The 54,585-nt window shown below is 74.4% G+C and carries 60 protein-coding genes and 1 tRNA gene (2 of these 61 only partly in view); 21 read left to right on the forward strand and 40 right to left on the reverse strand.

Going from position 1 to position 54,585, the window contains the following annotated elements; translation table 11 throughout:
- The 6 genes from idi to ACYVG5_RS05870 all read right to left on the reverse strand — a co-directional run.
- On the reverse strand, window positions 1–603 hold the 5' portion of the coding sequence (idi, locus tag ACYVG5_RS05845) for an isopentenyl-diphosphate Delta-isomerase (protein WP_222045752.1). 15 nt of this gene lie to the left of the window's left edge; the window shows 603 of its 618 coding nt (coding positions 1–603); its start codon is at window positions 601–603; its stop codon lies beyond the left edge, outside the window.
- A 62-nt stretch (window positions 604–665) separates the two neighbouring features.
- The gene (locus ACYVG5_RS05850; protein WP_222045754.1) at window positions 666–1,097 is read right to left on the reverse strand and encodes a hypothetical protein; all 432 of its coding nucleotides are present in this window, start codon (window positions 1,095–1,097) and stop codon (window positions 666–668) included.
- On the reverse strand, window positions 1,094–2,062 hold the full coding sequence (locus ACYVG5_RS05855; RefSeq protein WP_222045756.1) for a metallophosphoesterase family protein: 969 nt from the start codon (window positions 2,060–2,062) through the stop codon (window positions 1,094–1,096). Before ACYVG5_RS05855 ends, ACYVG5_RS05850 begins: the two co-directional genes overlap by 4 nt.
- A gap of 74 nt (window positions 2,063–2,136) precedes the next feature.
- The gene (locus ACYVG5_RS05860; protein WP_460683024.1) at window positions 2,137–2,529 is read right to left on the reverse strand and encodes a hypothetical protein; all 393 of its coding nucleotides are present in this window, start codon (window positions 2,527–2,529) and stop codon (window positions 2,137–2,139) included.
- A gap of 5 nt (window positions 2,530–2,534) precedes the next feature.
- A complete protein-coding gene (locus tag ACYVG5_RS05865; RefSeq protein WP_222045760.1) occupies window positions 2,535–3,086 on the reverse strand; it encodes a hypothetical protein in 552 nt (183 codons plus the stop codon).
- On the reverse strand, window positions 3,083–5,155 hold the full coding sequence (locus tag ACYVG5_RS05870) for a PEP/pyruvate-binding domain-containing protein (protein ID WP_222045762.1): 2,073 nt from the start codon (window positions 5,153–5,155) through the stop codon (window positions 3,083–3,085). Before ACYVG5_RS05870 ends, ACYVG5_RS05865 begins: the two co-directional genes overlap by 4 nt.
- Before the next feature lie 154 nt (window positions 5,156–5,309).
- Here ACYVG5_RS05870 and ACYVG5_RS05875 point away from each other — a divergent pair, with 154 nt between their 5' ends.
- The 5 genes from ACYVG5_RS05875 (at window position 5,310) to ACYVG5_RS05895 (ending at window position 11,304) form a co-directional block, all read left to right on the forward strand.
- Window positions 5,310–6,143, forward strand: a complete 834-nt coding sequence (locus tag ACYVG5_RS05875; protein WP_222045763.1) for an alpha/beta fold hydrolase — start codon at window positions 5,310–5,312, stop codon at window positions 6,141–6,143.
- Window positions 6,144–6,236: 93 nt separating this feature from the next.
- Window positions 6,237–7,580, forward strand: coding sequence for a PP2C family protein-serine/threonine phosphatase (locus ACYVG5_RS05880; RefSeq protein ID WP_222045764.1), 1,344 nt, complete (start codon window positions 6,237–6,239; stop codon window positions 7,578–7,580).
- Window positions 7,581–7,625: 45 nt separating this feature from the next.
- Complete coding sequence (locus ACYVG5_RS05885) at window positions 7,626–8,726, forward strand: winged helix DNA-binding domain-containing protein (protein WP_222045765.1); 1,101 nt, start codon at window positions 7,626–7,628, stop codon at window positions 8,724–8,726.
- Window positions 8,727–8,767: 41 nt separating this feature from the next.
- Entirely contained in the window at window positions 8,768–10,171 is a 1,404-nt protein-coding gene (locus ACYVG5_RS05890; RefSeq protein WP_222045767.1) for an MFS transporter, read from the forward strand.
- A 53-nt stretch (window positions 10,172–10,224) separates the two neighbouring features.
- Window positions 10,225–11,304 (forward strand): NAD-dependent epimerase/dehydratase family protein, encoded by a 1,080-nt coding sequence (locus tag ACYVG5_RS05895; protein WP_222045769.1) that lies wholly within the window; start codon window positions 10,225–10,227, stop codon window positions 11,302–11,304.
- A 69-nt stretch (window positions 11,305–11,373) separates the two neighbouring features.
- Here the strand turns inward: ACYVG5_RS05895 and ACYVG5_RS05900 are convergent, their stop codons facing one another.
- Window positions 11,374–12,228: an aldo/keto reductase gene (locus ACYVG5_RS05900; RefSeq protein WP_222045771.1), complete on the reverse strand. Its 855-nt coding sequence runs from the start codon at window positions 12,226–12,228 to the stop codon at window positions 11,374–11,376.
- A 181-nt stretch (window positions 12,229–12,409) separates the two neighbouring features.
- Here ACYVG5_RS05900 and ACYVG5_RS05905 point away from each other — a divergent pair, with 181 nt between their 5' ends.
- Complete coding sequence (locus tag ACYVG5_RS05905) at window positions 12,410–13,708, forward strand: MFS transporter (RefSeq protein WP_222045773.1); 1,299 nt, start codon at window positions 12,410–12,412, stop codon at window positions 13,706–13,708.
- Window positions 13,701–14,300, forward strand: coding sequence for a histidine phosphatase family protein (locus ACYVG5_RS05910; protein WP_222045775.1), 600 nt, complete (start codon window positions 13,701–13,703; stop codon window positions 14,298–14,300). The genes ACYVG5_RS05905 and ACYVG5_RS05910 overlap by 8 nt, the downstream gene beginning before the upstream one ends.
- A gap of 45 nt (window positions 14,301–14,345) precedes the next feature.
- Here ACYVG5_RS05910 and ACYVG5_RS05915 read toward each other — a convergent pair whose 3' ends face one another.
- Entirely contained in the window at window positions 14,346–15,440 is a 1,095-nt protein-coding gene (locus tag ACYVG5_RS05915) for an EAL domain-containing protein (RefSeq protein WP_222045777.1), read from the reverse strand.
- A gap of 115 nt (window positions 15,441–15,555) precedes the next feature.
- Here ACYVG5_RS05915 and ACYVG5_RS05920 point away from each other — a divergent pair, with 115 nt between their 5' ends.
- Window positions 15,556–16,182 (forward strand): TetR/AcrR family transcriptional regulator, encoded by a 627-nt coding sequence (locus ACYVG5_RS05920; RefSeq protein ID WP_460683025.1) that lies wholly within the window; start codon window positions 15,556–15,558, stop codon window positions 16,180–16,182.
- Window positions 16,183–16,204: 22 nt separating this feature from the next.
- On the opposite strand, the gene ACYVG5_RS05925 is transcribed toward ACYVG5_RS05920, so the two are convergent.
- From ACYVG5_RS05925 to ACYVG5_RS05940, 4 genes are all read right to left on the reverse strand, one after another.
- Complete coding sequence (locus tag ACYVG5_RS05925; protein ID WP_222045779.1) at window positions 16,205–18,457, reverse strand: heavy metal translocating P-type ATPase; 2,253 nt, start codon at window positions 18,455–18,457, stop codon at window positions 16,205–16,207.
- Window positions 18,454–18,663 carry a heavy-metal-associated domain-containing protein gene (locus ACYVG5_RS05930; protein WP_222045781.1) on the reverse strand — a complete coding sequence of 70 codons (210 nt, stop codon included), beginning with the start codon at window positions 18,661–18,663 and terminating at the stop codon, window positions 18,454–18,456. The genes ACYVG5_RS05925 and ACYVG5_RS05930 overlap by 4 nt, the downstream gene beginning before the upstream one ends.
- Before the next feature lie 28 nt (window positions 18,664–18,691).
- Window positions 18,692–18,985 carry a metal-sensitive transcriptional regulator gene (locus ACYVG5_RS05935; protein ID WP_222045783.1) on the reverse strand — a complete coding sequence of 98 codons (294 nt, stop codon included), beginning with the start codon at window positions 18,983–18,985 and terminating at the stop codon, window positions 18,692–18,694.
- Between the two features lie 200 nt (window positions 18,986–19,185).
- Window positions 19,186–19,455 carry a DUF3618 domain-containing protein gene (locus tag ACYVG5_RS05940; RefSeq protein ID WP_222045785.1) on the reverse strand — a complete coding sequence of 90 codons (270 nt, stop codon included), beginning with the start codon at window positions 19,453–19,455 and terminating at the stop codon, window positions 19,186–19,188.
- Window positions 19,456–19,520: 65 nt separating this feature from the next.
- Between ACYVG5_RS05940 and ACYVG5_RS05945 the strand changes: the two genes are divergently transcribed.
- A tRNA-Leu gene (locus tag ACYVG5_RS05945) sits at window positions 19,521–19,601 on the forward strand.
- Between the two features lie 170 nt (window positions 19,602–19,771).
- On the opposite strand, the gene ACYVG5_RS05950 is transcribed toward ACYVG5_RS05945, so the two are convergent.
- From ACYVG5_RS05950 to rph, 5 genes are all read right to left on the reverse strand, one after another.
- Entirely contained in the window at window positions 19,772–20,083 is a 312-nt protein-coding gene (locus ACYVG5_RS05950; protein ID WP_460683026.1) for a DUF732 domain-containing protein, read from the reverse strand.
- A 248-nt stretch (window positions 20,084–20,331) separates the two neighbouring features.
- Window positions 20,332–22,314 (reverse strand): putative bifunctional diguanylate cyclase/phosphodiesterase, encoded by a 1,983-nt coding sequence (locus ACYVG5_RS05955; RefSeq protein WP_222045789.1) that lies wholly within the window; start codon window positions 22,312–22,314, stop codon window positions 20,332–20,334.
- 164 nt (window positions 22,315–22,478) lie between these two features.
- A complete protein-coding gene (locus ACYVG5_RS05960) occupies window positions 22,479–23,093 on the reverse strand; it encodes a hypothetical protein (RefSeq protein ID WP_222045791.1) in 615 nt (204 codons plus the stop codon).
- Between the two features lie 138 nt (window positions 23,094–23,231).
- Window positions 23,232–23,840 (reverse strand): RdgB/HAM1 family non-canonical purine NTP pyrophosphatase, encoded by a 609-nt coding sequence (rdgB, locus tag ACYVG5_RS05965; protein WP_222045793.1) that lies wholly within the window; start codon window positions 23,838–23,840, stop codon window positions 23,232–23,234.
- Window positions 23,837–24,559, reverse strand: a complete 723-nt coding sequence (rph, locus tag ACYVG5_RS05970) for a ribonuclease PH (RefSeq protein ID WP_222045795.1) — start codon at window positions 24,557–24,559, stop codon at window positions 23,837–23,839. The genes rdgB and rph overlap by 4 nt, the downstream gene beginning before the upstream one ends.
- A gap of 70 nt (window positions 24,560–24,629) precedes the next feature.
- Here rph and ACYVG5_RS05975 point away from each other — a divergent pair, with 70 nt between their 5' ends.
- Together ACYVG5_RS05975 and bcp are read left to right on the forward strand one after the other, a co-directional pair.
- Window positions 24,630–25,034 (forward strand): YjbQ family protein, encoded by a 405-nt coding sequence (locus ACYVG5_RS05975; RefSeq protein WP_222045797.1) that lies wholly within the window; start codon window positions 24,630–24,632, stop codon window positions 25,032–25,034.
- A gap of 155 nt (window positions 25,035–25,189) precedes the next feature.
- Window positions 25,190–25,678 carry a thioredoxin-dependent thiol peroxidase gene (gene bcp / locus ACYVG5_RS05980; protein ID WP_222045799.1) on the forward strand — a complete coding sequence of 163 codons (489 nt, stop codon included), beginning with the start codon at window positions 25,190–25,192 and terminating at the stop codon, window positions 25,676–25,678.
- Between the two features lie 8 nt (window positions 25,679–25,686).
- On the opposite strand, the gene ACYVG5_RS05985 is transcribed toward bcp, so the two are convergent.
- The 8 genes from ACYVG5_RS05985 to ACYVG5_RS06020 all read right to left on the reverse strand — a co-directional run bounded on the left by ACYVG5_RS05985 (window position 25,687) and on the right by ACYVG5_RS06020 (window position 31,645).
- Complete coding sequence (locus ACYVG5_RS05985) at window positions 25,687–26,172, reverse strand: DUF4262 domain-containing protein (RefSeq protein ID WP_222045801.1); 486 nt, start codon at window positions 26,170–26,172, stop codon at window positions 25,687–25,689.
- An 86-nt stretch (window positions 26,173–26,258) separates the two neighbouring features.
- Window positions 26,259–27,224, reverse strand: a complete 966-nt coding sequence (gene ligD, locus ACYVG5_RS05990; RefSeq protein ID WP_222045803.1) for a non-homologous end-joining DNA ligase LigD — start codon at window positions 27,222–27,224, stop codon at window positions 26,259–26,261.
- A gap of 97 nt (window positions 27,225–27,321) precedes the next feature.
- Window positions 27,322–28,062: an MBL fold metallo-hydrolase gene (locus ACYVG5_RS05995; RefSeq protein ID WP_222045805.1), complete on the reverse strand. Its 741-nt coding sequence runs from the start codon at window positions 28,060–28,062 to the stop codon at window positions 27,322–27,324.
- Window positions 28,059–28,922, reverse strand: a complete 864-nt coding sequence (gene murI / locus ACYVG5_RS06000) for a glutamate racemase (RefSeq protein WP_460683027.1) — start codon at window positions 28,920–28,922, stop codon at window positions 28,059–28,061. The genes ACYVG5_RS05995 and murI overlap by 4 nt, the downstream gene beginning before the upstream one ends.
- Before the next feature lie 37 nt (window positions 28,923–28,959).
- The gene (locus tag ACYVG5_RS06005) at window positions 28,960–29,601 is read right to left on the reverse strand and encodes an HAD-IA family hydrolase (RefSeq protein ID WP_222045807.1); all 642 of its coding nucleotides are present in this window, start codon (window positions 29,599–29,601) and stop codon (window positions 28,960–28,962) included.
- Window positions 29,602–29,726: 125 nt separating this feature from the next.
- A complete protein-coding gene (locus ACYVG5_RS06010) occupies window positions 29,727–30,677 on the reverse strand; it encodes a PLP-dependent cysteine synthase family protein (protein WP_222045809.1) in 951 nt (316 codons plus the stop codon).
- 40 nt (window positions 30,678–30,717) lie between these two features.
- Window positions 30,718–30,993 carry a MoaD/ThiS family protein gene (locus ACYVG5_RS06015; RefSeq protein ID WP_222045811.1) on the reverse strand — a complete coding sequence of 92 codons (276 nt, stop codon included), beginning with the start codon at window positions 30,991–30,993 and terminating at the stop codon, window positions 30,718–30,720.
- Between the two features lie 178 nt (window positions 30,994–31,171).
- Complete coding sequence (locus ACYVG5_RS06020; RefSeq protein WP_222045813.1) at window positions 31,172–31,645, reverse strand: M67 family metallopeptidase; 474 nt, start codon at window positions 31,643–31,645, stop codon at window positions 31,172–31,174.
- Window positions 31,646–31,772: 127 nt separating this feature from the next.
- Here ACYVG5_RS06020 and ACYVG5_RS06025 point away from each other — a divergent pair, with 127 nt between their 5' ends.
- A complete protein-coding gene (locus tag ACYVG5_RS06025) occupies window positions 31,773–32,129 on the forward strand; it encodes a hypothetical protein (RefSeq protein WP_222045815.1) in 357 nt (118 codons plus the stop codon).
- Here ACYVG5_RS06025 and ACYVG5_RS06030 read toward each other — a convergent pair.
- Both ACYVG5_RS06030 and clpS read right to left on the reverse strand, forming a co-directional pair.
- Window positions 32,068–32,568, reverse strand: a complete 501-nt coding sequence (locus tag ACYVG5_RS06030; protein WP_222045817.1) for a DUF2017 family protein — start codon at window positions 32,566–32,568, stop codon at window positions 32,068–32,070. The two genes, ACYVG5_RS06025 and ACYVG5_RS06030, sit on opposite strands and share 62 nt — an antisense overlap.
- Window positions 32,569–32,581: 13 nt before the next feature.
- Window positions 32,582–32,878, reverse strand: a complete 297-nt coding sequence (clpS, locus tag ACYVG5_RS06035) for an ATP-dependent Clp protease adapter ClpS (protein ID WP_222045819.1) — start codon at window positions 32,876–32,878, stop codon at window positions 32,582–32,584.
- 62 nt (window positions 32,879–32,940) lie between these two features.
- Here clpS and ACYVG5_RS06040 point away from each other — a divergent pair, with 62 nt between their 5' ends.
- Together ACYVG5_RS06040 and ACYVG5_RS06045 are read left to right on the forward strand one after the other, a co-directional pair.
- Complete coding sequence (locus tag ACYVG5_RS06040) at window positions 32,941–34,245, forward strand: nicotinate phosphoribosyltransferase (protein ID WP_246629631.1); 1,305 nt, start codon at window positions 32,941–32,943, stop codon at window positions 34,243–34,245.
- 34 nt (window positions 34,246–34,279) lie between these two features.
- Window positions 34,280–34,864 (forward strand): isochorismatase family protein, encoded by a 585-nt coding sequence (locus ACYVG5_RS06045; RefSeq protein WP_222045821.1) that lies wholly within the window; start codon window positions 34,280–34,282, stop codon window positions 34,862–34,864.
- A gap of 137 nt (window positions 34,865–35,001) precedes the next feature.
- Here the strand turns inward: ACYVG5_RS06045 and serB are convergent, their stop codons facing one another.
- Window positions 35,002–36,273: a phosphoserine phosphatase SerB gene (serB, locus tag ACYVG5_RS06050; RefSeq protein WP_222045824.1), complete on the reverse strand. Its 1,272-nt coding sequence runs from the start codon at window positions 36,271–36,273 to the stop codon at window positions 35,002–35,004.
- 166 nt (window positions 36,274–36,439) lie between these two features.
- Window positions 36,440–38,191, reverse strand: a complete 1,752-nt coding sequence (gene ctaD / locus ACYVG5_RS06055) for an aa3-type cytochrome oxidase subunit I (protein ID WP_222045826.1) — start codon at window positions 38,189–38,191, stop codon at window positions 36,440–36,442.
- A 227-nt stretch (window positions 38,192–38,418) separates the two neighbouring features.
- Between ctaD and ACYVG5_RS06060 the strand changes: the two genes are divergently transcribed.
- Entirely contained in the window at window positions 38,419–38,697 is a 279-nt protein-coding gene (locus ACYVG5_RS06060) for a GlsB/YeaQ/YmgE family stress response membrane protein (RefSeq protein WP_222045828.1), read from the forward strand.
- Window positions 38,698–38,781: 84 nt separating this feature from the next.
- Here the strand turns inward: ACYVG5_RS06060 and ACYVG5_RS06065 are convergent, their stop codons facing one another.
- Window positions 38,782–39,630 (reverse strand): putative RNA methyltransferase, encoded by an 849-nt coding sequence (locus ACYVG5_RS06065; protein ID WP_222045830.1) that lies wholly within the window; start codon window positions 39,628–39,630, stop codon window positions 38,782–38,784.
- On the reverse strand, window positions 39,627–40,148 hold the full coding sequence (locus ACYVG5_RS06070) for a metallophosphoesterase family protein (RefSeq protein ID WP_222045832.1): 522 nt from the start codon (window positions 40,146–40,148) through the stop codon (window positions 39,627–39,629). The genes ACYVG5_RS06065 and ACYVG5_RS06070 overlap by 4 nt, the downstream gene beginning before the upstream one ends.
- A gap of 77 nt (window positions 40,149–40,225) precedes the next feature.
- On the opposite strand from ACYVG5_RS06070, the gene ACYVG5_RS06075 reads away from it, so the two are divergent.
- Window positions 40,226–41,770, forward strand: coding sequence for an MFS transporter (locus ACYVG5_RS06075; RefSeq protein WP_222045834.1), 1,545 nt, complete (start codon window positions 40,226–40,228; stop codon window positions 41,768–41,770).
- A gap of 105 nt (window positions 41,771–41,875) precedes the next feature.
- Here ACYVG5_RS06075 and ACYVG5_RS06080 read toward each other — a convergent pair whose 3' ends face one another.
- On the reverse strand, window positions 41,876–42,793 hold the full coding sequence (locus tag ACYVG5_RS06080) for a cation diffusion facilitator family transporter (protein WP_222045836.1): 918 nt from the start codon (window positions 42,791–42,793) through the stop codon (window positions 41,876–41,878).
- Between the two features lie 201 nt (window positions 42,794–42,994).
- Window positions 42,995–44,014 carry a M23 family metallopeptidase gene (locus tag ACYVG5_RS06085; protein ID WP_246629633.1) on the reverse strand — a complete coding sequence of 340 codons (1,020 nt, stop codon included), beginning with the start codon at window positions 44,012–44,014 and terminating at the stop codon, window positions 42,995–42,997.
- Between the two features lie 305 nt (window positions 44,015–44,319).
- On the opposite strand from ACYVG5_RS06085, the gene ACYVG5_RS06090 reads away from it, so the two are divergent.
- The 3 genes from ACYVG5_RS06090 (at window position 44,320) to ACYVG5_RS06100 (ending at window position 47,772) form a co-directional block, all read left to right on the forward strand.
- Window positions 44,320–45,501 (forward strand): zinc-dependent alcohol dehydrogenase, encoded by a 1,182-nt coding sequence (locus ACYVG5_RS06090; RefSeq protein ID WP_222045839.1) that lies wholly within the window; start codon window positions 44,320–44,322, stop codon window positions 45,499–45,501.
- A gap of 132 nt (window positions 45,502–45,633) precedes the next feature.
- Window positions 45,634–46,842 carry an MFS transporter gene (locus tag ACYVG5_RS06095; protein WP_222045841.1) on the forward strand — a complete coding sequence of 403 codons (1,209 nt, stop codon included), beginning with the start codon at window positions 45,634–45,636 and terminating at the stop codon, window positions 46,840–46,842.
- Between the two features lie 39 nt (window positions 46,843–46,881).
- The gene (locus tag ACYVG5_RS06100; protein WP_222045843.1) at window positions 46,882–47,772 is read left to right on the forward strand and encodes an oxidoreductase; all 891 of its coding nucleotides are present in this window, start codon (window positions 46,882–46,884) and stop codon (window positions 47,770–47,772) included.
- Between the two features lie 59 nt (window positions 47,773–47,831).
- Here ACYVG5_RS06100 and ACYVG5_RS06105 read toward each other — a convergent pair whose 3' ends face one another.
- From ACYVG5_RS06105 to ACYVG5_RS06120, 4 genes are all read right to left on the reverse strand, one after another.
- Window positions 47,832–49,451, reverse strand: coding sequence for an ABC-F family ATP-binding cassette domain-containing protein (locus ACYVG5_RS06105; RefSeq protein ID WP_222045845.1), 1,620 nt, complete (start codon window positions 49,449–49,451; stop codon window positions 47,832–47,834).
- 75 nt (window positions 49,452–49,526) lie between these two features.
- Window positions 49,527–49,745: a three-helix bundle dimerization domain-containing protein gene (locus tag ACYVG5_RS06110; protein ID WP_222045847.1), complete on the reverse strand. Its 219-nt coding sequence runs from the start codon at window positions 49,743–49,745 to the stop codon at window positions 49,527–49,529.
- A 200-nt stretch (window positions 49,746–49,945) separates the two neighbouring features.
- Complete coding sequence (locus ACYVG5_RS06115; protein ID WP_222045849.1) at window positions 49,946–50,413, reverse strand: DUF1801 domain-containing protein; 468 nt, start codon at window positions 50,411–50,413, stop codon at window positions 49,946–49,948.
- Between the two features lie 147 nt (window positions 50,414–50,560).
- Window positions 50,561–51,142, reverse strand: a complete 582-nt coding sequence (locus tag ACYVG5_RS06120) for a class I SAM-dependent methyltransferase (RefSeq protein ID WP_222045851.1) — start codon at window positions 51,140–51,142, stop codon at window positions 50,561–50,563.
- Between the two features lie 70 nt (window positions 51,143–51,212).
- On the opposite strand from ACYVG5_RS06120, the gene ACYVG5_RS06125 reads away from it, so the two are divergent.
- On the forward strand, window positions 51,213–51,464 hold the full coding sequence (locus tag ACYVG5_RS06125; protein ID WP_222045854.1) for a hypothetical protein: 252 nt from the start codon (window positions 51,213–51,215) through the stop codon (window positions 51,462–51,464).
- Window positions 51,461–52,522, forward strand: coding sequence for a winged helix DNA-binding domain-containing protein (locus tag ACYVG5_RS06130; RefSeq protein WP_222045856.1), 1,062 nt, complete (start codon window positions 51,461–51,463; stop codon window positions 52,520–52,522). The genes ACYVG5_RS06125 and ACYVG5_RS06130 overlap by 4 nt, the downstream gene beginning before the upstream one ends.
- 11 nt (window positions 52,523–52,533) lie before the next feature.
- Here the strand turns inward: ACYVG5_RS06130 and ACYVG5_RS06135 are convergent, their stop codons facing one another.
- The 3 genes from ACYVG5_RS06135 to ACYVG5_RS06145 form a co-directional block, all read right to left on the reverse strand.
- Complete coding sequence (locus ACYVG5_RS06135) at window positions 52,534–53,808, reverse strand: amidase family protein (protein WP_222045859.1); 1,275 nt, start codon at window positions 53,806–53,808, stop codon at window positions 52,534–52,536.
- Window positions 53,809–53,877: 69 nt separating this feature from the next.
- Window positions 53,878–54,324 (reverse strand): nitroreductase family deazaflavin-dependent oxidoreductase, encoded by a 447-nt coding sequence (locus ACYVG5_RS06140; RefSeq protein ID WP_222045861.1) that lies wholly within the window; start codon window positions 54,322–54,324, stop codon window positions 53,878–53,880.
- Between the two features lie 52 nt (window positions 54,325–54,376).
- A protein-coding gene (locus ACYVG5_RS06145) for a siderophore-interacting protein (RefSeq protein ID WP_222045863.1) crosses the window boundary here: on the reverse strand, window positions 54,377–54,585 show its 3' end. The gene runs 637 nt beyond the window's last position; the window shows 209 of its 846 coding nt (coding positions 638–846); its start codon lies beyond the right edge, outside the window — the gene reads right to left on this strand; its stop codon occupies window positions 54,377–54,379.

Consider the following 54,585-nt stretch of genomic DNA (forward strand, 5'->3'; position numbering starts at 1 on the left):
CAGGGGCCCGCGCCGAGCTTGCGAGGCGTGGGGGGCAGCGAGGTCCTTGATCAGCCCGGCCTCCTCGATCAGCCGGGCCTGCTCCCGGCACCAGGGTGACCACGCGTCCCTCTCGGTCTCCTGCCGCCGGCGGAACGCCGCCCAGTCCAGCAGCTCCCACTCGGCCACCTCGGTCGGGTCGGGCGCCGGGGAGCCGGTGAACCGGCCCAGGTAGACCGGGCAGATCTCGTTCTCCACGACGCCGCGGAACTCGGCCCGGTACCGGTAGCCGGGCAGCGCCGGCGTCAGGGCGCGCACCCCGAGACCGATCTCCTGGCCGGCGCGGCGCGTGATCGCGGCCGCGTCGTCCTCCCCGGGCCCCGGGTGACCGCACACGGTGTTGGTCCACATGCCGGGAAAGGTGGCCTTGTCCACGGCCCGCCGGGTGACCAGCAGCCGGGCGTCGTCGTCGAAGAGGTAGGCGGAGAAGGCACGGTGCAGCGGCGTCTCCCCGGTGTGCACCAGCCGTTTGGGCATCGTGCCGATCGCGGCCCCGGACTCGTCGACCAGCACGATGATCTCGTCCGCCCGCGGTGCCACCACGTCCTGTGTCGTCTCGTCCATCGCACCCATCGTCCCCGACCGGGTTGCCGGCCGTCCAAGCGAGCCCGGCACCGGCGGTCCGGTCAGCCGGCCAGCCAGCGCAGGACTCCCCGGCGGCTCGCCTCGCCGGCCACCACCGCGGCCCCGAGGCACACCGCCCAGAGCGCCGGCACCGGCCAGCCGGCGTCGGCGTCCAGCACCGGCAGCCCGGTGGTGGCGTGCAGCACGACCGTCGGCAGCGCCGAGGCCGCCACGGCCACCGTCACCAGGCCGCAGGATGCCGCGATCCACACGTCGGTGCGGCTGCGCCCCGCGCGGGTGGTGCGACGCACCCCTCGCCAGGCGAGCACCGCGGCCGGCACCCCGACGGCCGCGCTGACCCCGATGAGGTCGGCGCCCACCGCGCCGCGGACGCCCCCGCGGTCGCCGGCCGACTCCAGCACGACCGCGGGCGCGACGACGGCGGCGAGCACGAGCAGGGAGTAGCCGGCGGCCGCGGCGGCCGGCACGGTCACCGGCCTTCCCGGGCCCGCAGCTCGAACCGGTCGACGACCCGCCCGTCGGCGCGGACGGACCGGCCGGTCAGCCGGTCACCGACCACGTCGACGTGCAGGTACTGCAGCGTCGAGGATGCCGCGGCCGTGAAGCGGCCCGGCCGCACCGGCGTCGTCTTGCAGCCACCGCCGCTGACCACGTAGGTGACGCCGTCCACCGGATGGGTGCGCTCGTAGTGGTGGTCGTGCCCGGACAGGACCAGGTCGACGCGCCGGTCGGCGAGCAGCGGCTCCAGCAGCTCGTCGGCGCCCGGCGTCGAGCCGTGCGCGCCGGAGGAGTACACCGGGTGGTGCATGCAGACGACCTTCCACTGGTTGGTGGAGCTGGCCAGGGCGTCGTCGAGCCACTCGAGCTGCACCGAGGCGTCGTCCCCGAACAGGCCGGGGGTGCTGGAGTCGAGGTAGAAGAAGTCCACCGGGCCGTGGCTGGTGGTGTAGTGCCGGGCGGGGGTGCCGAGCAGGCGCAGCTCCGCGTCGATCTCGGCCAGGCTGGCGTCGCTGTGGTGCAGGGCGCCGTCGTGGTTGCCGATCGCCAGCTCGAAGGCGACGCCGGCATCGATGAGCGGGCGCATCGGCCGGGTGAACACGTCGTCGAAGCGGTCCTCGACGCTGCCGTAGTAGCAGAGGTCGCCCAGATGGGTCACCAGGCCGTAGGGCGAGTCCTGGTAGCCGCGGGCCATGCGGTCGGCCACCGCCATCGCCTGCCGCCCCCCGCTGCCGGTGTCGCCGACCGCCGCGAAGGTCAGCCGGTCGGCCGCCGGCGACCAGGCCCCGGCCGGCAGCACCAGCTCCGGGGTGCGGCCGGGAACGAGGTCCTCCCGCCCCATCAGCGGCCACAGCTGGCTGCCCAGTCCGGTTCCGGCGGCCACGCTGCCGACCGCTCCCAGGCTCGCCGCGAGGAACTGCCTCCTGTTCAGTGCCGGCACGTCTCCGGTGACCTCCCGCTCGTGTCCTGCCGTCCATCGGCGTCTCCCCGGGGTCAACCCCGGCCCGCCCGGGGTTAGTTCCGGTCGTCCCGGTCGCGCGGCGTCACCGTCTCCAGCCGCCGGACGTCGAGGAGCAGGTGCTGCACCCGGGTGTCGCGCAGGCAGCCCCGCAGCTCCCGCTGGTCGAACTCGTCGAGGCCCGGCTGGAGGCGGAACGCGAAGGTCTGCGGCCCCACCTGCGCGAAGGACTCCTGGACGACGTCGGCGTTGACCAGCAGCCGGCAGGTGCTCACCAGGCCCCGGGTCATCTCCTCGTGCACGGCTGCCTCCTCCTGCACGACCTGCGCCTCCACGACGACGTCGGTGAACGACCCCTCCGGCTGCGGGACGTCGACGGTCATGAGCTCCGCGCGCAGCAGGACGATGCCGGTGGCGAGCACGGCGGCGGCCACCACCCAAGCCAGCACCCGTCTCACCGGGTCACCCCGGTCGCGGCCGGACCCAGCAGCAGCCGCAGTGCCGGGTCCTCGGCCAGGCCGGCCCCCGCGGTCAGCGCCTCGGCGTCCGTGGGCACCAGGCCGCCGGCCGGGAAGGCCACGGCCACCAGCTCGGCGGCGAGCTCCTCCTCGACGCCGGCCCGGGCCGAGCTCCCGGCGACCCGTTCGATCAGCCAGGCCAGGCCCGAGACGACGACCCCACCACCCAGGAGCACCGGGATGAAGATGTGGCCGCCGTCGAATGCCTCGGGCCGGAGCCACCGGAACGGCGTGGCCTCCACCGGTGCGGCGCGCAGCCGCGCCAGGGCCCCCGGCGGGGGCTCGCTGCGCGTGTCCGGCGACAGGTGGGTGTCGAGCCGGGCCAGCCGGCGCAGCACGAGCGCCGTGCACAGCGTCACCAGGGCGGCCAGGAAGAGGATCCCCACCAGCAGTGCCCGGTGCCACTCCCACCGGTAGACGTAGACGAACAGGTAGCTGCCCGAGCCGATCAGGGCCACCGTGCCGAGGACCCAGCTCAGCCGTCTCATGAGCTCTCCTCCTCCTTCTCGACGGTGCCGGCGTCCCCGTCCACGCGGACCGGGACGCCCGGTGGGAACTGCTCCAGCGCGCCGGAGAACCCGACGACGGTGGGCACCTGCGACTCGCGGGCCAGGATCGCCAGGTGCGCCAGCACGCTGCCGGTCTCGGCGACGAGGCCGGCCAGCCGCGGCAGCAGGGGGGCCAGCGAGGGATCCAGGGTGCGCACGACCAGCACCGCGCCCTCCGGGGGGTCCGCGCCGTGGTGCACGGGCCCGCGGCCGGTACCGCCACCGGCGCCGGTGGCCGCGGCGGTGCCCGCCACGGGCACGGGGCGGCCGGTGTCGCTCAGCCGGAACCGGGCGGGGAGCGGCTCCCCCGCGACGACCGGGGCGGGTGCCAGCGCCCGGCCGCCGTTCCGCACCGCATCGGTGAGGTCGGCCAGCCGCAGGCCGCGGACCTCCTCGGGAGCGGTCAGCCGGCCGGCGGCCGCCAGCCGTTCCCCGAGCGTCCAGGCGGCCCGCGCGCTGACCTCCTGCAGCCACCGCACCCGCAGCCGCAGTGCCTCGCGGAGCAGTCCGGCATCGTCGTCGGCACCGGGCGGCGGGCTCTCCGGTGCGGTCACGTCCGGCGGCAGCTGCGGGAACCGGCAGACCAGCGGCGCCGCCAGGGCGAGGACGACGGGGTTGGCGGCGATCACGTCGGCATCCCGCAGGCCTGCCTGCCGGGCGGCGGACAGCGCGCGCAGCGCCGTGCCGGCGCCGGTCAGCCGCGGTGCCGCGGGGTCGACCAGCAGCCCCATGAGCACCTCGTGCGCGTGCGCCGAGGCCAGCGCCGGCTGCACGCGGTGCAGGACCGCGGCCAGCTGCCGGTCGGTGAGCGCGTCGAGGGCGGGGACCTCGCCGAGTACCCGGTCGGCGGACCCGACGACGTCCGCGGCCAGCGCGGGCAGCGCCGAACGCAGCCGCCCGACCCGCCAGGAGGCGCGCAGCCGCCGCAGCCGGGGCCGGGGGTCGAGCCGTTCCCGGAGGCTGGGGGCGTCCTGCCCCGCCTCGAACAGGTCCAGGTCGACCGCGACCCGCCCGTCGACGACGGCGACCAGCGGGGAGGCATCGACGGCGGCCGCGGTGGCCGTTCCGGCGAGCAGCAGCGCGTGCTGCAGGGCGGTGCGCAGCGGGGCCACCCACAGGTCGACCTCCAGCGGCTGCAGCGGCTCGGGAAAGGTCTCGGCCACCGGGCCGGGGCCGAGCACCGGCCCGCCGGGCCGGCCACGCGGCTCGGCGGTGACCGGCCGGCTCTGCAGCAACCGGAGCCGGCCGGCCTCGTCGTACGCCCACTCGACGTCCTGCGGGCCGCCGAACACCTCCGCCGTCCGCTCGGCGAGTCCGGTGAGGGCCCGCAGCTGCGCGCGCCGCAGCCGGGCCCCGTCGTTCCCCCGGGAGACCTGGACGACGCCGCCGGCCCGGTCCAGCTCGTACCGGCTGCCGTCGACCTGCCCACTGACCAGCCGGTCGGGGCCGCCCTGCACGGCGGCCACGACCACCCGGTCCTCCCGGCCGGACACCGGGTCGATGCCGAAGAGCACCCCGCCGCTGCGGGCGTCGAGCATCGGCTGGACGAGGACGGCCAGCGGCTCGTCGCCGGTGAGGCCGTCCGACCCGCCGGCCGCCGCGGCCCGGGAGCCGATGACGGTGTCGATCGCCCGCTGGAACTGCTCCCACCCCCGCGCACCGACGACCGACTCGAAGCGGCCGGCCATGGAGGAGTCGCCGAGATCCTCCACGGTCGAGCTGCTGCGCACGACCAGCGGTACGGCGCCGTCCCGGGACAGCTCTCGCCAGACGTCGACCACGGCGCCGGGCAGGGCCGCGCCGGCGGCCAGCCGGTCGACGCCCGCGGTGGTGAGCACGAACCCGGGCACGGTGGGCAACCCGTGCCGGGCCGCCGTGGCCAGCGCGGCCGCCTTCGCGCCGGTCCACGCCTGCTCCGCGGCCCGGTCGTCGTCCAGGGGCAGGACCCAGGGCAGCGCCCCGGAATCGGGCGCGGCCCCGGGGCCGTCGGCGGTCGCGGCGGTGGACATGTCCGATCCGTTGCCGGACGGGCGGGGATCCAACCCGGTCCGGGCCCGTACGGCGCGAATGTCAGACAGTCGTAACACCGGCGGCCGGCCGGAGGGATCCGTCATCTCACCCGGCCAGCAGTAAGGGCGGGCCGGAACGGGCAGGGAGGGGGACATGGACACCTTCCACCGCGGCGACCTGGTCTTCGACGTGCGGGACGCCGGCTCCCCGGACGGCGAGCCGGTCGTCCTGCTGCACGGCTTTCCGCAGGACTCCGGCGCCTTCGACCGGCTGAGCCCGGCGCTGCACCAGGCCGGGCTGCGCACGCTCGCTCCCGACCAGCGCGGGTACTCCCCCGGCGCCCGGCCGGCCGGCCGGTCGGACTACCGGGTGCGCGCCGCGGTGGACGACGTGCTGGCGCTGCTCGACGCCGCCGGGCTGGACAGCGCGCACGTCCTCGGCCACGACTGGGGCGGCGCGGCGGCCTGGGCGCTCGCCGCCTGGCACCCGTGGCGGGTGCGCACGCTGACCGTGCTGTCCCTCCCGCACCCGGCCGCGATGGCGCAGGCGATGGTCAGCAGCGACCAGGCGCTGCGGTCGGGCTACATGGGCTTCTTCCAACTGCCCGGCGTGCCCGAGCGGGTGCTGCTGGCCGGTGGCGGGGCGGTGCTGCGACGCACGCTCCGGCAGGGTGGCCTGCCCGACGAGCTGGTCGAGCGGTACGTCGGGCGCATGCAGCAGCCGGGTGCGCTCACCGGCGCGCTGAACTGGTACCGGGCGATCCCGTTCGCCGCGCGCGACCGGGTGGGCACCGTGCGGGTGCCGACGCTGCACATGTGGGGTGACCGGGACACCTTCCTCGGCCGGGCCGCGATCGAGGCCAGCGCCCAGTTCGTCGCCGCCCCCTACCGGCTCGAGGTGCTCGCCGGAGAGAACCACTGGCTGCCCGAGCTCGCTGCCGAGCGGGTCGCCGAGCTGCTCACCGCCCACGTCCGGGCCGGCGGCTGACGCCCGGCGGGGCTCGGTCGCCGGGCCGGAGCCGCTGGGGCAAGCTGGCTGCACACGCGGATCGCCGAACGAGGAGAAGAGGAGGTCGTCCGGATGCCGGAGCGGGGCCGGGCAACGGCCCGGGAACGGCTCGCGCCGGACGACGCCGCGGCGGAGGGGCCGGACAGCGCCGCCCGGGCCGCCGACGTGACCACGTTGCGGGCGGTGGAGGCAGAGCTGTCCCGCGCGCTGGCGCTGTCGGAGAAGGTGCTCGCCAACGCCGCCGACGGCATCTACGGGCTGGACGCCGACGGCCGGGTCGAGTTCGTCAACCCGGCCGCCGTCCGGGTCACCGGGCACGACCGGGAGTCGCAGCTGGGCCGCGACCAGCACGGGCTGATCCACGCACGGCGCCGCGACGGATCGCCCTACCCCGCCGAGGAGTGCCCGGTGTGGCGGGCGCTCCGCACCGGCGAGACGGTCGTCGCCGACGACGAGGCCTTCTGGCACCGCGACGGGCGGGCGGTGCCCGTGGAGCTCATCGCCGTCCCGACCGTGGAGGAGGACACGGTGACCGGCGTGGTCGTCTCCTTCCGTGACCTCACCGACCGCATGGCCGCGCAGGCGCAGGCCGCCGAGCTGCGCCGGCTGTCCCGCCGGGTGGCCGAGGAGCGGGCGCTGTCGGACCGGCTGCAGCAGGCACTGCTCACCCCGCCACCGGAACCGGACCACCTGCACGTGGTGGTGCGGTACCAGCCGGCCGCCAGCGGCGCCCAGGTCGGTGGCGACTGGTACGACGCCTTCCTGCAGCCCGACGGCGCCACGGTGCTGGTCATCGGCGACGTGGTCGGGCACGACAGCCGGGCCGCGGCGGCGATGGGCCAGCTGCGCGGACTGCTACGGGCACTGGCCTACGACAACGACGAGGAGCTCCCGGCCACGCTGACCCGGGCGGAGCGCGCCGCCCGGGGGCTGGCGGTCAGCACCCTGGCCACCGTCGTCCTGGCCCGGGTCGAACGGTGCCCGGACATCCCGGTGTCCGGCACCCGCATCCTGCGCTGGACCAACGCCGGGCACCCGCCGCCGGTCGTGCTGCTCCCCGACGGCACCACCACCGTGCTGGAGACCCCGACGGACATGATGTTCGGCGTCGACCCGGACACCCCCCGGTACGGCCACGAGGCGCACCTTCCCGACGGCGCCACCCTGCTGCTCTACACCGACGGGCTGGTCGAACGGCCCGGCAGCGATCTGGACGAGGGGACGGCCGCCCTCCGGGCGAGCCTGAGCGGCCTGCGCGGGCTCCCGCTGGACGAGCTCTGCGACGCGCTGCTCGACCGGCTGGTGCCCCAGCACGGCCTCGACGACGTCGCCCTCATCGCCGTGCGCGCCCATCCGGAGGACCGCCCCCGGCCGGCGGAGGCGGGCCCCACCCGGCTGCCCGAGGGAATCGACTGACGCATCGACCGCCGGCATGTCGTACCGCGGTCCTACGGTGACCGCGTGGCCATCGAGCTGACCCGCGCCGACGTGCTCGGCGCCCGCGTGCGCGCCCAGCAGCTGGACCGGCCGGCCGGTGCGCTCACCGGCACCGCCGTCCTGGACCTGGGGGTGCAGGACACCGGTCCCGACGGCGGCCGCTGGGCGCTCGCCGTCCGGGGGGTCGACGTCGGCGCACTGGACGACGACGCCCTGGTGACCGTGTGGACCATCCGCGGCGCACCGCACGTCTACCGCCGCGCCGACCTGCCGGGGGTGGCCGCGGCGACCCGGCCGTTCTCGGAGGCCGACGCCGGCAAGCGGATCTTCGACGCGGCGAAGCCGCTCAGGGCGGCCGGCATCCCCGTCGAGGCCGCGCTCGACGTCATCGCGGCGGAGCTGCGGTCGATCGTGACCCGGCCGACCGTCAAGGGCGAGATGTCCCGGCAGCTCACCGCGGCCCTGCCCGACCCGTACCTGCGGGAGTGCGTGCCGTGCCGGGCCGTCCACCCGTGGGAGCAGCCGTTCCGGCTGGCCGCGCTGCGCGCCGGGCTGGAGCTGCAGCCCGGCACCTCCCCGCCGGTGCTCCAGCCGATCCCGGGGTTCGCCGTCGCCGCCGCCGTGCCCGGGCGGCTCGACGTCGTCCGGGCGTACCTGCGGCTGTTCGGGCCGGCCACGCCCCAGCACGTGGCCGGCTACCTCGACGCGCCGCAGGCCGATGTCACGGCCCGCTGGCCGGACGACGCCGTCGAGGTGTCGGTCGACGGCGGGCGCCGGTGGGCGCTGGCCGAGGACGTCGACCGGCTGGCGGCCGGCCCGGCGACGACGACCCGGCTGCTGGGCCCTTTCGACCCCTACCTGCAGACCCGCGACCGGTCGCTGCTGGCCCCCGACCCTGCCCGGGCCAGAACGCTCTGGCCGGCGCTGGGCCGCCCCGGCGCGGTGCTCGTCGACGGCGAGGTGGCCGGCACCTGGCGCCCGCGCAAGGCCGGGAAGCGACTGAACGTGCGGGTCGACCTCTGGCACCCGCTCCCGCCGGCCGTGCGGAAGGCGATCGGTGCGCAGGCCGAGCTGCTCGCCGCCTCCCGGCAGCTGGCGCTGGGCGCGGTCGAGGGCATCGGCTGAGGACGCGTGATCCCCGCCGCGCGCCGGGTAGGAGCCGCGCCATGACCGCCGACGTGCCGACCCCGCCGCACCCCGGCCCGCCGTCGTCCCTGACCCGCGCGGCCCGGCTGGACCGCCTGCCGTTTACCCGGGAGCACGGCAGGCTCGTCGCCGGGTCGGGGTTCGGCTGGGCGCTGGACGCCATGGACGTCGGGCTCATCTCCTTCGTGATGGCCGCGCTCGCGGTGCAGTGGTCGCTGTCGCCGACGGAGCTGTCCTGGATCGGCTCCATCGGCTTCGTCGGGATGGCCCTGGGGGCCACGCTCGGCGGCCTGCTGGCCGACCGGATCGGCCGCCGGCAGGTCTTCGCAGTCACGCTGCTGGTGTTCGGGCTGGCCACCGGCGCGGCCGCGCTGTCCTGGTCGGTCGGTGCGCTGCTGGTCTTCCGGTTCCTCATCGGGCTGGGTCTGGGCGCCGAACTGCCGGTGGCGTCCACGCTGGTCAGCGAGTTCGCCCCGGCCGCGGTGCGCGGCCGGGTGGTCGTCGTCCTCGAGGCGTTCTGGGCGGTCGGCTGGCTGCTCGCCGCCCTGATCGGCTACTTCGTGGTGCCGACCAGCGACAACGGCTGGCGCTGGGCGTTCGCGATCGGCGCGCTGCCGGCGGTCTACACCGTCGTCGTCCGGCGCGGGCTGCCCGAGTCGGTGCGCTTCCTGGAACTGCGGGGCCGGGTCGACGAGGCCGAGGCCACCGTCCGCCGCTTCGAGGCGGCCGCCGGGGTGGCGCCGGTCCCCTCCCCCGTTCCCGAGCCGACGCCGGCGCCGGGCCCGCGGGCGCTGTGGGCGCGCGGCAGCCGGGTGCGCACCGGGGCGCTGTGGACGGTCTGGTTCAGCATCAACTTCGCCTACTACGGGGCGTTCATCTGGCTGCCCACGCTGCTGGTCGCCTCGGGTTTCTCGCTGGTGCGGTCCTTCGGGTACACGCTGCTCATCACGCTGGCGCAGTTGCCCGGGTACGCGGTGGCGGCGTTCCTCATCGAGCGGTGGGGCCGGCGTCCCACGCTGGCCGTGTTCACCCTCGGCTCGGCCCTGGGCGCGGGGCTGTTCGCCGGCGCGGACGGCGAGACAGCGGTACTGGCCACCGGAATGGTGCTGTCGTTCTTCAACCTGGGCGCCTGGGGTGCGCTGTACGCGGTGACGCCGGAGGTGTACCCGACCGCGCTGCGGGCCACCGGCGCCGGGGCGGCCGCCGGGTTCGGCCGGATCGCCTCGATCCTGGCGCCGCTGTGCGTGCCGCCGCTGCTCGAGCGCGGCGGGAACGGGCTGGTGTTCGGCGTCTTCGCGGCGTTCTTCGTGCTCGCGGCGCTGGCCACCTGGGGGCTGCCGGAGCGTCGCGGCCGCACGTTGGAGGAGATCGACGCCGGGCCGGCGGTGCCGGCGGGTGACCCGGTGCGGCCGTCCGGTCCCTGATCGCGGCCCGTCCCGGACGGGTGGCGGGCGGATCTCGCGGGTAGCAGCGGGGGATGCCGGAACTCACCAGTGGACTCCTGCCCGGGCTGACCGTCGCCGTCACCGGCGCCACCGGCAACGTCGGAACGGCACTGCTGCGGGCCCTCGCCGACGGCGGCGCGACCGAGGTGCGCGGTCTCGCGCGGCGCCAGCCGCCGGACACCGCTCCCTACGACGGCGTGCACTGGTACCTGACCGACCTCGGCGAGCCCGACAGCGAGGAGGTGCTGGCGGAGTTCCTGCACGGCGCGGACGTCGTCGTCCACCTGGCCTGGGCGCTGCAGCCGGGGCGCGAGCCCGAACGCCTGCGCCGGGTCAACGTCGACGGGACGCAGCGGGTGCTCGACGCGGCCGGCGCCGCGGGTGTTCCGCACGTGGTGCACATGTCGTCCCTGGGCGTCTACTCCGCCGGCCCGCCGTCGCGGCGGATCGCCGAGGACTGGCCGACCGAGGGCGTGCCCAGCTCGCAGTACAGCCGGGACAAGGTCGCCGCCGAGGGGCTGGTCCGGAAGTTCGTGGCCACGCATCCCGACGTGACCGTGTCGGTGACCCGGCCGACGCTGGTGCTGCAGCCCGACGCCGCGAGCGAGATCGGCCGGTACTTCCTCGGCGACCTGCTGCTCGCGGCGGCCCGGCTGCTGCCGGGTCCGGTGGCCAAGGTGCTGCCGCTCCCGCTGCCCGGGAGCCTGCATCTTTCCTTCGTCCACGCCGACGACGTGGCCTCGGCGCTGGTGCGGATCATGGACCAGCGCGCCCCCGGTGCGTTCAACCTGTCCACCGACCCGGCGCTGGACGCCGACGGCCTGGCCGCCGCGCTGGGCTCGTTCCGGGTGCCGGTGCCGGTGTTCGTGCTGCGGGCGGCGATGGACGCGGCGTTCCAGACCCGGCTGGTCCCGACCGAGCCGGGCTGGCTCGACCTCGCGCTCGGGGTGCCGCTGCTGGAGTGGGCCCGGGCCCGCACGGTGCTGGGCTGGACGCCGCGGCGCCGCGGGCCCGACGTGCTGCGGGAGTTCGTCGCCGCCCTGGGCCGGGGCGAGGGCAGCGCCGGCCCGCTGCTGGAGCCCGCCGGCGGGCCGGAGCGTCCGCCGGCCTGAGCCCGAGTCGGGCAGCGGCTCAGCGGCGGCCGGGACGGCTCCTGGCCGCGGCGTCGTCCGGGAGGACGACTAGGCGATCGCGTCCAGCGTGGCCATGGCGTCGTCGGGCAGCGTGAGCTGCGCGGCGGCCATGTTCTCGGTCAGGTGCTCGACCGACTTGGTGCCGGGGATGGGCAGGATGACCGGCGACTTCTGCAGCAGCCAGGCCAACGCCACCTGGGACGGCGTGGCATCCAGCTCCGTGGCGACGGCGGCGACCGGGCTGTCCGGCCTGGCCAGGTCACCGGTGGCGATCGGGAACCACGGGATGAAGGCGATGCCCTCGGCGGTGGCGTACTCGAGCACGTCGGCGGACTGCCGGTTGGTCAGGTTGTACAGGTTCTGCACGCTGGCGATCTCGGTGATCTGCCGCGCCGCCTTCAGCTCCTCGACCGACACCTCGGAGACGCCGATGTGCCGCACCTTGCCCTGTTCCTTCAGCTCGGCGAAGGCGCCGAGCTGGTCGGCCAGCGGGACGTCGGGATCGATGCGGTGCAGCTGGATGAGGTCGATCCGCTCGACGCCCAGGTGCCGCAGCGAGAGCTCGACCTGCTGCTTGAGGTAGGCGGGGCGGCCGACCGGCACCCACTCGCCCGGGCCGGTGCGGGTCAGGCCGGCCTTGGTGCCGATGACCAGCGACTCCGGGTAGGGGTGCAGCGCCTCGGCGATGATCTGCTCGCTGACCAGCGGGCCGTAGGAGTCCGCGGTGTCGATGAAGTCGACGCCCTGCTCGACGGCGGCCCGGACGACGCGGACGGCGCCGGCGCGGTCGGCCGGCTCGCCCCACACGCCGGGACCGGGGAGCTGCATGGCGCCGTAGCCGAGGCGGTGGACGGGGAGGTCCCCACCGAGGTCGAAGGTGAGCGGGCGGGTGGCGGTGGTCATGCGTCCTCCTGGGAGCTGGACGATCCGGGTGACCGGCGGCGGCGCCGCCCGGTCTCTCCCCGCACAGCTCCGTTGCACGCAACCTTCTTCCCGACGGCCGCGGATGTGACCGGCGGCACGGTGCGCGGGGCGCGGCTCCCCGGGTGCCGGGCGCGGCCGGCGGCTGCGGCATCGTGGTCGCGTGCAACGGTCGGGACGGCGCCGCTCCGCGATCGGTCTACCCCCCGGCCGGGTGGCCGTGCCCGGGCTGCTGCTGGCCGGTGTGCTGCTGGTCGCGTTGAACCTGCGCGGTCCGCTGGTGGCGGTCGCGCCGGTGGTCGACGCCATCGGCCGGGACCTCGCCCTCAGCGCCGGCACCGTGGGCCTGCTGACCAGCATCCCGGTGCTCTGCTTCGGTCTGGCCGCACCGTTCGCCTCGCTGCTCATCGCCCGGACCGGGGTGCACCGGGCCGTCCTGGTCTCCCTCGGCGGCGTGCTGCTGGGCAGCCTGCTGCGCTCGACGGGCAGCCCGGCCACGGCCATCGCCGGCACCGTCGTCCTCGGGCTGGGCATCACGGTGGGCAACGTGGTCGTCCCGGTGGTCATCGGCCGCGACTTCCCCACCGCGACCAACGTGGTGATGGCGGCCTACACCGCCGCGCTCAACCTGGGCTCGGCGTTCACCACCTCGCTCACCGCCCCGCTCGCCGAGGTGGCCGGCTGGCAGGTGGCGCTGGCCTCGTGGGGGCTGCTGACCGTGGTGGCCGCCGGGGTCTGGACGGCGGCGCTGCGCCGGCAGGTGGCGCGGGCCGCGGCCCGCGCCACCGACCACCCGCCTGCCGTCCCGCCGGTCCCGGAACCGGCACCGACCCGCCCGCTGTGGCGCAATCCGGTGGCCTGGGGGCTCATGCTCGCCTTCGCCGGGCAGGCGTTCAGCTACTACGGCCTCACCGCGTGGCTGCCCAGCCTGCTCGCCGACGAGCAGGGGCTCTCCCGCGCCGCGGCCGGGGTCAGCTCGTCGCTGTTCCAGCTGCTGGCCATCGTGGGGGCCTTCGCCGTCCCGGCGCTGGTGGCCTGGTGGGGCCGGCCCGCGCTGGTGCTGCTGGCGATCACCGCAGCCTGGGCCACGCTGCCGCTTGGCCTGCTGGTCGCGCCGTCGTTGTGGGCGCTGTGGTGCTGCTTGGCCGGCGCGGCACAGGGCGGTGGCATCACGGTCATCTTCATCGCGGTGGTCCGCCGGTCCCGGGGGCTCACGGAGAACCGGCGGATGTCGGCCATGGTGCAGGGCGGCGGGTACACCGTGGCCGCGACCGGTCCGCTGGTCATCGGCGCGGTGCACGACGCCTCGGGCGGTTGGACCCTTCCACTGCTGGTCATCCTGGGGGCGGTGGCAGTGATGGCCGTCGCCGGCGCCCCGGCTGCCGGCGGCCGGCCCGACGTGGTCGCCGATGACGCTGCGGAGTCCGCCCGGGCCCCGTCGGAGAGGGGATCGCGTGGGTGAACTGGTGGTCGTCCGGCACGGGCAGACCGAGTGGAGCCGGAGCGGCCAGCACACCGGCCTGACCGACCTGCCGTTGCTGCCGGCGGGTGAGGACGACGCCCGGCGGCTGCGGCCGGTGCTCGCCGAGCGGCCCATCACGCACGCCTTCGTCAGCCCGCTCGGTCGGGCCCGCCGGACCGCCGAGCTGGCCGGGCTGTTCGACGGCGGGCTGGAGACGGTCCTCGAGCCGGATCTCGTGGAGGTCGACTACGGCGGCTACGAGGGGCTGACCACGCCGGAGATCGGCGCGCAGCTCGGCGGCCGGTGGTCGCTGTGGGCCGACGGCACGGTGCCGGGCGAGACCCCCGGCGAGGCGCTGGACCAGGTGGCGGAACGGGTCGACCGGGTGCTGGCGCGGGTGCGGCCGCTGCTGGCCGACGGCGACGTCGTCCTGGTCGCCCACGGGCACCTGCTGCGCATCCTCACCGCCCGCTGGCTGGGCCTGGGGCCGGCAGCGGGCGCGCTGTTCCCGCTGGCGACCGGCCGGTACGGGCTGCTGGGCACCGAACACGACTGGCCCGCGCTGACCGGGTGGAACGTCGGCTGCCCCTGAGACAGGACCCCCTCGCCCTATCGCTCGCAAGCTCGCGACGGGCCCCTACACGGGGGCCTCGGCGTGCAGCAGCTCCGGCGCCACGGAGGGACTCGGGCGAACCGGGCGGCCGAAGAACCAGCCCTGCCCCAGGTCCGCGCCCAGCGCCCGCACCTCGTCGGCGACCCGCTCGGACTCCACCCCCTCGGCGACGACGGTGGCGCCCAGGCCGTGGGCCAGGCTGATCACCGAGGCGGCGACCGCCCGGGGGCCGGCGTCGGTCAGCCGGGAGACGAGCTCCTTGTCCAGCTTCACCACGTCGGGCCGGACGGCGGAGACCAGCGCGAGGCTCGACCAGCCCGCGCCGACGTCGTCCAGGGCGACCCGCCAGCCCAGCGACCGGTGGTGCTCCAGCACGGCCAGCAGGTGGCCGCGGTCGGGGATGGCGTGCGACTCGACCACCTCGAAGACCAGCTGTCCGGGCGAGAGTCCGCTGTCGTGCACGGCGGCCTCGGTGCCGGCCAGGCAGACCTGGGGGCGGTGGACGGCGGCCGGGTTGCTGTTGACGTAGAGGTCGGCGCTGCCGAGCCAGCCGGCGGCGCCGCGGACCGCCGCCTCCCGCGCGATCCGGTCCAGGCGGTCCAGCCACCCGGCGGACTCGGCGAGGAAGAACAGGTCGCCACCGCCGACCTCCCGGCCGTGGGCGCGGCCGCGCAGCAGGGCCTCGTGCGCGACGACGGCACCGTCGGTGAGCGAGACGATCGGCTGGTAGACCGGCCACAGCTCGGCCTCGGTGAGCACGCCGATCTCGACGGTCACCCCGCGGCGGGCGAGCTCCACGGCCAGGGACGGCGCACCGAGCAGCCGCGCGGCCAGCGCGATCTCGTTCTCCGGCGGGTCGGCGGCCACCCGCACGGCCTCGGTCTCGGCCGCGGTCAGGTCGCGGGCCAGCCGGGTGAGCAGTCGGTCCACCCGCCGGCCGTCGCCGTCGTGCGCGACGACCTCCAGCAGCCCGGGATCGGCGTAGACGTCCAGCCCGACCAGCGCGGCGGTGCGCGCGATGGCCGGCAGCACGTGTTCCAGGGGGCTGGCCAGCAACAGCCGGGTGGCGCGCTCGGGGGTCGCCCAGGCGGGGCGGACGACGTCGGCGGTTCCGCTCACCGGTGCAGGATGACCGCCCGATCACGCCGTGCGCTGCACGACGCGCCCGGCCGGGCACGAGAGCCCGCGACGACGGATCGTCGTTGCAGAGATCAACATGCCTAGAGTGTGCGGCGTGCCTGCCCTCGCCCTGCCCGATGACGGGCGCCCCCACCGCGGTGGGCGTCCCCGCGATCCCTCCCGCGACGGGGCCATCCGCTCGGCGATCCTGCGGGTTCTCGCCGAGGAGGGGTACGCCGCGCTGACCATGGACGCGGTCGCGACCCGGGCGGGGGTGGGCAAGGCGACCATCTACCGCCGCTGGCGGACCAAGTCCCAGCTCGTCGCCGACGCCGTCGTGTCCCTCGGCGACGAGGTCATGGTGCTGCCCGACTCCGGCTCGCTGGAGGACGACCTGCGCGTCCTGATGCGCTGGCTGGTCACCGCCGTGAACGGCCCGCTGGGCGCCGCGACCCGCTCGCTGTTGTCGGCCATGGCGCACGAGCCGCAGTTGCGGGCCGCCTTCCACGGCGGCCCCATGGAGCACTGGCACGCCCTGTTCCACCAGGTCTGGACCCGCGCGGAGGACCGCGGCGAGGTCCGTCCGGGCCTCGCCGGTACCGCGATCGCCGCCACGGCGTCCGCGGCGATCCTGCAGCGCTGGTTGTTCGGCGTCGAGCCGGTCGACCAGGCGTTCGCCGACGAGGTGCTCGCCGACGTCGTGCTGCCGCTGGTCGACGCCACCTGCCCGCTGCGGCGCTGACCGGGCGTCCGGAGGGCAGCGGTCAGGCGCCGTCCGCGCTGGACCGGAAGCGGCGCAGCCGCAGGCTGTTGGTGACCACCAGCACCGAGGACGCCGCCATCGCCAGACCGGCCAGCAGCGGGTTCAGGTAGCCCAGCGCCGCCAGCGGGATCAGCGCCACGTTGTAGGCGAAGGCCCAGAACAGGTTGCCCTTGATCACCGCCAGGGTGCGCCGGGACAGGCGCACGGCGTCCACGGCGGCGTCCAGGTCGGCTCGGACGAGGGTCAGGTCGCTGGCCTCGATCGCCACGTCGGTGCCCGACCCCATGGCCAGCCCCAGGTCGGCCTGGGCGAGCGCCGGAGCGTCGTTGACGCCGTCGCCGACCATCGCCACGACCCGACCGCGGGCCTGCAGGTCGCGCACGACGTCGACCTTGCCGGCCGGCAACACCCCGGCGACGACCTCGCCGCGGTCGGGGTCCAGCCCGACCGACCGGGCCACCGCGGCGGCGGCACCGGGGTTGTCGCCGGTGAGCAGGACGGGCGCCAGGCCGAGCTCCCGCAGCCGCGCGATCGCGGCCGCGCTGGTCGGCTTGACGGTGTCGGCGACGACGCAGACGCCCGTGACCGCGCCGTCCACGGCGACCAGGACGGCGGTCTGCCCGGCGCCCTCGGCCCGGTCGACGACGACGGCCAGGTCGGCCGGCACCGGGCCCGGCATCGCCGACGCCCGCCCGACGACGACGTCCCGGCCGGACACCCGGCCGCGCACGCCGATCCCCTGCTCGCTGCTGAAGCCCTCGACCTCGGGCAGGTCGCCGGCGGCCGCCACGATCGCGCGGGCGATGGGGTGCTCGGAGCCGGCCTCCACGGCGGCGGCCAGGCGCAGGGTGTCCGGCGGGCCGGCCACCTCGAGCAGGCTCATCTGCCCGGTGGTGACGGTGCCGGTCTTGTCCAGCAGGACGGTGTCCACCCGCCGGGTGCTCTCCAGCACCTCCGGCCCCTTGATCAGCACGCCGAGCTGGGCACCACGGCCGGTGCCGACGAGCAGCGCGGTGGGAGTGGCCAGGCCGAGCGCGCAGGGGCAGGCGATGACGAGCACCGCGACGGCCGCGGTGAACGCCACCGTGGCATCGCCGGTTACGAGCAGCCAGGTGACCAGGGTGCCCAGGGCGAGGACCAGGACGATCGGCACGAAGACCGCCGAGACCCGGTCGGCCAGCCGCTGCACCGGCGCCTTGCCGCTCTGCGCCCGGGTGACCAGCCGGCCCAGCTGGGCGAGCGTGGTCGCGGACCCGACGCGGGTCGCCTCGACGACCAGCCGGCCGCCGGCGTTGACCGTGGCGCCGGTGACGGGCGCGCCGGTGCCGACCTCGACGGGAACGCTCTCCCCGGTCAGCATCGACATGTCGACCGCGGAGCTGCCGCTGACGACGACGCCGTCGGTGGCGATCTTCTCCCCCGGCCGGACGACGAACCGGTCGCCGACCGCCAGCGCACCGATGGGCACCCGGACCTCGCGGCCCTCGCGCAGCACGGCGGCGTCCTTGGCGCCCAGCTCCAGCAGCGCGGTCAGGGCGGCGCCGGAGCGGCGCTTGGCCCGGGCCTCGGCGTAGCGGCCGGCGAGCAGGAAGACCGTGACCGCCGCGGCGACCTCGAGGTAGATCTCGTGGCTGCCGGCGCCCTGCTCGGCGATCAGCGTGAAGGACATCCGCATGCCGGACATGCCGGCGTCCCCGAGGAACAACGCCCACAGCGACCACAGGTAGGCCGCCGAGATGCCGATCGAGACCAGGGTGTCCATGGTGCTGGCGCGGTGCCGGGCGTTGACCACCGCGGCGCGGTGGAACGGCCAGGCACCCCAGACCGCTACCGGGCTGGCCAGGGTGAGCACCAGCCACTGCCAGTTGTCGAACTGCAGCGCCGGGATCATCGACAGCAGCACGACGGGCAGGGTGAGCGCCGCGCTGATGATCAGCCGCTGGCGCAGGCCCGCCTCCGGCGCGGGGGCGTCGGGGACGGGGTCCCCGTCGTCCGGCGGGGCGGGCAGCGTGGCGGAGTAGCCGGCGGCGCCGACCGTGGCCAGCAGCCGGTCGGTGTCGACCCGGGTGGGGTCGAAGCGGACGGTCGCCGCCTCGGTGGCGTAGTTGACGCTGGCCTGCACGCCGTCGAGCTTGTTGAGCTTGCGCTCGATCCGGTTGGCGCAGCTGGCGCAGGTCATGCCGGTGACGTCGAGGCGGACCTCGTCCAGCGGCGCGCCCGCGGTGGACGGGCCCGCCTGGGGCCCGGCGGTCATGCCGGGTCCGCGGAGTAGTTCCCCGCCTCGGCGACGGCGGCCTGCACCTGCTCGACGGTCACGTCCTGGCCGGTGACCTGGAGGCGGCCGGAGGTGAGGTCCACGTCCACGGCGGTGACACCGGTGACCTCGCCGACCTCCTCGGTGACGGAGGCGACGCAGTGCTGGCACGTCATGCCGGTGACGACGAAGGTCTGGGTCTGCACGGGATGTCCTCTTCCGGTGGTGGAGGGGTCAGGAACGGACGAGCCGGGCGATGGCCGCGGAGGCCTCGGCGATCTTGGCGTCGGCGGCGACGCCGTCGTCGGCGGCACTGCTGGCGACGGCGTCGCGCACGCAGTGGCCGAGGTGGTCGTCGAGCAGGCCGAGGGCGACCGCCTGCAGGGCCTTGGTGGCGGCCGAGACCTGGGTCAGGACGTCGATGCAGTAGGTGTCGTCCTCGACCATCCGCGCGATCCCGCGGACCTGACCCTCCACCCGGCGCAGCCGCGCCACGAGCTGGTCCTTGTCGCCTGCGTAACCCGTCATGCCGACCAGAGTACCCCTAGGGGGTACCGGTTACCACCCGCGCACCGGCTCGGACCCGTGGGTCGGCCGCTCGCACGATCAGGCGGTCGCAGGATGCCGGACGGCCCGGTCGGCGCCGGGGTGACCCACCGGGACCGACCGGGTCACGGAGCAGAAATCAGGACTCGAGGCCGTGCCTCGGTCCGCCCTTCCCGGTGGCGTCAGCGACGACGGCGGGGGGCGAGCAGCGGCGGCGGCGGGGGGTCGTTGCGGTGCTTGACCTTCAGCCCGACGACGACGGCGATCGTGAGGCCGACCGCGCCGACCAGCGCCATGCCGGGCGGGCTCTGCAGGAACGCCAGCGCGGCGGCCTTGCCCTGCGCGGTCAACCGCTTCGGGTCGGCCCGGTAGGACAACTCGTCCAGGGTGGACGCGAGGGACTCGCGGGCGGCATCGATCTCGAACTGGATCTGCTCGGGGCTGCGCGGCACGGGCGACAGCCTGCCAGATCGGCGCCCACCCGGCCGAGCCAGCCGCTCTCTAGACTTCCCCGGACGCGGGAGTGGTGTAACGGCAGCCACGCCAGACTTAGGATCTGGTGCCTTCGGGCGTGCGGGTTCGACTCCCGCCTCCCGCACGAGTGCGTCCCTCCTGGCGGGAGAGACCGCCTCTGGCCCCCCGGATGATCTCGGCCAGGCCGCGCAGCCGCTTGACCCGGACCTCGTGCACGCGGCAGCCCGGCTCCGGGAACGGCGCGGCGTCGAGCACCCCGGTGTCACCCACCGCCATCGTCGACGGATCGTGGAGTCAGCAGAGGCTGCTGTTGGCGGCGTTCACCAGATCGACGACCTCCTGCTGACCCGCTCCGCTGCCGCTGTCGAGCATCGCGTCGACCAGCACCTGCGGATCCAGGCCCTGCTCGAGCAAGCCGCATGCCTGGCGTCCCAGAGCGAGCAGATTGCTGTCGGACTGGAAGACCCAGCCATTCCCGCCCGTCCCCCGGGCCTGGCGGAGGAACGAGTCCGCCGAGCTGCTTCCTGCACCCGTCCCGGTCGAGCTCGGCGTCGTGGCGCGCGGAGTGGGCGCGACCGGCGCAGCCTCCTCGGCGGTGGCCGCCACGCCGCTCCCGCTCCGCGACCCTGCTGCTGTCCCACCGTCGCTGCTGCTGCCAGCACAGGCTGACAAGCTCAGCACTGCTGCGGCCATGACCACTACCGATCGCTGCACTGCGCCCCCGTCGTGCCCGGCCTCGCGGCCTGCCCGCGAGGATCCGGCACGATCCAAGCCGACGGCGCCGTCCGCGTGCCCCGCTCAGCCGCCGGAGACCACCCGAAGGGGTCGACCGGCCTCCGGCGTCCGGCGTCCCGTCAGGCCGGCGCCGGCGCTGACACCGAGTCGAACCAGCGCTCCAGCTGGTCGGCGGGCAACGGACGACACATGAAGTACCCCTGGGCGACGTCGCAGCCCAGATCGCTGAGCCGGTCCCAGGTGACCTGGTCCTCGATGCCCTCGGCGACCGTCGTCAGCCCGAGGTTGTGCCCCAGCTCCACGATCGACCGGACGATGTCGGCATCCCGGTGGTCGGCCGCCATCTCGGCTACGAAGGTCCGGTCGATCTTCAGCTGGTGCACCGGGAGGCCCTTGAGGTGGGCCAGCGAGGTGTACCCCGCACCGAAATCGTCGATCGACAGCGTGATGCCGACATCGGCCAGCCGGGTGAGGATCTCCTGCGCACGGTCCGGGTCGGCCATGATGGCGCTCTCGGTCAGCTCCAGCTCCAGGCAGCCCGCCGGCACCTGCCAGCGGACGAGCAACTCGGTCACGTCGTCGACGAAGCGCTCGTCGAGCAGGTTGCGGGCCGAGATGTTGACCGCGACGGTGAGCGTGCGGCCGGCCGCACGCCACCGGGCGCACTGCTCCAGCGCGGCGCTGAGCACGTACCGGGTCAGCGGCCGGATCAGCGGCGTGCGCTCGGCCAGCGGGATGAACGACGCGGGCGGGATCATCCCGCGCTGCGGGTGCTGCCACCGGACCAGCGCCTCGACGCCGGAGACCGCCGAGCCCGGCATGGCCACCTTGGGCTGGAAGTGCAGCACCAGCTCGCCGGCGTCGATGGCCCGGCGCAGGTCACCGAGCAGGCCCAGCCGCTCGGGGCTGTGGTCGTTGAGCGCATCGTCGTAGACGCACACACCCAGCCCGCGTTCCTTGGCGACGTACATCGCGATGTCGGCGTTCTGCAGGAGGCCGTCCACGTCCGACCCGTGCCCGTCCGCCAGCGCGATCCCGATGCTGGCGTCGACGTCGAGGAACACGCCGTCCACCTCGATGCTGCCCTCCATCGCAGCCTGGGCGCGGGCGGCCAGTTCCAGTGCGGCCTCGGCGCCGGCCACGGCGGGCAACAGGATGGCGAACTCGTCCCCGCCCAGCCGGGCGACCGTGTCGGTGGCCCGGACGGTGTCCTGCAACCGGGTCGCGACCGCGCGCAGCACCGCGTCGCCGTAGGCGTGCCCCAGCGTGTCGTTGATCTCCTTGAACCGGTCCAGGTCGATGAGCATCAGCGCGAGCGGTCCGGGGTCGCCGTCCGTCGTGGCGAGCGCAGCCGTCGCGCGCTCCGCCAGCAGCGTGCGGTTCGGCAGGCCGGTCAGCCCGTCGTGCAGCGCCTGGCGACGGTTCTCCTCCGCCTGGGCCAGGGTCGCCCGCCGGCTGCGGGTCAGCACCACCGCGAACAGCCCGACCAGGACCAGCCCGACGCCGAACAGCAGCGGGGTGGCCACGAGCAGCAACCGCTGCGACCGGGCCATGCTCTCCAGCGCGGTATCGGCCGCGGCCAGGTGCTGTCGCGCCTCCTCCTTCACGAGGGTCTCGAGGGCCTCGTGATGCGGGTCGACCAGCGTGTCCTCGTACTCCTCGGCCCCGGCCGGGTCCAGCCAGACCGCGGCGAGCAGGTCCTCCACGGCTGCGCCGTACCGCTCGTGCAGCACCAGCGACCGGGCGAACCGCCCCTCGTGCTCGCCGGCGGCCGTCCCCATCTGCACCAGGGCGTTCCGGGTGGCTGCGGTGGCGGCGTCGTACGCGGACCGCACCTCCTGATCAGGATCCAGGACGAGCTCGTCGGCCAGTTCCTCCTGGCGGTCCAGCCCTTCCTCCGCCTGGTCCGACCACTCCGCCACCGCGGCACTCTGCTCGACCTCACGGGCCGCGTCGGCGTTGGCGACGGCCGTCACCACGGAGAAGACGGTGAGCACGAGCAGGACGACGACCAGGCCACCGGTGGCGGCGTGCGCCGACAGGCGGCGCGATACGTCGCGGGTCAGCCGGGAGGGGAGTGCTCGCCTCGTCGGGGTCCTCATGTGCCTTGGTCCTCATCGCCACGGCGCCCGCTGGGTCGGGGCGCTCACCGTGGACATCGACCCGGAACAAGATCGGCTACAACGCAGCGGGCGCGACCCACCCCGACGAGGGAGCTCCCGCACCGGCCGGTGCCCGGGACGGGGCTGCCCCTCGCCCGGCGCGGTCAGCGGGCAGCGCCGTCGCGCTGGACAGCGGTGAAGACCATCTGCAGATTGCTGGCCTGCGCCCGGAAGGCATCGCCCGCCGACGAGGGCAGCGTGACGGTCACCGCGAGGTGGTCGGTGGCGTCGGCCGCCAGGCTCCGCGGCGCGACGAGAGCGGCGGTGCGCACGACCGGGCCGGAGGCCAGCACGGTGCGGACGTCCCCGTCGCAGGTGGCGCTCGCCGTCCAGGCGACCGAGCAGGACTCCACGGACATCTGCAGGCCGTTCGTCGCGTCGGTGTCCAGCAGGCTCGACTTCGTGGCCGTGGTGGCGAGGCTGACCGAGGAAAGCGCAGAGGTTCCGTCGTTGACCAGATCGACCGGCTGGGTCAGCGAGGACCCCGGCAGCACGCTGCCGAACTCCAGCGGCACGCTCGCCCCGCCGCCGGCCGCGGCCAGGTCGACCGAGACGACGCCGTTGTCGACCGAGACGACGGCCGGGGTGGTGCTGTCGGTGAAGCTGCCGAAGACCCCGAGGCCGGCAACGGCGGCAGCGGCGGCGACGACACCGAGCGAGCCGACGACCTTCGCGGTGTTCGTGCGGTGTGCCGTCCGGGGGGTGGGAGTGGTGGTCACGGCGGGGCTCCTCGCAAGCGGTGTACCCGGCGGTCGATCCGCCGGTACCGAGAACGATCCGGGGGCAACCGCAGGGCGGCCGCGAGGCAACCGCAAGAAACCCGCAAGGTGTGCGGCGGCGGCCGTGCCACCGCCGGGTCAGCCGCGCAGCACCTCGGCGAGCACCGGCACCAGCGCGGCGAAGGCCTGCCCACGGTGGCTGAGGGCGTCCTTCTCGGCCGGCCCGAGCTCGGCGGCGGTCACGGTCTGGCCGGCCGGCACGAACACCGGGTCGTAGCCGAAGCCGTTCGCGCCCCGCGGCCCACGGCCGACGCTTCCCCGCCACTGCCGCTCCAGCACGTGCTCCACGCCGTCCGGGGTGACCAGCGCGGCGGCGCAGACGAAGGCCGCGCCACGCCGCTCGTCGGGGACGTCGGCGAGCTGGCCGAGCAGCAGCGCGGTGTTCGCCGCGTCGTTCCCGTGCCGGCCCGACCAGCGGGCCGACAGCACCCCGGGCATCCCGTTGAGCGCGTCGGCGGTGATCCCGGAGTCGTCGGCCACTGCGGGCAACCCGGTGTACCGGACCGCCTCACGGGCCTTCAGCAGGGCGTTCTCCTCGAACGTCGCCCCCGTCTCGGGGGCCTCGGGGTACTCGGGGACGTCGCGCAGGCCGACGACCGCCACGCCCGGGACGGCGGTGGCCAGCAGCCGCTGGAGCTCGGCCAGCTTGCCGGCGTTGCGGGTGGCCAGCAGGAGCCGGTGGCTCACTTCTCCAGCGCGATCTGCTGCAGCAGGGTCAGCTCGGCGCAGCCGGTCACCGCGAGGTCCAGCAGTTCATCGAGCGTCCGCCGGTTGAAGACCGCACCCTCGGCAGTGCCCTGCACCTCCACGAAGCTGCCGTCGCCGGTGCAGACGACGTTCATGTCGGTGCCGGCCGTGACGTCCTCCTCGTAGGCGAGGTCGAGCCGGGGCTCGCCGTCGACGACCCCCACGCTGACCGCCGCGACCGACTGACCGATCGCGGTGGGCCTCGCCAGCTTGCCGCGGGCTCCGAGCCAGGAGACGGCGTCGGCGAGGGCGACGTAGGCGCCGGTGATCGCCGCCGTCCGGGTACCGCCATCGGCCTGCAGGACGTCGCAGTCGAGTGCGATGCTGTTCTCCCCGAGCGCGGCCAGGTCGATCGAGGCACGCAGCGAACGGCCGATCAACCGGCTGATCTCGTGGGTGCGGCCACCGATCCGGCCCTTGACCGACTCCCGGTCGCTGCGGCTGTGCGTGGCCCGCGGGAGCATCGAGTACTCGGCGGTGACCCAGCCCAGGCCCGAACCGCGCCGCCAGCGGGGCACGCCCTCGGTGACGCTCGCGGCGCACAGCACCCGGGTGCGGCCGAACTCGACCAGCACCGACCCCTCGGCGTGGTCGAGCCAGTTGCGGGTGATGGTCACCGGACGGAGCTGGTCGGCCGTACGGCCGTCGGGGCGGGTCACTGTGCCGAGGGTAACGAAGTCTCCTCCGGCCCGATGGGTCGCGATGGGCGTCGCGTGCCACCCTCCTCCCATGCGCTCCGAGCTGCGTGCCGTGCGGACCGGCGGGGTTCCCTCCGTCGTCGACCTGACCGACGAGTGCGCGGCATTCGTCGACGGCGAGGCCGACGGGTTGCTGCACGTCTTCGCGCCGCACGCGACGGCGGGCATCGCGATCATCGAGACCGGAGCGGGCAGTGACGACGACCTGCTGGCCCAGCTCGACGAGCTGCTGCCCCGCGACGACCGGTGGCGGCACCGGCACGGTGCCCCCGGCCACGGGCGGGACCACGTGCTCCCGGCGTTCGTTCCACCGCACGCCACGGTGCCGGTGCTGGAAGGTCGGCTCGCCCTGGGCACCTGGCAGCGGATCTGTTTCGTCGACACCAACGTCGACAACCCCAGCCGGCACGTCCGGTTCTCGTTCTTGGCCGGGTGACGCGTTCGTGAGCATCGCAGCGAGCGCCAGCGAGCGAGGAGCGGAGCGGTTGCGGAACCGGCTACCGACGATCGGGCGGCTGACCGACGCGGCCGGCCTCCCGGCCGGCGGACGACGGCTTGGGTCCGGTCGGCCGCGTGTAGGACGATGCCGGCATGACCGAGACCGACGTCGCCCCCGTTCGCCTCACTCCCGGTGACGTGGCGCCGGACTTCACGCTGCCCGACGCCGATGGCACCCCCGTTCCGCTGGCCTCCTACCGGGGGCGGCGGGTCATCGTCTACTGCTACCCGGCGGCGCTGACCCCCGGCTGCACCACCCAGGCGGTCGACTTCACCGCGGCCGCCGGCGACCTGGCCGAGGCCGGGCTGGACATCATCGGCGTCTCCCCCGACGCCCCCGACAAGCTGCTCCGCTTCCGGGAGAAGGAGGAGCTGGGCATCACCCTGCTGTCCGACCCGGACAAGGAGGTGCTGCGGGCCTACGGCGCCTTCGGCCCGAAGAAGCTCTACGGCAAGGAGGTCATCGGGGTGATCCGCTCCACGTTCATCGTCGACGCCGAGGGCCGGATCGAGAAGGCGGCCTACAACGTCAAGGCCACCGGTCACGTCTCCAAGCTGCTGCGCGACCTCGGCCTGGGCTGAGCGGCGCCTCATGCGCGCCACGTTCCCGGCCGGGGCTGGCAGGCCGGCCCGCAGCGGTGGCCGGCATCCCACGGGAACCGCCCGTCGGCGTCGCTCCAGGTCAGCTGCAGGGCGGCGACGGACACCTGGGCAGGCCGCTGGTAGTGCCGGTTGGCACCGAGGACGACCTCCCCGGGATTGGGCACCGCCTCGACGACGAACCGGGTCGTCGTGTCGTCGAACCCGAGCAACTCACCCGGGACGAGGTCCCGCCCGCCGGTCACCAGGTCGGCGACCCGGGTGAGCCAGCCGTGGGTGGCCTCCGGGGCGAGGCCGACCACGACCAGCTCGGGGTGACCGAGACCGAACAGGCCGATCGTGTACCCGAAGGCGGGTTCATCGGGGTGGTCCCCCGGGCCGACGTACTGGACCACCCAGCGGTGTGCGCGGATGGCCTGGACGAGGTGGGCGTCCTCCTGGTCGAGCCAGGCGGTGGTCTGCGGGTCGGTCGTCATGGCGGCAGCCTCGGCCCGGCCACCGACACGACGCGGGATCGCGCGGGCGGCCTGTGGACAACCTTCGTCGTCCCCAGGCAGGGCTATCAGGTCGGCGGCGGCTGCTGCCCAGCCGCCGTCCGCGCGCGGGCGCGGCGCTTGCCCTCGTGCATCGCCTGGACCCGGGCGACCGGGATGGTGTGCCCCTCGGCGACCAGGTCGGCGGGCAATTCCTGCGGCTCGGGCAGCGCGGCGGCCCAGGGGTCGCCGCTCCCGATCCGCTCGCTCGCCGTCCGGACCGTGACGTCACCGGGGCGGACGTCGTCCAGCTCGGCCCAGTCGACCGGCGCGGACACCGGCAGACCGGGGCGGACCCGCGGGCTGTAGGCGGCCGCGACCGTGCCCCGCCCGGACCGGGTCGAGTCGACGAAGACTCGGCCGGCGCGCTCGGCGACCACGTACGCCGTCGTGGCCAGCGAGGGGTCCAGCCGCTCGGTGCGGGCCGCCAGCGCGCGGGTCGCCGCCGCGACGTCCTCGGCCGGCGAGCCGTGCACCGGGACGACGACGTGCACCCCGGTGGAGCCGCTGGTCTTCACCGCGGCAGCCAGGCCGGCGTCGGCCAGTGCCCGCCGGACCAGCCGGGCGGTGCGCACCACCACCTCGAACGGCGCGCTGTCGGGCGGGTCGAGGTCGAGCACCAGCCCGGTCGGCTGCTCCTCACCCACCCGGCCGAACGGCACGTGGTACTCGACCGCCCGCTGGTTGGCCAGCCACAGCAGCGTTCGGCGGTCCTCGCACAGCACCTGGTGGACCTCCCGGCGGGCCCGGTCGGACCAGGTGGCCACGGTGCGCACCCAGTCCGGCGCTCCCTTGGGCACGTCCCGTTGGATGAACGGCGCGGCTCCCGGTCGCACCCGCTTGATGGTCAGCGGCCGCCCGGCGAGCAACGGCACCAACCGGTCGGCGAAGGCGTCGAGGTGGTCGACCAGCTCGCCCTTCGTCACCTCGAGCCCGTCGCCCAGCGGAGAGCTGAGGCTGCTCAGCCGGACGCCGTCCCGCTCGTCGTCTGCCACCCGGCCACCGTGCCCGGGCGCAGCGGTGCCAGCAATAGAAGGACCCTCCTGCCCCCCACGCCTCGCAGGCTCGGCGCGGGCCCCTGCAGGAGGGCCGTCACAACTCGTACACCGCGGCGTGCTCGGCGAGCTCGGCGGCGGGGAACGCCCCCCGGGCGGCGGCCAGCTGCTCCCCGGCGTCCACCCAGGCGGGCACGTGGGTGACCAGCAGCCGCCCCACCCCGGCCGCGGCGGCGAGCTCGCCCGCCTCCCGGCCGGTGAGGTGCAGGCCCGGCGGCAACCCGGGGACCTCGGGGTGCGCGGCCTCGGCCAGCAGCAGGTCGGCGCCGCGGGCCAGCTCCTCGACGGCGGCCGAGGGCCCCGTGTCCCCGGTGTAGACCAGCGTCCGGCCCGCCACGGTCAGCCGCAGGGCGTGGCACTCGATGGGGTGCGCCGTGCGCGCCGTGCGCACCTGGAACGGGCCGAGCGTCCACTCGCCGGGCCCGATCGGGATCGCGTCGAAGACGTCGGCGATCTGGTCGCCGTCGTCGCCGTAGGCCATCGCCAGCCGCCGGGCGGCGCCCACCGGGGCGTAGAGCGGCACCGGGGTGCGCGAGGACTGCCCGGAGTAGCGGTGCCACACCATGAAGGGCGCGGCGTCCAGGCAGTGGTCGGCGTGCAGGTGGGACAGGAACACGGCGTCCACGGCGGCCGGGTCGGCGAGGGCGACCAGCGACCCGAACGCTCCGTTGCCCAGATCGAGCAGCAGACTGAAACCCTCGTGCTCGACGAGGTAGCAGGACGCCGGGGACGCCGGACCGGGCGCGCTGCCCGAGCAGCCCAGGACGGTGAGCCTCACGGCGCCACTGCCGGCTGCGCCCCGACCGCGGTACGGGTGACCATGTCGACCTCTGGCCCCAGGAATCGACGGCCCAGCCGGGCGAAGGGCTCCGGGTTCCCCGTCGCCAGGAAGCGGTGCACCGGTGGCGGCGCGTCGACGGTGCGCAGCAGGTCGGCGCGGGTGAGCACCCGGTAGACGTCCTTCGCCGTCTCCTCGGCGCTGGAGACCAGCGTGACCTCGTCGCCCAGCACGAGGGAGAGCACGCCGGTGAGCAGCGGGTAGTGGGTGCAGCCGAGGACGACGGTGTCGACCCCGGCGCCGAGCAGCGGGTCGAGGTAGGACTGCGCCAAGCCCAGCAGCTGACGCCCGCTGGTCACCCCGCGCTCGACGAAGTCGACGAAGCTCGGGCAGGCGGCGCTGGTGACGGTGATCTGCGGCGCCGCGGCGAAGGCGTCCTCGTAGGCGCCGCTGGTGATGGTGGCCTGGGTGCCGATGACCCCGACCTTCCCGTTGCGGGTGGCCGCGGTGGCGCGGCGCACGGCGGGCAGCACCACCTCCACGACCGGGACGTCGTACCGCTCGCGGGCGTCGCGGAGACAGGCCGCGCTGGCCGAGTTGCAGGCCACCACCAGCATCTTGACCCCGGCGGCGACCAGGTCGTCCATTACGGCCAGGGAGTGCCGCCGGACCTCGGCGATGGGCAGCGGGCCGTAGGGGCCGTGCGCGGTGTCGCCCAGGTAGCGGATGGCCTCGTGCGGCAACTGGTCGAGCACTGCCCGGGCCACGGTCAGACCGCCCACCCCGGAGTCGAAGATGCCGATCGGTGCGTCCGGACCCGCCGTCGTCGTCCCCATGGTGCCGCCGAGGCTAGCCGCCACCGCCGACGGTCGCGCCGAGCACCCTCGGCAGCTGCGGTCAGCCGGCGCGGAGGATGGCGGCGGCCGGGAGCAGCAGGCCGGCACCGGTCCAGCGGGCGCCGGTGAGGTCGCGGACGACGACGTCGGCCGGCGTCGCCAGCGCACCGGCACCGATGCCGACCACCCGGCAACCGGCCGCCTGCCCGGCGGCGACGCCGCTCCGGCTGTCCTCCAGGACGAGCACGTCGGCCGGCGCCAGCCCCAGCCGGGCCGCCGCGGCGGCGTACCCCTCCGGGTCGGGCTTCCCGACGGCGACGTCCTCGGCCGTCACCACCACGGCCGGGGGCACGAGACCCGCGGCGCGCAGCCGGGCGGTCGCCAGCTCGCGGACCCCGGAGGTGACCACGGCCCAGGGCACGCCGTCCAGCTGCGGGATGAGGTCGAGCACGCCCGCGACGGCGGTCGTGCCGCCGACGTCCTCGAGTTCGTAGCGGGTGACCAGCGCGGTCGATTCGTCGACCTGCGCGGGCTTGACGAACACGGCGACCGTGTCGGCGGCGCGGCGGCCGGGGACGGCCGCCATGACCTCGTCCGGGTCGAGGTCGTGGTCACGCGCCCAGCGGCGCCACGACGCCTCGACCCCGGCCTCGGAGTCGACGAGCACGCCGTCGTTGTCGAACAGCAGCCCGCGGGCCGGCAACGACAGGTCCCCTTGCAGGGGCCCCCCGCGAGCCTGCGAGCGGTGGGGCGGTGACGTGCTGGAACGGCCGCCTTGCAGGGCCCCGCCGCGAGCTTGCGAGCGGTGGGGGGCAAGGGGGTCCTTACTCATGCCCAGAGCTGGCCCTCGAGCGCTGCGCTGGCCTCCTCCAGAGTGCCCGCGTAGGCGCCCGTGGACAGGTACTTCCAGCCACCGTCGCAGACGATGAACACGATGTCGGCGCGGCGACCGGCGGCGACCTCCTTGTCGGCGATGCCGAGGGCCGCGTGCAGGATGGCCCCGGTCGAGATGCCGGCGAAGATGCCCTCGCGCTCCACCAGCTGGCGGGTGCGGTGGATGGCGTCGTCGGGGCCGACGGAGAACCGCGAGTCCAGCAGGTCGGCGTCGTACAGCTCGGGGATGAACCCCTCGTCGATGTTGCGCAGACCGTAGACGAGCTCGCCGTAGCGGGGCTCGGCCGCGATCACCTGCACGCCGGGCTTCTGCTCGCGCAGGTACCGGGACACGCCCATCAGCGTGCCGGTGGTACCGAGCCCGGCGACGAAGTGGGTGATCGAGGGCATGTCGGCGAGGATCTCCGGGCCGGTGCCGGTGTAGTGCGCCTCGGCGTTGGCCGGGTTCCCGTACTGGTAGAGCATCACCCAGTCGTCGTGCTCGGCTGCCAGCCCCTTGGCGACGGCGACCGCCTGGTTGCTGCCGCCGGCCGCCGGGGAGCTGATGATCTGGGCGCCGTACATCTCCAGCAGCTGACGCCGCTCGATCGAGGTGTTCTCCGGCATCACGCAGATCAGCCGGTAGCCGCGCTGGCGGGCCACCATGGCCAGGGAGATGCCGGTGTTGCCGCTGGTCGGCTCCAGGATCGTCGACCCGGGCTGCAGCCTCCCCTCCTTCTCCGCCGCCTCGATCATCGCGATGGCGGCGCGGTCCTTGATCGAACCGGTCGGGTTGTGGTCCTCCAGCTTCGCCCACAGCCGGACGTCCGGCGTGGGCGACAGGGACGGCAGGCCCACGAGGGGCGTGTTGCCGAGGGACTCGACGAGGGAGGCGAAGCGGGCCATGAGGTCTCTCCTGACGGGTGCGGGTACGGGGAGAGCCCCGTCAGCCGCCGGCGACGGCCGGCAGGATCGTGACGGAGTCGCCGTCCTTGACGGCGGTGTCGAGCGCACCGGTGAAGCGGACGTCCTCGTCGTTGACGTAGACGTTGACGAAGCGGTGCAACTTGCCCTCGTCGGTCACCAGGCGGCCCTTGATGCCGGGGTGCTGGGCGTCGATGTCGTCGACCAGGGCGGCGAGCGTGTCGCCGTTGCCCTCGACGGTCTTGTTGCCCCCGGTGTGGGTGCGCAGGATGGTCGGGATCCGGACCTGGATGGCCATGGCGGTGGAACTCCTTCTCGCGGGGTGAGGGGTGAGGGGCGCGCGCCCGGGGCACGCGGGGATGGCGACTGCTGGGGGGAACGCCGCTCCGCGACCGACTTGTTCCCCTGGCCGCGGCGGCCCTCCTGCAGGGGCCCGCCGCGAGCTTGCGAGCGGTGGGGGGCAGGAGGGTCCTTCTTCAGTCGTAGACGACCGTCGTCGGCGAGTGACCGAACAGGTAGGACTCGACGACCTCGACGTCCTCCTCGCTCACCTCGCCCTCGACGATGCGGAAGCTGCGGAACTCGACGTCGTCGCCGGCCAGGCCGGTCTGCTCGCCGTGCTCGCGGGTGGACACCAGCACGTAGTGCGCCTCGGGCTCGGAGGCGTAGCTGATGTCGGTGCGCGACGGGTACGCCTCGGTCGCGGTGTGCGAGTGGTACACGATCACCGGGACCTCGTCGCGCGAGTCCATGTCGCGGTAGAGCTTCAGCAGGTCGGCGCTGTCGAACTCGTAGAACGTCGGCGACCGCGCCGCGTTGAGCATCGGGATGAAGCGCTCGGGCCGGTCACTGCCCTCGGGCCCGGCGACGACGCCGCACGCCTCGTCGGGGTGGTCCTGGCGGGCGTGGGCCACGATGGCGTCGTAGGTCGCGCGTTCGATGCGCAGCACGGGCACAGTCTAGGCGGTGGTTCCACCGGGCCACCCTCCTCCCCCGACCCGGTGCCACGACCCGCGGCACCGGGCGCGCCGGAACGGGGTGTGGCCCGCAGGTGTCGAGCCGATAGCGTCGCGTTCCGTGGTCCTCGAGGTGCTGATGGTCGTCGGTGTGGTGGTGCTCCCGTTGCCCGCTCTGGCGCTGGGCGCCGGAGGGCTGTTCCGGCGCAGCGGCCGGGCCAGCACGGACCTCCGGACCGACCGCATCGAACTGGCCCTGCTGGTGACCGGCCGGCTGCTCGCCCTGCTGCTCCTGCTGGCGCTGTCGGCGGTGACCCTGCTGGCCTGCGTGGGCGGGCTGGTGAAGGGGCTGAACGTGCCCAGCCTGGTCTACGTGTTCTTCATCGCCGACCTGCTGATCGCGGTGCTGGTGCTGCTCACCTTCGGGCGTCGCGACCCGCGGCGAGCGCGTCGACCAGCGACCCCTGCACAGCGGTGAGCCAGTAGTAGACGGTCAGCTGCGAGCCCTCGTCACCGGCGACGTCGATCTCGGGGGGCTCGGTCTCGGCCGTGATGCCCAGGCGGGTGCCCAGTGCCAGGCGCAGGTCGTTGGTGGTGCGCAGCCACGCGCGGGCCTGCTCGTCGTCCAGCCGGATCTCGCCGCCCTGCGGCGGGACGGTGGCCCGGACCAGGGCCAGGTCGTCGGCCTTGCCCTCGCGCAGCGCGGAGACCGTCAGCTCCCGGTACTCGGCGGCCAGCTCGGGGTCGCTCGCGTGGCCGGGCGGCAGCAGCCGCTCCACGACCGGGTCTCCCCCGGCGTCGTCGGGGTCGGCCGTGAGCAGCTGCTCGAGCTGGTCGAGCAGGAGGCCGACGATGCTGGCCTCGGCGTCGACGATGCGGGCGACGACCTGATCGCCCTTCCGGCGGAAGGGCTTCACGCGATCTCCTCGCTCATGAGTCGCGCTGGAAGGTCGCCCACAGGCCGTAGGCGTGCAGCCGGTTGGTGTCGTGCTCCATGCGTTCGCGCGGGCCGGAGCTCACGATCGCCTTCCCCTCGTTGTGGACCTGCAGCATCAGCGTCGTCGCGGTCGGCTCGTCGTAGCCGAAGAGCTCCTGCAGCACGAAGGTCACGTAGGTCATCAGGTTGACCGGGTCGTCCCACACCAGGGTGACCCAGGGGCGGTCGATCTCCGACTGCTCCCCCGTCGTGGTGTCTGGGGTGCGCTCGGGCGCGAGAGGTCCGGCCACCTGATCACTGTAAGCCGACCACCACGGGCGCTCCACGCAGCGGCCACCTATCGTGCTGGTCCATGCCGCAGAGCCCCCCGCTGCCGACGTTCAGCCCAGCGCTCCTCACCGACCGCTACGAGCTGACCATGCTGGCCGCGGCGCTGGCCGACGGGACCGCCGGGCGCGACACGGTGTTCGAGGTGTTCGCCCGCCGGCTGCCGCACGGCCGCCGGTACGGCGTGCTCGCCGGCACCGGCCGCTTCCTCGACGCGCTGGCCGAGTTCCGGTTCGGGGAGGCCGACCTGGACGCCATCCGGGCCCAGGGCATCGAGGACGAGCGGCTGCTCGACCACCTCGCCGGGTTCCGCTTCACCGGCGACATCGAGGGCTACGCCGAGGGCGACTTCTACTTCCCCGGCTCGCCGGTGCTCACCGTGCGGGCACCCTTCGGCCAGGCGGTGCTGCTGGAGACGCTGGCGTTGTCGGTGCTCAACCACGACAGCGCCATCGCTTCGGCCGGAGCCCGCATGGTCGGGGCCGCGTGCGGGCGCCCGTGCATCGAGATGGGCTCCCGACGCACCCACGAGGAGGCGGCGGTGGCAGCCGCGCGGGCAGCCGCCCTGGTCGGCTTCACCGCGACGTCGAACCTGGCCGCCGGCGCCCGCTACGGCATTCCCACGACCGGGACGAGCGCGCACGCGTTCACCCTGCTGCACGACGACGAGGCGGCGGCGTTCCGCGCCCAGCTCGCCACGCTGGGCGTGGACACCACGCTGCTCGTCGACACCTACGACACCGAGCAGGGCATCCGGACCGCGATCGAGGTGGCCGGGCCGAAGCTCGGCTCGGTGCGCCTGGACTCCGGTGACCTGACCGTGCAGGCGACCCGCGCCCGCGAGCTGCTGGACTCGCTGGGCGCCTTCGGCACCAAGGTGATCGTCACCAGCGACCTCGACGAGTACGCCATCGCGGGGCTGGCCGCGGCCCCCGTCGACGGCTACGGCGTGGGCACCTCCCTGGTCACCGGCTCGGGTGCGCCGACGGTCGGGATGGTCTACAAGCTGGTCGAGCGCGACGGCGTGCCGGTGGCCAAGAACTCCGAGGGGAAGCGGTCGGTGGGCGGGCGGAAGTCCGCCGTCCGGCGGCACGACGCCGAGGGGACGGCGACCGCCGAGGTGGTCAGCAGCGGCCCGGTGGAGCCTCGCGCTGGCGACCGCGAGTTGCTGGTGCCCCTGGTTCGCGACGGCGAGCTGGTCGGCCGCCGGCCACCGGCCGAGGCGCTGCGGGCCGCGCAGCAGCTGCACCGGCGGGTGCGCGGGACGCTGCCGGCGGAGGCGTGGTCGCTGTCCCGCGGCGAGCCGGTGCTGGAGACCTGCACGGCATGAGCACCCCGCGCCGGGCGCCGGGCAGGATGGGCGCATGAGCCGAGCGCTGATCGTGGTCGACGTGCAGAACGACTTCTGCGAGGGGGGCAGCCTGGCCGTGGCCGGTGGCGCCGCGGTGGCCCGGGCGATCAGCGCGCACACCGCGGCGGGCGGGTACGCCCACGTCGTCGCCACCCGCGACCACCACATCGACCCGGGAGCCCACTTCTCCGACTGCCCCGATTTCCTCGAGTCCTGGCCCGCGCACTGCGTGGTCGGCACCGGCGGCGTCGACCTGCACCCCGACCTGGACCGCGGGCCGATCGAGGCGGTGTTCGACAAGGGCGAGCACGCGGCCGCCTACTCCGGTTTCGAGGGGAGCTGCGCGGGCGTGGGGCTGACCGACTGGCTGCGGACCCACGACGTGGACGCCGTCGACGTGGTCGGCATCGCCACCGACCACTGCGTGCGCGCCACCGCCCTGGACGCCGTCGGCGCCGGGTTCAGCACCCGGGTCCTGCTCCACCTGACCGCCGGCGTCGCCGAGGCCTCCACCGAGGCCGCGCTCGAGCAGCTCCGCACCGCCGGCGTGGAGCTGGAGGGGGAAGTAGGGCAGGCCCAGCCGATGACCACGGGCTGACCTGCGGACCCAGCCACGGTTCCGCGGCGTCAGCCGCTCCGGTCCGACGACCGGGGCCGGAGGCCTCGTCGAGGAGGACCGGGCAACGGCTCAGCGAGAGCCGGGGACGGCTCCTGGCAGCGGTGTGACCCGAAGGGTCACGATGCATAGAGCACCTCATCGCGGGTGAAGCCGAGCACCTGCAGGACGGCGTCCAGGTAGGGCTGGTTGAGCGCGGCGTCGGCCTGCTCGCGGACCACCGGCTTGGCGTTGAACGCGATCCCCAGGCCGGCGGCGTTGAGCATGTCCAGGTCGTTCGCGCCGTCACCGACGGCGACGGTCTGCTCGAGCGGGATGCCGTACTGCGCGGCGAAACGGGCCAGTGCCCGGGCCTTGCCGGCCCGGTCGACCACCTCGCCGACCAGTCCCCCGGTCAACTTCCCGTCGGCGACCTCGAGGGTGTTGGCGGCGGCGAAGTCCAGCCCGAGGGTGGCGGCCAGCGGGTCGGTGATCTGGCTGAATCCGCCGCTGACGATCCCGCAGCGGAACCCGAGCCGCTGCAGCGTGCGGATCAGGGTGCGCGCACCCGGGGTGAGCACCAGGTGCTCGCGCACCTCGTCCAGCACGCCCACCGGCAGCCCGGCCAGTGCGGCCACCCGGGCGCGCAGCGACTCCTCGAAGTCCAGCTCTCCGTTCATGGCCGCGGCGGTAATCCGGGCGACCTCGGCCGCCCGGCCGGCCCGCGCGGCCAGCTCGTCGATCACCTCACCGCGGACCAGGGTGGAATCGACGTCGAGCACGATGAGCCGCTTGCTGCGGCGGGCCAGGCCGACCTGCTCCACGGCCACGTCGGTGCCCGTCTCGGCGGCCACCGTGGCCAGCGCCGTGCGGAGCTCGGTGGAGCAGGCCCCGGACACGGTCAGCTCGAAGCTGGTGACGGGGTAGTCCGACAGCCGGCGGATCGCGTCGATGTTGCCGCCGACGGTTGCGATGGCCCGGGCGGCACCGGCGACGGCGGTGGGCGGCACCGGCCGACCGAGCACGATGACGTGGTGCGGGCGCCCCGCCCGCTCCCGGCGCCCGGCCCGGGCGTCGGACGTCTCCACGGTCACCTGCATGCCGGTGGCCGTGGAGACCTCACCGGCCAGCACGCTCAGGCGCTCCAGCAGTGTCCCGGTCCCGACCGGGGCACCGCCGTCGGCAGCGGCGGTCTCCCGGACGACGACGCCCAGCGCCAGCTGCCCGTGCACCACGACCTGCTCCACGTCGACGACCTCGACCGGGGTGGGCGTCGTGCCCTGCAGCGCGGTGAACAACGCCGCGGTAACCCCCGGCCGGTCGGCCCCGGTGACGGTGATCAGGAAGGACGGCGCGGCCTGGTCCGGGGGCGAGCCGGACGGCGCGGTCAGGGCGGGGGCACGGTCGGTCACCCCGCCATCGTGCCGGACACCGGACGGCTGCCCGCAGCCGCCCGGGATGCCGAACGCCCCGCCGGCCGGATGGCGGGCGGGGCATTCGGGTGAGCGATCGCCTCCTGGGGCCCCGTCTAGAGGCTCGCCCCGGCCCTGCGAGGGGCGCGGAGGACGGGGCCCTTCCTCAGGTGAAGTCCTTGTCGTTGGGGCCCTGGCGGTGCCCACCGGTGAGCCCGGTCTCGCTGGCGTAGGGCTCGTGGCCCTTGCCGGCGTGCGCCTCCATCTGCAGCCGCTCCGTGAGGTGCGGGTAGTGCAGTTCGAACGCGGGACGCTCGGACCGGATCCGCGGGATCTCGATGAAGTTGTGCCGCGGCGGCGGAGACGACGTCGCCCACTCCAGGGAGTTGCCGTGGCCCCACGGGTCGTCGCGCAGGGCGAGCCGGCCGTGCTTCCAGGACTTCACCACGTTGTAGACGAACGGGATCGTCGAGGCGCCGAGGACGAAGGACCCGATGGTCGAGATGGTGTGCATGGTGGTGAACCCGTCGGACGGCAGGTAGTCGGCGTACCGGCGCGGCATGCCCTCGTTGCCCAGCCAGTGCTGGATGAGGAAGGTGCCGTGGAAGCCGATGAAGGTCAGCCAGAAGTGCAGCTTGCCCAGTCGCTCGTCCATCATCCGGCCGCACATCTTCGGGAACCAGAAGTAGATGCCGGCGAAGGCCGAGAACGCCACGGTGCCGAAGACGACGTAGTGGAAGTGCGCGACGACGAAGTAGCTGTCGTTGAGGTGCCAGTCCAACGGCGGGGAGGCCAGCAGCACGCCGGTCAGCCCACCGAGCAGGAAGGTGATGAGGAAACCCATCGCGAACAGCATGGGGGCCTCGAACGTGATCTGGCCCCGCCACATGGTGCCGATCCAGTTGAAGAACTTGATCCCCGTGGGCACCGCGATCAGGTACGTCATGAAACTGAAGAACGGCAGCAGCACTGCACCGGTGGCGAACATGTGGTGCGCCCACACCGCCAGCGAGAGGGCGGTGATGGCGATCAGCGCGAAGACCATGCCCTTGTAGCCGAACAGCGGCTTGCGGCTGAAGACCGGGATGATCTCGCTGATGATGCCGAAGAACGGCAACGCGATGATGTAGACCTCTGGATGGCCGAAGAACCAGAAGAGGTGCTGCCAGAGCATCGGGCCGCCGTTGGCCGCCGAGTAGACCTGCGCGCCGAGGTGCCGGTCGGCGAGCAACGCCATCAGGGCCGCGGTGAGGATCGGGAAGGCCAGCAGGATCAGGATGCTGGTGGTGAGCGCCGCCCAGGTGAACAGCGACATCCGGAACATGGTCAGGCCGGGTGCGCGCAGACAGACGATCGTGGCGATGAAGTTGACGCCACCCAGGATCGTGCCCAGCCCGCTGACCGCGAGGCCGGCGATCCATAGGTCACCACCGGCGCCCGGGCTGTGCGCCCCGGTCGACAGCGGGGTGTAGGCGTACCAGCCGAAGTCGGCCGCACCGCCCGGGGTGAGGAACCCGGAGACCGCGAGCGCCGACCCGAAGAAGAACAACCAGTAGGAGAAAGCATTCAATCGCGGGAACGCCACGTCCGGCGCGCCCAGCTGCAGCGGCATGATCAGGTTCGCGAACGCGAAGAACAACGGCGTCGCGAAGAAGAGCAGCATGACCGTGCCGTGCATGGTCACGAGCTGGTTGTACTGCTCGGGCGACAGGAACTGCAGGCCCGGCTGACCCAGCTCACCACGCATCAGCAGCGCCATCAGGCCACCCACGAAGAACCAGACGAACGATGTCGTCAGGTACATCATGCCGATGGTCTTGTGGTCGGTGGTGCGCAGCAGACCCAGGAGCCGCGACCCCTTCTCGGCCTCGTGCGCCGGGCTGGGCCGGCTCACGATCGGGGCGGGTGCGATCGTCACGCTCGGAGCTTAGACGGTGCGCCCAGCGCACGTGCGACGGGCGACGGGCGTGGCCCGTCGTGGCGCGTCGGTGCAGGTCACGGACAAGTCACGAGGGTCACCCGAGCGGGTGGTTCAGCGAGTCCGACCGGTTCCGGAAGTTTGGCCAAGATCGGGACCGGGAACTGATGATCTTGCGCTGGAGGTTCCAGCACGCGGCGGTGCGCCGCCATGCTTAGGAGGCTCACATGGACGTTCTCTGGAACATCATCGTGCTGCTCGTGATCGGTGGCATCGCCGGCTTGATCGCCCGCGCCATCATCCCGGGCAAGCAGGATCTCGGGATCGGTATGACCATCGCGCTCGGCATCGTCGGGTCCGTGGTCGGCAATCTGCTGGGCAGCCTGATCTTCGAGCCCCACCGCTTCGAGCTCGGCACCTCCGGGATCATCGGCTCCATCATCGGCGCGATCGTCGTGCTGGGCATCTACGTGATGGCGACGAACCGGAAGCACGTCACACGCTGACCCGAGCAGTCCAGCTCCATCCCCACGAGGGCCCGGCCGACCAGGCCGGGCCCTCTGGCGTTCCGGGCCCTCGGCTGCCCGGGGTCAGCCGGGAGCGTGCGTGGTGACGTCCACCGCCACCGTCACCCGCACGGGCTCGGCCAGTCGGCCGACCGCCGCGGACAGCTCGGCGGGCGTGCGGTGCCGGGCGTGCGGCCCCATCCCCACCAGGGTGCGGACCGCGGCCCGGTCCAGCAGCAGCTCCTCGCGGTGTGCCGCCGCGGCCACCGGGCGCAGATGCGGCCCGAGCGACGCGGCCAGCCGATCGGCCTTGGTCGGGTCGACGGAGAGCAGCCCCAGCGGGCCGACCAGCTCGGCGAGGTGATCCGCGGCTGGGGTGACGACGACCAGCCGCCCGTCGGGGCGCAGCACCCGGGCGGTCTCGGCACCGTTGCGCGGCGCGAAGACGACCAGCACCCGGTCCAGGCTCGCACTGCGCACCGGCCACCGGGCCCAGGTGTCGGCGACCACCGAGATGGCCCGCGGATGGGCCCGGGCAGCGCGCCGGGCCGCGTAGCGCGACACGTCCAGGACGACGCCCACCGCGCCCCGGGCCCGGTCCAGCACCCCCGCCAGGTGCGCCCCGGTCCCGCCGCCGGCGTCCAGGACGGTGCCCGGCTCGCCCGGCGCCAGGACGGCACCGGCCAGCGCGGCGGTCAGGCCGGCGTAGTGACCCGCGGCGAGGAAGTCCGCGCGGTCGGCGACCATCTCGGCCGAGTCGCCCGGGTGCACGCTGCTGCCCGAGGCCAGCAACGTCACGTGCCCCTGCCGCGACCGGTCAAAGGCGTGCCGCTGCGGGCAGGCCACCCCGGAGTCCGTCCCCGACAGTGGCTGCTCGCAGACCGGGCAGGCCAGCAGCGCGACGGCCGCGGGCACCAGCGGAGGGCGGCTCATCGCCGGCCGCCCGCGCGGACGGGGAGCGCGTGCAGCACGAGGTCGGTCAACCGGCCCTCGTCGACCGTCGCGGTCAGGTACGTGCCGTTCGGCTGCCGGCGGCGGTCGGTCGGCGAGCCGGGGTTGAGCAGCCGCAGCCCGGAGTCGGCGACGGTGTCCCAGGGGATGTGGCTGTGGCCGAACACGAGCACGTCGACGTCCGGGAACCGCTCGGCGCAGCGCCGTTCGCGGCCCTGCGCGCCCCCGGTCTCGTGGACGACGGCGAAGCGGAGGCCCTCGAGCTCCACGCGCGCGACCTCGGGCAGCCGCTCGCGGAGGGCCGCGTGGTCGTTGTTGCCGTACACCGCGACGAGGCGGCGCGACCGCTGCCCGAGCTCGTCCAGCAGCGCGACGTCCACCCAGTCGCCGGCGTGCACGACGACGTCCGCGGACTCGATCGCGACCCACAGGGCATGGGGAAGATCACGGGCGCGCCGGGGGACGTGGGTGTCTGAGATGAACACCACGGAAACCGGCACGACTGCATCGTCGCAGGCCACTACCTTCGCCTCTTGGCCGACAACTCGGCCGAGCCGAACGACGATCGAGGACATCCGTGAGCGACACCGCCCCGAACGCCACCGCCTCGGGGGTCTTCCCCGACGCCGAGCCCTATCCGAGACGGTGGCTGGCCCTCGCCGTCATCGCCGTGACCGTCCTGATGGTCATCCTCGACGCGACGATCGTGAACATCGCCCTGCCGGCGGTGACCGCCGACCTCGGGGTCAGTGCGGCCAACCAGCAGTGGATCGTCACCGCCTACACCCTGACCTTCGGCGGCTTCCTGCTCCTCGGCGGCCGGATCGCCGACTTCTGGGGGCGCAAGCGCACCTATCTGGTCGGCGCGGCCGGCTTCGCGGTCGCCTCCGCCCTCGGCGGTCTGGCCACCAACGAGGTGATGCTCTTCGGTGCCCGCGCGCTGCAGGGCGTGTTCGGCGCCCTGCTGGCCCCGGCCTCCCTCGCCCTGCTGACCGTGCTGTTCACCGACGCCAGGGAGCGGGCCAAGGCGTTCGCCGTCTACGGCGCCATCGCCGGTGGCGGGTCCGCGGTCGGGCTGCTGCTGGGTGGGGTGCTCACCGAGTACGCCGACTGGCGCTGGTGCTTCTGGGTCAACGTGCCGGTCGCCATCGTCGCCATCGTCGCCGCCATCCCGGTCGTCCCGGAGAGCAAGGCCCCGGGCGAGACCAGCTACGACATCCCCGGCGCCGTGCTGGTGACCCTCGGCCTGGCCTCGCTGGTCTACGGCTTCACCCGCGTCGCGGAGGCCTCGCAGGAGAACGCGGTCACCGGATCGACCGACAGCGCCTGGACGAACGGCCCGGCCCTGACCTTCATCGTCGTCGGCCTGCTGCTGATCGCCGCGTTCGTCGTCGTGGAGCTGCGGGTGCGCAATCCGCTGCTGCCGATGCGACTGGTCCTCGACCGCAACCGCGGTGGGGCGTACCTGACCTCCACGCTGGTCGGCGCCGGCCTGATCGGGGCGTTCTTCTTCCTGAGCCTGTACTTCCAGCAGGTCCTCGGGTACGAGCCGGTCGTCGCCGGGTTCGCCTCGCTGCCTGTCACGCTCGGCGTGCTGATCGCCGCCGGCGCCGCCAGCGCCCTGGTGCTGAAGACCGGGCCCAGGCCGCTGATGGTGCTCGGTGGGCTCCTGGCCGCGGCCGGCCTGTTCGTGCTGTCCTTCCTGACCGTCGACAGCTCCTTCTGGGCACTGCCCTTCCCGGGCCAGCTCCTGCTGGGCCTCGGGCTGGGCTTCACGTTCGTGCCGTTGTCCAACCTGGCGCTCATCGGCGCCGGGGAGCACGACGCCGGTGCCGCGAGCGCGATGCTCAACGCCACCCAGCAGGTCGGCGCCTCGATCGGGACGGCGCTGCTGGCCACCATCTCGGTCGGTGCGGTCACGTCCGCCCTGGCCGACCGCGTCGCCGCCGGCGGCGACCCCCGGGACCCCGCGCTCGGCCTCGCCGCGCAGGTGGACGGGTACACCACCGCCTTCACCTGGGCCGCGGGCCTGCTGGTGGCGGGCGCGCTCGTCTCCGCGGCGCTGATCAAGGCGACCAAGGACGACCTGCCTGCCGAGGGCGCGATGGTGCACGCCGCCTGACAGAAGGACCCCGTTCCCCCACGCTTCGCAAGCTCAGCGCGGTCAGGTCCCGCTGCAGGGTCCCGCCACGAGCTTGCGAGTGGTGGGGGGCAGCGGGGTCCTTCTTCATTCGTGGACCGGCGACTCGTGGTCGGAGTGCCCGGCGGACTCGAGCTGGAAGGTGCAGTGCTCGACGTCGAAGTGGTCACCCAGGCAGACGCAGAGGGCGTCCAGCACCCGGCCACCGTGCCCGTCGGCCAGGACGCCGTCGTTGACCACCACGTGCGCCGACAGCACCGGCAGCCCGGAGGTGATGGTCCAGGCGTGCAGGTCGTGCACGTCCAGCACGCCGTCCACCGACAGGACGTGCGCGCGCACCTGCGCCAGGTCCACCCCGCGGGGCGCGGCCTCCAGGAGCACGTCGAGCGCCTCGCGCAGCAGCGACCAGGCGCGGGGCAGCACGAGCACGCCGATGGCCAGCGAGGCGACGACGTCGGCCCCGGTCCAGCCGGTGGTCGCGATCAGCACGCCGGCGACGATGACCGCCACCGAGCCCAGCGCGTCGCCCAGCACCTCCAGGTAGGCGCCGCGGGTGTTCAGCGATTCCGCCTGACCGGCGTGCAGGACGGCCAGGGACACGAGGTTGGCGACCAGGCCGACACCGGCGACGGAGAGCATCCAGCCGGAGTGGATGTCCGGCGGGTTCCCGATGCGCCGGACGGCCTCGACGACGACGTAGGCGCCGACGCCGAGCAGCAGGAGGCCGTTGAGCCCCGCGGCGAGGACCTCGATGCGCTGCCAGCCGAACGTCCGGCGGCCGGCGGCGGGGCGCTGCGCGAGGGTGACCGCCCCGAGGGCCAGGCCGATACCCAGGGCATCGGTCGCCATGTGCCCGGCGTCGGCCAGCAGAGCGAGCGACCCGGAGATCAGCGCGCCGACCACCTCGAGGACGAAGACGCTTCCGGTCAGGGCCAGGACGAACGCGAGCCGACGGCGGTGCGCCGCGGAGGCGGTGCCGTGCCCGGAGGCGTGGTCGTGCCCCATTCCGGTCCTCCCCCGCCTCGGCGCTCCCACATGCACCATGCCGCATGTCACGGCTCCGCGCCAGGATCACCAACCCGCGGGCCTGCCCGGCCCCCTCGCAGGGGCCCGCCGCGAGCTCGCGAGCGGTGGGGTCAGGCCCTGCTGCAGGGCCCCGCGCTGAGCCTGCGAAGCGTGGGGGGCAGCAGGGTCCTTCGACCTTCTTCAGATGTGGACGCCGTGCTCCCGCAGCCAACCCACGGGGTCGATCTTGGTGCCGTCCATGCCGCCCACGTGCACCTCGAAGTGCAGGTGCGGACCGGTCGACTGGCCCCGGTTGCCCAGCAGCGCGATCGTGTCGCCGGCCCGGACGACCTGCCCCTCGGCGACCAGGATCGAATCCATGTGGCCGTAGACGGTCACGTCGCCGTTCTGGTGCTGGATGTACACCGCCAGGCCGTACCCGCTGGCGGCACCGGCCTTGATGACGACGCCGTCCATCGCGGCGTACTCGGGCGTGTGCATCGGCGCGGCCAGGTCGATGCCGGCGTGCAGGGTGCCCCAGCGGGCACCGAAGCCGCTGGTCAGCCGGGCGCCCGCGACGGGCAGCACGACCTTGGGGCGGGCGGCCTCGGCGGCCGCGGCGGCGGCCGCGTCGATCGCCGCCTGCTCGGCGGCGGCCTGGGTCTGGGCGGCCGCCACCTTCGCGTCCTCCCGCTGGGCCCGACTGGCCACCATCTCCTGCAGCCGACCGGCCGCCTCGTCCTCCGACAGCGCCGAGGCCTGGGCACGCAGCAGGCCGAGCTCCTCGGCGACGCTGGTGGCCTCGGTGGTGGCCGGCGCCGCGGCGTGGGCGGTGACCCCTCCGGAGGTGAGCAGGCCGCCCAGGCTCACCGCACCGAGCAGTGCGGCCGTGGCAACCACCGACGGACGGCGGCGGCGGCTCCACCAGCGGCCGGCGGCCATCTCGGTGACCACCTGCTCGGGCGACCCGTCGACGTCCGCGGCGGACCCGTCCCCGGCCGGCTCCGCCGGGTGTGCAGCCGGCAGCTCGATCGCGGCCAGTTCCAGCCCCACGAGCTCGGGGGCGAGCGGGGCGGTGGGCGTGCCGGAGATCAGGACGCCGCGCGACCGGGCCGTCGCCCGGAGCTCCTCCGATGGCCAGACGGCGAGGCCGCCGGCCGGGTGGCCGTCGGCGAGCGCCGATCGGCTGTCGAGGAGCCGGGCGAGGCGTTGCGGGTCCATACACCTGTCTTTCGTCCGTACGTGGCATGACGCGCCCGACTCCGGCGTGCCGGATCGGGCGGGGCCCATGTAAACACGTCGTGACCGGTTCGTGATGTGACGTCGGGGGTATGCACACGCGGTCAAGTGATCAGCGCCACAACAGGAACTGCCAACCGTCGACCGTCCGTGACGTCATGTGTGCGCCGAGCTGATGAGTCGAACGCCTCATCACGGGTACGAGCAGGCGTGCACGCGCCGGGTGACGTTCTGCTGGCCTGACCAGCGGAGACCGCCGGGTGCCCCTCAGACGACAGGAGCGACGCATGCGCGCAGTGACGTGGCACGGCCGGGACGACGTCCAGGTGGACACCGTCCCCGATCCGACCATCCAGGACCCCACCGACGTCGTGGTGGAGATCACCACGACCGGCATCTGCGGGTCCGACCTGCACCTGATCGACGTCATGGCCCCGTTCATGACGGTCGGCGACATCATGGGCCACGAGCCGATGGGGGTCGTCCGCGAGGTCGGCCCCGAGGTGACGGCGGTGCAGCCGGGCGACCGCGTCGTCGTCCCGTTCAACATCTCCTGCGGCACCTGCTTCATGTGCGGGCAGGGGCTGCAGAGCCAGTGCGAGACGACCCAGAACCGCGAGCAGGGCTACGGCGCCTCGCTGTTCGGGTACACCAAGCTCTACGGGCAGGTGCCCGGCGGGCAGGCCGAGTACCTGCGGGTCCCCTTCGGCAACACGCTGCCGATCAAGGTGCCCGACGGCCCGCCGGACGACCGGTTCATCTACCTCTCCGACGTCGTGGCCACCGCCTGGCAGGCGGTGCAGTACGCCGCGGTGCCGCCGGGCGGCTCGGTGCTGGTGCTCGGCCTGGGCCCGATCGGCGACATGTCCACCCGGGTGGCCAAGCACCTGGGCGCCGGCCAGGTGCTCGCCTGCGACATCGTCCCCGAGCGGCTGGCCCGGGCGCGGGCCAACGGCATCGACGTGCTCGACTCCACCACCCAGGCCGACGTGGTCGCCTGGGTGCGGGACAAGACCGACGGCCGCGGGCCGGACGCCGTCATCGACGCCGTGGGCATGGAGGCGCACGGTTCACCGGGTGCAAAGTTCGCCCAGAAGGCCAGCGCGATCGTTCCCGACGCGATCATGGAGAAGGTCATGCAGGTCGCCGGGGTGGACCGTCTGGCGGCGCTCAACACCGCGATCGCGGCGGTGCGGCGGGGCGGCACCATCTCGCTGTCCGGCGTCTACGGCGGAGCGTCCGACCCGATGCCGCTGATGACGATGTTCGACAAGCAGATCCAGCTGCGGATGGGGCAGGCCAACGTCTGGCGCTGGGTGCCCGACATCCTGCCGCTGCTCACCGATGCCGACCCGCTCGGCGTCGACACCTTCGCCACCCACCACGTGCCGCTGGAGCAGGCTCCGGAGGCCTACGAGACCTTCCGGCAGAAGCAGGACGGCGCGGTGAAGGTGCTGCTCAAGCCGTAGTCGGGCGCCGGGCACGGGTGACGTGACCAGTCTCATGACCGCGGTCGGGCTGGTTCACGGCACCCGTGCTCTTGGCTACGGGTGGACAGTGCGGTCCGCCTCCTCGTTCCCTGCTGTCCGGAGTCCTCCCCCGTGCCTCGCGCGTTGCTCGCTCTCGCCATCGGTGCCTTCGGCATCGGAACCACCGAGTTCGTCGTGCTGGGCATGCTGCCCGAGATCGCCGAGGGCCTGGACGTCTCGGTCTCCGCGGTCGGGCTGCTCATCTCCGCCTACGCGATCGGCGTGGTCGTCGGCGCCCCCACCCTCACCGCGCTGGGGGTGCGCTTCACCCCGCGCCAGACCCTGATCGGCCTGATGGTGGTGTTCGTCGTCGGCAACACGCTGTCGGCGTTCGCCCCCGGCTACACGACCCTCGTCATCGCCCGGGTGCTCACCGCACTGGCGCACGGCGCGTTCTTCGGCGTGGGCGCCGTGGCCGCCCGCCGGCTGGTCGCCCGGGACAAGGGCACCCAGGCCATCTCGCTCATGATCACCGGCCTGACGCTGGCCAACGTCGTCGGCGTCCCGCTGGGCACCTTCGTCGCGCAGCAGCTCAGCTGGCGGCTGGTGTTCGGCGCGGTGGCGCTGATCGGCGTGGTCACCATCGCCGGGCTGATCGCGTGGTTGCCGCCGGCGGCCGGCGAACCGACCGATCTGGCCAGCGAGCTGGGCGCCTTCCGGCGGCGGCAGGTCTGGCTGGTGCTGGGGCTGACCGCGATCGGCTTCTCGGCGATGTTCGCCGTCTACAGCTACATCAGCCCGATCCTCACCGAGCTCGGCGGCATCCCCGAGCAGTGGGTGACGCCGGTGCTCGCGCTGTTCGGTATCGGCACCACCATCGGCACCCTGGCCGGCGGGCGGCTGGGTGACCGGTACGGCTTCTCCTTCGTCACCGTCGGCATGGGCGTCCAGGCGGTGCTGCTGGCCGCGTTCGCGCTGCTGGCCCGCACCCCGGTCGCCGCCGTCGTCCTGCTGGTGCTGTTCGGCATGGTCGGCTTCGCCATCGGGCCGGTGGTGCAGAGCCGGGTGATCGACGCGGCCAAGGTGCCCGGCGGCAGCCTGGTCGCCGCGGCGAACCAGGCCGCGTTCAACGTGGCCAACGCGCTGGGCGCGGCGCTCGGTGCCGCGGTGCTCTCGGCGGGACTGGGCTACACCGCCCCGATCTGGGTGGGCGGCGTGCTCGCGCTGGCGGGTGCGGGCATCGCCGCCCTGGCCGTGCTCGGCGAGCGCCGGGAGACCGCGGCGGCCACGGCCGACGTCGCCGCCTGGCAGCGGACGATGACGCCGGTCGAAACACCCTGACCGTGTGCGCCGGGGGCCCCGGCGGGGTAACCAGCCGTCATGACGACGACGGCGGAGACGTCCGGACAGTTCACCCTCGGCGACCGCGCCGTGCACCGGATCGGGTACGGCGCCATGCAGCTCGCCGGTCCGCACGTGATGGGCCCGCCCCGCGACCGTGCGGCCGCGGTCGCGGTGCTGCGCCGGGCCGTGGAGCTGGGCGTCGACCACGTCGACACCAGCGACTACTACGGGCCGCACGTGACCAACGAGATCATCCGCGAGGCGCTGCATCCCTACCCGGCGCACCTCACCATCGTGACCAAGATCGGCGCCCGGCGGACCGCGGCGGGCGAGTGGCCCGAGGCGCTGAGCGCGGCGGAGCTCCGCCAGGCCGTGCACGACAACCTCGACCACCTCGGCGTCGACGCGCTCGACGTGGTGAACCTGCGGATGCCCGGGTTCGCCGAGCCGGTGCAGCGCTCGCTCGCCGAGCCGTTCGAGGCGCTGGCCGCGCTGCGGCAGGAGGGCCTGGTGAAGCACCTGGGCGTCAGCAACGTGACACCGCAGATGCTGGCCGAGGCCCGCTCGATCGCCCCGGTGGTGTGCGTGCAGAACCACTACAACCTGGTGCACCGGGCCGACGACCCGTTGGTCGACGCGCTGGCCCGCGAGGGCGTCGCCTACGTGCCGTTCTTCCCGCTCGGCGGGTTCAGCCCGCTGCAGTCCGCGGCGCTGGAGACGGTGGCCCGGCGCCTGGAGACCACGCCGATGCAGGTGGCGCTGGCCTGGCTGCTGGCCCGCTCCCCCAACCTGCTGCTCATCCCGGGCACCTCGTCGGTGGCGCACCTGGAGCAGAACCTCGAGGCAGCCGCCCGGGTGCTCGGGCCGGTCGAACTGGCGGAGCTGGACCGGATCGGCGGCACCGGGGAGCCCGACGTCGACCTCTGAAGAAGTACCCCCTTGCCCCCCACCACTCGCAAGCTCGCGGCGGGACCCTGCAAGGGGGCCTAGCGGGTGCGTTGCACCCTCGCCTCGTCGAACACCGGCTCGGGCGCCTCGTAGACCTGCCCGCCGGCGCCGAACACCAGGAACCGGTCGAACGTGCGGGCGAACCACCGGTCGTGGGTCACCGCGACCACGGTGCCGTCGAAGGCGCCGAGGGCCTCCTCCAGCGACTCCGCCGACAGCACGTCCAGGTTGTCGGTCGGCTCGTCGAGCAGCAGCAGCGTGGCGCCGGACAGCTCGAGCAGCAGTACCTGGAACCGCGCCTGCTGCCCGCCGGACAGCGACCGGAACAGCTGGTCACCCTGCGGGGCCAGTCCGTAGCGGCGCAGCGTGGCCATCGCCCGGCCGCGGTCCACGCCCGGCCGACCGGGCTCGCCGTGCCAGAGCAGGTCGACCAAGCTCCGGTCCAGCCACTCGGGATGGGCATGGGTCTGGGCGAAGAACCCGGGGACGACGCGCGCCCCGAGCCGCCAGCCGCCGGTGTGCGCGACGTCCTGGCCGGCCAGCAGCCGGAGGAAGTGCGACTTGCCCGCGCCGTTGCTGCCCAGCACCGCCACCCGGTCGCCGTAATCGACCTCCAGGTCGAAGGGCTTCATCAGCCCGGTGAGCTCCAGCTGCTCGGCCACCAGCACCCGCACACCGGTGCGGCCACCGCGCAGCCGCATCGCCACGTGCTGGTCCGGCGGGCGGTCCGGTGGGGGCCCGGCGGCTTCGTACTTGGCCAGCCGGGTCTGCATCGCGTGGTAGCGCGCCGCCATGTCGGGTGAGTTCTTGGCCTGCTGCTGCATGGTGCGCACCAGGTCGACGAGCCGCTGGTGCTCCTCGTCCCAGCGCTTGCGGAGCTCGGCCATCCGCTCGTGCCGGGCGGTACGCGCCGCGGGGTAGCTCGCGAAGTCACCGCCGTGCACCCACGCGCCGCCGCCTTCCACGGTGACCACCCGGTCGGCGACCCGGGCCAGCAGCTCCCGGTCGTGGCTGACGAACAGCACGGTCTTGCGGCTCTCGATCAGCCGCTCCTCGAGCCAGCGCTTGCCCGGGACGTCGAGGTAGTTGTCCGGCTCGTCGAGCAGCAGCACCTGGTCCGGACCGCGGAGCAGGCACTCCAGCGCGAGCCGCTTCTGCTCACCACCGGACAGGCTGGCCAGCTCCCGGTACTTGCAGCCGTCGTAAGGGACGCCCAGCGCGGCGACGGTGACGGTGTCCCACGTGACCTCGACGTCGTAGCCACCGACGTCACCCCAGTGGCCCAGCGCGTTGGCGTAGGCCATCTGCGCCGGCTCGTCGTCGCCCTCCATCATCGCCAGCTCGGCCGCCTCCACGGCGTCCCAGGCCTCGCGGACGGCCGGCGGGGCCAGGTCGATGAGGAAGCGCTGCACGGTGGTGTCGTCGCGGACCGACCCGATGAACTGGCGCATCACCCCGAGGCCACCGGTGCGGGCCACCGAGCCGCCGTCCGGGGTCAGGTCGCCGCTGATGATCCGTAGCAGCGTCGTCTTGCCCGCGCCGTTCTCCCCGACCAGCGCGGCGCAGGCGCCGTCACCGACCCGGAAGGAGACGTCCTCCAGCAGCACCCGGCCGTCGGGCAGCGTGAACCGCACCCCGGCGACGTCGACGTATCCCATCCGGTCAGTCTCCCCGGCAGGGGCAACCGCATTCGCTCCCCGGCGCGGCGGAGCCGTCCTGACCCGGGCGCGGGCTCAGCTGACGGACGTGTGCAGCCGGTAGCGGGCCAGCCGCTCGACCAGCTCCGGCAACGCCCCGACCGGGGAGCCGGCCAGCTCGCGACGGGCGTTCTGGACGACCCCCATGACGACCTGCGGTCCCGCCAGCGTCCCGTACTCCTCGGCCAGCAATCTGGCCACGGCCTGCTCGACCGACTCGTCGTCCGAGGACCGGGGTGCGAGAACCGTCGTCACGAGCGTTCCTCCGGGTGCGGGGCGGTGGGTTCGGTGGGGTTCGGCGGCCTCCGCCCGGGTGTTCCGGTGGGCCGCGGTGCCGGGTACACCATGACTGCCGAGCCCGCCGGTCGGCCAGGGTCGAAGGTCCCCATCCTGGGCCGCACGGCCAGGCGAGGCCGGGCACCTGCCCCGGTCGGGTCGTCGTTCGGCGGGCAGGTTCAGCTGCTGAAGGCGTTGTGCCCGTCGGCAGTGCTGGCGACGGCGTCGCGCACCAGCTGGTCGAGGGCCACGGTGTCGACCCGGTCCAGCGAGGTGAACCGGATACAGCTCTTGCCGCAGGACACCTTGCCCAGCTGCTCGGCCCGGGACTCCGCCAGGTAGGCGCCGTCGACGATCGCGCACACGTAGACCGACAGGTGCCGCTTCTGCGCCGCCAGCGCGATCAGCGGCCACGTCGTCGTCTCGGTGGCCGACTTCGGCCGGTAGGGCATCATCCCGTAGCCCAGCATCTGCCCGCTGCCCACGGCCACCAGTTGGCGGTCGATGCCCGGGGCGGCGGCCATCACCAGCGCGTCGACGCGGCGGAGCTCGCCCTCGCGGGGGCCGGCGGCGGCGAACCAGGTGGCCAGTTCGGCGTCGGTCGGTCCGGGGCCGGCACCACCGGCGGCCGCCGGGCCACCGGTCACAGCGCCGATCCCAGCAGGACGGCGCCGGCGGTCAACAGCATCGCGGCCACGACGAGGCCGGCGATCAGCCGTTGCCGCCGCCGTCCGTCCGGGCCGAGCCCACCCATGCCCATCATGGCCGCACCGTACTGCTCCCCCGGCCGGTCGTCAGCGCCCGCGGCGCCCCAGGAGCAGCGTGTCCAGCGCTGTGCCGGCCGGCGTCGGTCGTTCCACCTGCGCCAGCCGGTCGACCTCCAGCAGCGCCGCGACGGGGGCCAGCCGGTCGACGCTGTGCAGGATCGCCGGGTCCTGCGGGCCGCCCACACCGCGCGTCGTGTTCTCGACGTCGTGGCCGAGGACCAGCAGCCGGCCACCGGGTGCCAGCCAGCCGACCGCGCGGGTCAGCAGCGCGACGGTGTCGGTCCCGGGTAGGTGCAGGTAGGCGACCAGCACGAGGTCCAGCGCGACCGGTTCCGCCGGCGCCCAGCTCAGGACGTCGGCGACCACCCAGCGGACGGCGTCCCCGCCGGGCGCGGCGCGCCCCCGGTCGAGCCCCACGCCGGAGAAGTCGACCGCGGTGACGTCCCAACCGCGACCGGCCAGCCACCGCGCGTGCCGCCCCTCCCCGGCCGCCAGGTCGACCGCCCGCCCCGGCGGCAGACCGTCGAGCTCAGCGGCGATGAGCGCGTTCGGGCCCGTCGACCACTGCGCCTTCTCGGCGTAGCGCGCGTCCCAGTCGGTTGCCTGCATGTCCGCAGTGTCGCCTCCCGGTGTTCGCGGCGCGCCCGACCGCGACCGCCGGTTCCGAGAAGGTCGTGCGGTGACCGCTCCCCCGCCGGTCCGGTTGGTGCCCTTCCGGCCCGACCTGCTGGACGCCGTCCTGCCCTGGTTCGACCACCCCGAGGTGCAACGCCGGCTGGGCGGGCGCCGTTGGGCCGCCCGGCAACTCACGCTGCCGGTGACCCCGGACGCGGCAGAGGTCCGCGGGCAGCGGGTGCTGAGCGTGCGCCTCCGTCTGGCGCGGAAACCCGTGCGCGGATCGTCGGTGGGCGGTGCGAGGGTGCGGGTATGACGACGTCCGACGAGGTCGCGCTGCTGCGGCTGGCGGCCCAGCGACTGGCCGGGCCCCGGGCGGATACCCCGACCGAGGCGGTCCGCTGGCTCACCGCCGTCCAGGGGCAGGACCTGCCCGGCGCGCTCACGTCGGTCGCGCTCCGCACGGCCGGCGGTACCCGGGCCGCGGTCGAGGCCGCGCTCGACGCCGGCGAGGTGGTCCGGTCCTGGCCGATGCGCGGCACCCTGCACCTCACCGCCGCCGACGACCTGCCCTGGCTGCTGGACCTGCTCGGCGAGCGGGCGCTGGCCGGGGTGGCCGCCCGGCGGTCGGCCCTGGAGCTCACCGCCGGCGACCTCGAGCGGGCCCGGGAGCTCGCCGTCGCGGCGCTGGCCGGCGGCGGCCGGCTCTCCCGCGCCGGGCTGCTCGCCGTGCTGGCCGACGGCGGGGTGGGCATCACCGGCCAGCGCGGTTACCACCTGCTCTGGTACCTGGCGCAGACCGGCACGCTGGTGCTGGGCCCGATGGCCGGGGGTGAGCAGCTGTTCGTGCTGCTCGGGGAGTGGGTGCCCGCGCCGCGGCGGCTGGACCGCGAGGCGGCGCTGGGTGAGCTGGCGCTGCGCTTCTTCCGCAGCCACGGCCCGGCGACGGTCAAGGACCTGGTGCGCTGGGCCGGAGTGCTGGTCCGCGACGTGCGGACCGGCCTGGCCGTCGCCGGTGACCGGCTGACCACCCTGGACGTCGACGGTGTCGTGCACTGGATGGACCCGGAGACCCCCGACCGGCTGGCCGCCTGCCGGGCGGATGCCCAGCGGGTGCTGCTGCTGCCCGGCTTCGACGAGCTGGTGCTCGGCTACGCCGACCGCACCTGCACCGTGCCGGCCGAGTTCGCCGACCGGATCGTCCCCGGGGGGAACGGGGTCTTCCGCCCGACCACGATCAGCGGGGGCCGGGCGGTCGCGACCTGGCGGGGAACCGGTCGCGGCGCGGCACGGTCACTGCAGCTGGAGCCCTTCGGAGCACTCCCGGCCGAGGTGTCGGCCGCGGCGGTCCTCGCCCACGCGGCGCTGCCCTGACCGGGGGCCGCTCAGCCGGCCGGCGGCCGGAGCGTCCGCCCCCAGGTGGCGAGCAGCCCGGTCAGCGCCGTGTCCGTGCCGGCGGCACCGATGGCCGCCAACCCGACCGGCAGGCCCCCGACGAGGGCCGCCGGGGCGACGGCGACCGGAAGGCCGCCCACCCCGGCGATGCAGGTCAGCCGCAGCGTCGCGGCCCGGTAGGCGGCCTTGCGTTCGGTCAACCCCGACACCGGCGGGGCCGGGCAGCTGGCGGCCGGAGCGAGGACGGCGGTGCCGACCGGGATCCGCCCGACCACGGTGGCGCGTCCCCCGGCGACGACGTTCCGGGCATCGGCGAGCACGTCGGCGGAGATCGCCGCGCCGTCGGCGAACCGGGCGGCCACTCCCGGGCCCAGGACGCCGGGGTGGGCGCTGACCCAGCCGCCGTGCGACGCCCACGCCTCGGCGCCCTGCACGGTGCGGAAGGCGGCGAACCAGCGCTCCAGCTCGTCGGCGGTCGCGAACCGCTCGCGGCGCAGCGGCCGGCCGGCAGCGGCGGCCAGCTCCTCCGCGGCCGTCGCCAGCGCGGCCGCGACCGCCGGGTCGGCGAGCGCGAGGAGGTCCTCGGCCAACACCAGCTCGGTGATCGGCGTGGCGCCGGTGGGGGCGAGCACCGTCGCCACCCGGTGCAGCAGGTCGGCGTCGCGGGTCAGCCAGCCCAGGGTGTCGAAGCTGGGCGACAGCGGCAGCGCCCCGTCGAGCGACACGGCACCGTGCGTCGGCCGCAGCCCGTGCAACCCGCAGTAGGACGCCGGCACCCGGATCGACCCGGCGGTGTCGGTGCCGATGCCGACGTCGACCAGCCCCCGCGCGACGGCGCTGGCCGGCCCGTTGGTCGACCCCCCGACGGCCAGCCCGGCGCCCCACGGGTTGACCGGGCTGCCGTAGTGCACGTTGGTGCCCGACAGGCTGTAGGCCAGCTCGTCGGTCCGGGCGATGCCGCGCACCGACGCGCCGGCCGCGAGCAGCTGCGCGAGCACCGGGGCGTGCGCCGGCGCCGGCGCCGACTGGATCAGCCGCACCGGATTCCCGGCGCCGACCGGGTGGCCGGCGACCGGGATGAGGTCCTTGACCGCCAGCTGCAGCCCGTCGAGCACCCCGCTGCCGGTGGGAGCGACCAGCGGCGAGCCGACGACGCGCCACACGGCGGGGTCGCTGCGCTCCATGGCGACGTCGTCCGCCGTCCGGCTGGACGATGGGCGCACGCCGGCCGCTTCCCCGGTGGCTGCCTGGTCCGGTGCGTTCATGGGGTCAGCTTGACGGCCTCCTGCTCCCGGGACCAGCTCGCCCGCCGGTGACGACCGCGACCGGTGCGCTCAGCGGGTCCGCTCGACCACGAAGACGGGGATCTCCCGGTCGGTGTTGCGCTGGTAATCGGCGTAGTCGGGATAGGCCGCGACCGCCCGCTCCCACCACTGCGCCCGCTCCTCGCCGGTCACCTGGCGGGCCACGCCGTCCCACGCCTCCGGCCCGTCCTGGACGGTGACCTGGTCCGGGTGCGCCTTCAGGTTGAAGTACCAGGTCGGGTGGTCGGGGGCCCCGCCCTTGGAGGCCACCATGGCGTAGGCGCCGTCGTGCTCGACCCGCATCAGCGGGTTCTTGCGCACCTTGCCGCTCTTGGCACCGCGGGTGCTGAAGACGACGACCGGCTCGCTGCGGTTGGGCAGGGTGTTGCCCTCGCGCCCGCCGGTGCGCTCGTAGATCTCCACCTGGTCCCGCACCCACTTCTCCGGGCTGGGCTCGTACTCACCATCGAGAGGCATGGCCCGACCCTAGGACCGGAGCGGGGTGTGGCACGAGCCGGAGCTGGGCTGCTCAGCCCGCGACGAGGGGCTCCTCCTCCGCGACGATCTCGGCGTTCCAGGCGGGCTTCTCGGCCTGCCACCGGTCCTCGGTACGCCCCTGCCGCCAGTAGCCGGAGATCGAGGTGAACTCCGGCGTCAGCGTCCGGTCGGCCCGGAGGTGCCGCCGGATGTCCCGGACGAAGCCGGCCTCCCCGTGCACGAACGCGTGCGGGGTGCCCG

This window comes from Modestobacter lapidis (assembly GCF_054780755.1).

Excerpts from the sequence above, each read along its gene's own strand:
- ACYVG5_RS05865 (WP_222045760.1), bottom strand. The coding sequence starts at position 3,086 with ATGAGACGGCTGAGCTGGGTCCTCGGCACGGTGGCCCTGATCGGCTCG.
- ACYVG5_RS05870 (WP_222045762.1), bottom strand. The coding sequence starts at position 5,155 with ATGTCCACCGCCGCGACCGCCGACGGCCCCGGGGCCGCGCCCGATTCC.
- ACYVG5_RS05875 (WP_222045763.1), top strand. The coding sequence starts at position 5,310 with ATGGACACCTTCCACCGCGGCGACCTGGTCTTCGACGTGCGGGACGCC.
- ACYVG5_RS05880 (WP_222045764.1), top strand. The coding sequence starts at position 6,237 with ATGCCGGAGCGGGGCCGGGCAACGGCCCGGGAACGGCTCGCGCCGGAC.
- ACYVG5_RS05890 (WP_222045767.1), top strand. The coding sequence starts at position 8,768 with ATGACCGCCGACGTGCCGACCCCGCCGCACCCCGGCCCGCCGTCGTCC.
- ACYVG5_RS05895 (WP_222045769.1), top strand. The coding sequence starts at position 10,225 with ATGCCGGAACTCACCAGTGGACTCCTGCCCGGGCTGACCGTCGCCGTC.
- ACYVG5_RS05900 (WP_222045771.1), bottom strand. The coding sequence starts at position 12,228 with ATGACCACCGCCACCCGCCCGCTCACCTTCGACCTCGGTGGGGACCTC.
- ACYVG5_RS05925 (WP_222045779.1), bottom strand. The coding sequence starts at position 18,457 with ATGACCGCCGGGCCCCAGGCGGGCCCGTCCACCGCGGGCGCGCCGCTG.
- ACYVG5_RS05935 (WP_222045783.1), bottom strand. The coding sequence starts at position 18,985 with ATGACGGGTTACGCAGGCGACAAGGACCAGCTCGTGGCGCGGCTGCGC.
- ACYVG5_RS05955 (WP_222045789.1), bottom strand. The coding sequence starts at position 22,314 with ATGAGGACCCCGACGAGGCGAGCACTCCCCTCCCGGCTGACCCGCGAC.
- ACYVG5_RS05975 (WP_222045797.1), top strand. The coding sequence starts at position 24,630 with ATGCGCTCCGAGCTGCGTGCCGTGCGGACCGGCGGGGTTCCCTCCGTC.
- bcp (WP_222045799.1), top strand. The coding sequence starts at position 25,190 with ATGACCGAGACCGACGTCGCCCCCGTTCGCCTCACTCCCGGTGACGTG.
- ACYVG5_RS05985 (WP_222045801.1), bottom strand. The coding sequence starts at position 26,172 with ATGACGACCGACCCGCAGACCACCGCCTGGCTCGACCAGGAGGACGCC.
- ACYVG5_RS06010 (WP_222045809.1), bottom strand. The coding sequence starts at position 30,677 with ATGGCCCGCTTCGCCTCCCTCGTCGAGTCCCTCGGCAACACGCCCCTC.
- ACYVG5_RS06015 (WP_222045811.1), bottom strand. The coding sequence starts at position 30,993 with ATGGCCATCCAGGTCCGGATCCCGACCATCCTGCGCACCCACACCGGG.
- ACYVG5_RS06040 (WP_246629631.1), top strand. The coding sequence starts at position 32,941 with ATGCCGCAGAGCCCCCCGCTGCCGACGTTCAGCCCAGCGCTCCTCACC.
- ACYVG5_RS06045 (WP_222045821.1), top strand. The coding sequence starts at position 34,280 with ATGAGCCGAGCGCTGATCGTGGTCGACGTGCAGAACGACTTCTGCGAG.
- ACYVG5_RS06060 (WP_222045828.1), top strand. The coding sequence starts at position 38,419 with ATGGACGTTCTCTGGAACATCATCGTGCTGCTCGTGATCGGTGGCATC.
- ACYVG5_RS06065 (WP_222045830.1), bottom strand. The coding sequence starts at position 39,630 with ATGAGCCGCCCTCCGCTGGTGCCCGCGGCCGTCGCGCTGCTGGCCTGC.
- ACYVG5_RS06080 (WP_222045836.1), bottom strand. The coding sequence starts at position 42,793 with ATGGGGCACGACCACGCCTCCGGGCACGGCACCGCCTCCGCGGCGCAC.
- ACYVG5_RS06085 (WP_246629633.1), bottom strand. The coding sequence starts at position 44,014 with ATGGACCCGCAACGCCTCGCCCGGCTCCTCGACAGCCGATCGGCGCTC.
- ACYVG5_RS06090 (WP_222045839.1), top strand. The coding sequence starts at position 44,320 with ATGCGCGCAGTGACGTGGCACGGCCGGGACGACGTCCAGGTGGACACC.
- ACYVG5_RS06100 (WP_222045843.1), top strand. The coding sequence starts at position 46,882 with ATGACGACGACGGCGGAGACGTCCGGACAGTTCACCCTCGGCGACCGC.
- ACYVG5_RS06105 (WP_222045845.1), bottom strand. The coding sequence starts at position 49,451 with ATGGGATACGTCGACGTCGCCGGGGTGCGGTTCACGCTGCCCGACGGC.
- ACYVG5_RS06120 (WP_222045851.1), bottom strand. The coding sequence starts at position 51,142 with ATGCAGGCAACCGACTGGGACGCGCGCTACGCCGAGAAGGCGCAGTGG.
- ACYVG5_RS06130 (WP_222045856.1), top strand. The coding sequence starts at position 51,461 with ATGACGACGTCCGACGAGGTCGCGCTGCTGCGGCTGGCGGCCCAGCGA.
- ACYVG5_RS06135 (WP_222045859.1), bottom strand. The coding sequence starts at position 53,808 with ATGAACGCACCGGACCAGGCAGCCACCGGGGAAGCGGCCGGCGTGCGC.
- ACYVG5_RS06140 (WP_222045861.1), bottom strand. The coding sequence starts at position 54,324 with ATGCCTCTCGATGGTGAGTACGAGCCCAGCCCGGAGAAGTGGGTGCGG.